Source organism: Exiguobacterium sp. SH5S13 (assembly GCF_004337085.1).
Lineage (GTDB): Bacteria > Bacillota > Bacilli > Exiguobacteriales > Exiguobacteriaceae > Exiguobacterium > Exiguobacterium aurantiacum_A.
Map to the genome: position 1 here is coordinate 1 of NZ_SJUS01000028.1, position 42907 is coordinate 42907.

At 45.6% G+C, this 42907-nt stretch carries 44 protein-coding genes and 1 pseudogene; 29 read left to right on the plus strand and 16 right to left on the minus strand.

From position 1 onward, the window contains the following. The 9 genes from EVJ30_RS12855 to EVJ30_RS12895 all read left to right on the plus strand — a co-directional run. The coding region (locus tag EVJ30_RS12855; RefSeq protein ID WP_370250992.1) for a VirB4 family type IV secretion system protein at nucleotides 1-1652 on the plus strand (1652 nt) is incomplete at its 5' end. Beyond that, a complete protein-coding gene (locus tag EVJ30_RS12860) occupies nucleotides 1652-2758 on the plus strand; it encodes a lysozyme family protein (protein WP_131469356.1) in 1107 nt (368 codons plus the stop codon). The genes EVJ30_RS12855 and EVJ30_RS12860, both read left to right, overlap by 1 nt. 30 nt (nucleotides 2759-2788) lie before the next feature. Beyond that, a complete protein-coding gene (locus EVJ30_RS12865; RefSeq protein ID WP_131469359.1) occupies nucleotides 2789-3367 on the plus strand; it encodes a hypothetical protein in 579 nt (192 codons plus the stop codon). After that, a complete protein-coding gene (locus tag EVJ30_RS12870) occupies nucleotides 3368-4207 on the plus strand; it encodes a coiled-coil domain-containing protein (protein ID WP_131469362.1) in 840 nt (279 codons plus the stop codon). 192 nt (nucleotides 4208-4399) lie between these two features. Beyond that, entirely contained in the window at nucleotides 4400-4651 is a 252-nt protein-coding gene (locus EVJ30_RS12875; RefSeq protein WP_131469365.1) for a hypothetical protein, read from the plus strand. Further along, nucleotides 4644-5798 carry a MobP2 family relaxase gene (mobP2, locus tag EVJ30_RS12880; RefSeq protein WP_131469367.1) on the plus strand — a complete coding sequence of 385 codons (1155 nt, stop codon included), beginning with the start codon at nucleotides 4644-4646 and terminating at the stop codon, nucleotides 5796-5798. The genes EVJ30_RS12875 and mobP2 overlap by 8 nt, the downstream gene beginning before the upstream one ends. A 9-nt stretch (nucleotides 5799-5807) precedes the next feature. Further along, nucleotides 5808-6257, plus strand: a complete 450-nt coding sequence (locus tag EVJ30_RS12885; RefSeq protein ID WP_131469370.1) for a hypothetical protein — start codon at nucleotides 5808-5810, stop codon at nucleotides 6255-6257. 5 nt (nucleotides 6258-6262) lie between these two features. After that, on the plus strand, nucleotides 6263-6550 hold the full coding sequence (locus tag EVJ30_RS12890; RefSeq protein ID WP_131469371.1) for a hypothetical protein: 288 nt from the start codon (nucleotides 6263-6265) through the stop codon (nucleotides 6548-6550). 4 nt (nucleotides 6551-6554) lie between these two features. Further along, a complete protein-coding gene (locus EVJ30_RS12895) occupies nucleotides 6555-7985 on the plus strand; it encodes an ImmA/IrrE family metallo-endopeptidase (RefSeq protein ID WP_131469373.1) in 1431 nt (476 codons plus the stop codon). A gap of 59 nt (nucleotides 7986-8044) precedes the next feature. On the opposite strand, the gene EVJ30_RS12900 is transcribed toward EVJ30_RS12895, so the two are convergent. The 4 genes from EVJ30_RS12900 to EVJ30_RS12915 are packed head-to-tail and all read right to left on the minus strand — an operon-like array spanning nucleotide 8045 to nucleotide 10713. Further along, nucleotides 8045-8647 carry a Cap15 family cyclic dinucleotide receptor domain-containing protein gene (locus EVJ30_RS12900; protein ID WP_131469374.1) on the minus strand — a complete coding sequence of 201 codons (603 nt, stop codon included), beginning with the start codon at nucleotides 8645-8647 and terminating at the stop codon, nucleotides 8045-8047. A 23-nt stretch (nucleotides 8648-8670) separates the two neighbouring features. Then, a complete protein-coding gene (locus tag EVJ30_RS12905) occupies nucleotides 8671-9633 on the minus strand; it encodes a nucleotidyltransferase domain-containing protein (RefSeq protein WP_131469376.1) in 963 nt (320 codons plus the stop codon). 16 nt (nucleotides 9634-9649) lie between these two features. After that, nucleotides 9650-9874, minus strand: coding sequence for a DUF3006 domain-containing protein (locus EVJ30_RS12910; protein WP_131469378.1), 225 nt, complete (start codon nucleotides 9872-9874; stop codon nucleotides 9650-9652). Continuing rightward, nucleotides 9871-10713 carry a ComEC/Rec2 family competence protein gene (locus EVJ30_RS12915; RefSeq protein WP_131469379.1) on the minus strand — a complete coding sequence of 281 codons (843 nt, stop codon included), beginning with the start codon at nucleotides 10711-10713 and terminating at the stop codon, nucleotides 9871-9873. Before EVJ30_RS12915 ends, EVJ30_RS12910 begins: the two co-directional genes overlap by 4 nt. Before the next feature lie 253 nt (nucleotides 10714-10966). Here EVJ30_RS12915 and EVJ30_RS12920 point away from each other — a divergent pair, with 253 nt between their 5' ends. Both EVJ30_RS12920 and EVJ30_RS12925 read left to right on the plus strand, forming a co-directional pair. Then, complete coding sequence (locus tag EVJ30_RS12920) at nucleotides 10967-11347, plus strand: hypothetical protein (RefSeq protein ID WP_131469380.1); 381 nt, start codon at nucleotides 10967-10969, stop codon at nucleotides 11345-11347. 71 nt (nucleotides 11348-11418) lie between these two features. Further along, nucleotides 11419-12360: a DNA/RNA non-specific endonuclease gene (locus tag EVJ30_RS12925; protein ID WP_131469382.1), complete on the plus strand. Its 942-nt coding sequence runs from the start codon at nucleotides 11419-11421 to the stop codon at nucleotides 12358-12360. A 210-nt stretch (nucleotides 12361-12570) separates the two neighbouring features. Here EVJ30_RS12925 and EVJ30_RS12930 read toward each other — a convergent pair whose 3' ends face one another. Beyond that, the gene (locus tag EVJ30_RS12930) at nucleotides 12571-13875 is read right to left on the minus strand and encodes a M20/M25/M40 family metallo-hydrolase (RefSeq protein WP_131469384.1); all 1305 of its coding nucleotides are present in this window, start codon (nucleotides 13873-13875) and stop codon (nucleotides 12571-12573) included. 161 nt (nucleotides 13876-14036) lie between these two features. Here EVJ30_RS12930 and EVJ30_RS12935 point away from each other — a divergent pair, with 161 nt between their 5' ends. Beyond that, nucleotides 14037-14927, plus strand: coding sequence for a tetratricopeptide repeat protein (locus tag EVJ30_RS12935; protein WP_161568845.1), 891 nt, complete (start codon nucleotides 14037-14039; stop codon nucleotides 14925-14927). An 85-nt stretch (nucleotides 14928-15012) separates the two neighbouring features. On the opposite strand, the gene EVJ30_RS12940 is transcribed toward EVJ30_RS12935, so the two are convergent. Next, nucleotides 15013-15627 (minus strand): helix-turn-helix domain-containing protein, encoded by a 615-nt coding sequence (locus EVJ30_RS12940; RefSeq protein WP_131469387.1) that lies wholly within the window; start codon nucleotides 15625-15627, stop codon nucleotides 15013-15015. A gap of 324 nt (nucleotides 15628-15951) precedes the next feature. Here EVJ30_RS12940 and EVJ30_RS12945 point away from each other — a divergent pair, with 324 nt between their 5' ends. Then, nucleotides 15952-16476 (plus strand): hypothetical protein, encoded by a 525-nt coding sequence (locus tag EVJ30_RS12945; protein ID WP_131469389.1) that lies wholly within the window; start codon nucleotides 15952-15954, stop codon nucleotides 16474-16476. A gap of 108 nt (nucleotides 16477-16584) precedes the next feature. Here the strand turns inward: EVJ30_RS12945 and EVJ30_RS12950 are convergent, their stop codons facing one another. From EVJ30_RS12950 to EVJ30_RS12970, 5 genes are all read right to left on the minus strand, one after another. Beyond that, nucleotides 16585-16977 carry a DUF1643 domain-containing protein gene (locus EVJ30_RS12950; RefSeq protein WP_161568846.1) on the minus strand — a complete coding sequence of 131 codons (393 nt, stop codon included), beginning with the start codon at nucleotides 16975-16977 and terminating at the stop codon, nucleotides 16585-16587. A gap of 153 nt (nucleotides 16978-17130) precedes the next feature. Next, nucleotides 17131-17703, minus strand: coding sequence for a lecithin retinol acyltransferase family protein (locus EVJ30_RS12955; RefSeq protein WP_131469393.1), 573 nt, complete (start codon nucleotides 17701-17703; stop codon nucleotides 17131-17133). A 759-nt stretch (nucleotides 17704-18462) separates the two neighbouring features. Then, nucleotides 18463-18846 (minus strand): hypothetical protein, encoded by a 384-nt coding sequence (locus tag EVJ30_RS12960; RefSeq protein WP_131469395.1) that lies wholly within the window; start codon nucleotides 18844-18846, stop codon nucleotides 18463-18465. A 162-nt stretch (nucleotides 18847-19008) separates the two neighbouring features. Continuing rightward, a complete protein-coding gene (locus tag EVJ30_RS12965; RefSeq protein WP_131469397.1) occupies nucleotides 19009-19215 on the minus strand; it encodes a hypothetical protein in 207 nt (68 codons plus the stop codon). 391 nt (nucleotides 19216-19606) lie between these two features. Next, the gene (locus tag EVJ30_RS12970) at nucleotides 19607-20062 is read right to left on the minus strand and encodes a JAB domain-containing protein (RefSeq protein WP_034799670.1); all 456 of its coding nucleotides are present in this window, start codon (nucleotides 20060-20062) and stop codon (nucleotides 19607-19609) included. A 371-nt stretch (nucleotides 20063-20433) separates the two neighbouring features. On the opposite strand from EVJ30_RS12970, the gene EVJ30_RS12975 reads away from it, so the two are divergent. From EVJ30_RS12975 to EVJ30_RS12990, 4 genes are all read left to right on the plus strand, one after another. Further along, a complete protein-coding gene (locus tag EVJ30_RS12975) occupies nucleotides 20434-20775 on the plus strand; it encodes a YolD-like family protein (RefSeq protein ID WP_236636092.1) in 342 nt (113 codons plus the stop codon). A 291-nt stretch (nucleotides 20776-21066) separates the two neighbouring features. Continuing rightward, nucleotides 21067-23376: a site-specific DNA-methyltransferase gene (locus tag EVJ30_RS12980; RefSeq protein ID WP_131469399.1), complete on the plus strand. Its 2310-nt coding sequence runs from the start codon at nucleotides 21067-21069 to the stop codon at nucleotides 23374-23376. Next, nucleotides 23377-25911, plus strand: a complete 2535-nt coding sequence (locus tag EVJ30_RS12985; RefSeq protein ID WP_131469401.1) for a DEAD/DEAH box helicase — start codon at nucleotides 23377-23379, stop codon at nucleotides 25909-25911. Between the two features lie 164 nt (nucleotides 25912-26075). Then, complete coding sequence (locus tag EVJ30_RS12990) at nucleotides 26076-26633, plus strand: recombinase family protein (protein WP_131469402.1); 558 nt, start codon at nucleotides 26076-26078, stop codon at nucleotides 26631-26633. A gap of 515 nt (nucleotides 26634-27148) precedes the next feature. Here the strand turns inward: EVJ30_RS12990 and EVJ30_RS12995 are convergent. From EVJ30_RS12995 to EVJ30_RS13010, 4 genes are all read right to left on the minus strand, one after another. Beyond that, the gene (locus EVJ30_RS12995; RefSeq protein ID WP_131469404.1) at nucleotides 27149-27979 is read right to left on the minus strand and encodes an abortive infection family protein; all 831 of its coding nucleotides are present in this window, start codon (nucleotides 27977-27979) and stop codon (nucleotides 27149-27151) included. A gap of 15 nt (nucleotides 27980-27994) precedes the next feature. Further along, complete coding sequence (locus EVJ30_RS13000) at nucleotides 27995-29320, minus strand: primase C-terminal domain-containing protein (RefSeq protein ID WP_131469405.1); 1326 nt, start codon at nucleotides 29318-29320, stop codon at nucleotides 27995-27997. A gap of 872 nt (nucleotides 29321-30192) precedes the next feature. After that, the gene (locus tag EVJ30_RS13005) at nucleotides 30193-30558 is read right to left on the minus strand and encodes a DUF5388 domain-containing protein (RefSeq protein ID WP_131469407.1); all 366 of its coding nucleotides are present in this window, start codon (nucleotides 30556-30558) and stop codon (nucleotides 30193-30195) included. 5 nt (nucleotides 30559-30563) lie between these two features. After that, nucleotides 30564-31412 (minus strand): ParA family protein, encoded by an 849-nt coding sequence (locus EVJ30_RS13010; RefSeq protein WP_031424690.1) that lies wholly within the window; start codon nucleotides 31410-31412, stop codon nucleotides 30564-30566. A 185-nt stretch (nucleotides 31413-31597) separates the two neighbouring features. Between EVJ30_RS13010 and EVJ30_RS13015 the strand changes: the two genes are divergently transcribed. After that, entirely contained in the window at nucleotides 31598-33523 is a 1926-nt protein-coding gene (locus EVJ30_RS13015; RefSeq protein ID WP_131469409.1) for a hypothetical protein, read from the plus strand. Nucleotides 33524-33630: 107 nt separating this feature from the next. Here the strand turns inward: EVJ30_RS13015 and EVJ30_RS13020 are convergent, their stop codons facing one another. Further along, the gene (locus EVJ30_RS13020) at nucleotides 33631-33822 is read right to left on the minus strand and encodes a helix-turn-helix domain-containing protein (protein WP_161568847.1); all 192 of its coding nucleotides are present in this window, start codon (nucleotides 33820-33822) and stop codon (nucleotides 33631-33633) included. A gap of 366 nt (nucleotides 33823-34188) precedes the next feature. On the opposite strand from EVJ30_RS13020, the gene EVJ30_RS13025 reads away from it, so the two are divergent. The 11 genes and pseudogenes from EVJ30_RS13025 to EVJ30_RS13075 all read left to right on the plus strand — a co-directional run. Continuing rightward, nucleotides 34189-34677 carry a helix-turn-helix domain-containing protein gene (locus EVJ30_RS13025; protein ID WP_131469413.1) on the plus strand — a complete coding sequence of 163 codons (489 nt, stop codon included), beginning with the start codon at nucleotides 34189-34191 and terminating at the stop codon, nucleotides 34675-34677. 298 nt (nucleotides 34678-34975) lie between these two features. Further along, the gene (locus EVJ30_RS13030; RefSeq protein ID WP_131469415.1) at nucleotides 34976-35158 is read left to right on the plus strand and encodes a hypothetical protein; all 183 of its coding nucleotides are present in this window, start codon (nucleotides 34976-34978) and stop codon (nucleotides 35156-35158) included. A 12-nt stretch (nucleotides 35159-35170) separates the two neighbouring features. After that, the gene (locus tag EVJ30_RS13035) at nucleotides 35171-35395 is read left to right on the plus strand and encodes a hypothetical protein (protein WP_012390467.1); all 225 of its coding nucleotides are present in this window, start codon (nucleotides 35171-35173) and stop codon (nucleotides 35393-35395) included. Between the two features lie 66 nt (nucleotides 35396-35461). Next, nucleotides 35462-36562, plus strand: coding sequence for a hypothetical protein (locus EVJ30_RS13040; RefSeq protein ID WP_131469417.1), 1101 nt, complete (start codon nucleotides 35462-35464; stop codon nucleotides 36560-36562). Nucleotides 36563-36705: 143 nt separating this feature from the next. Further along, nucleotides 36706-38940 carry a VirD4-like conjugal transfer protein, CD1115 family gene (locus EVJ30_RS13045; protein WP_131469419.1) on the plus strand — a complete coding sequence of 745 codons (2235 nt, stop codon included), beginning with the start codon at nucleotides 36706-36708 and terminating at the stop codon, nucleotides 38938-38940. Nucleotides 38941-38956: 16 nt separating this feature from the next. Further along, nucleotides 38957-39199, plus strand: a complete 243-nt coding sequence (locus tag EVJ30_RS13050; RefSeq protein WP_131469420.1) for a hypothetical protein — start codon at nucleotides 38957-38959, stop codon at nucleotides 39197-39199. 16 nt (nucleotides 39200-39215) lie between these two features. Beyond that, nucleotides 39216-39623 (plus strand): hypothetical protein, encoded by a 408-nt coding sequence (locus EVJ30_RS13055; protein WP_131469422.1) that lies wholly within the window; start codon nucleotides 39216-39218, stop codon nucleotides 39621-39623. Between the two features lie 20 nt (nucleotides 39624-39643). Further along, complete coding sequence (locus EVJ30_RS13060) at nucleotides 39644-41608, plus strand: pLS20_p028 family conjugation system transmembrane protein (RefSeq protein ID WP_370251007.1); 1965 nt, start codon at nucleotides 39644-39646, stop codon at nucleotides 41606-41608. 6 nt (nucleotides 41609-41614) lie between these two features. Next, a complete protein-coding gene (locus EVJ30_RS13065; RefSeq protein ID WP_131469426.1) occupies nucleotides 41615-41914 on the plus strand; it encodes a DUF5592 family protein in 300 nt (99 codons plus the stop codon). Nucleotide 41915: 1 nt separating this feature from the next. Beyond that, complete coding sequence (locus EVJ30_RS13070; protein ID WP_131469428.1) at nucleotides 41916-42536, plus strand: hypothetical protein; 621 nt, start codon at nucleotides 41916-41918, stop codon at nucleotides 42534-42536. A 17-nt stretch (nucleotides 42537-42553) separates the two neighbouring features. After that, nucleotides 42554-42907 (plus strand): annotated as a pseudogene (locus tag EVJ30_RS13075) (type IV secretion system protein VirB4); the annotation flags it as partial.

Sequence of the window (42907 nt, forward strand, 5' to 3'; positions counted from 1 at the left end):
CCGAACAGAACACACGCTTCGAGAACGCGAAGGACAACATCGACCGCATCGACGCCCGGGAGACGTATAAGGAGCTGAACGAGCTCTACGAACAGATCACCCAAGGCGAGACGATGAAATATCTGCATCTGCGTCTCTATGTGAAGGCAAAAACGCTCGACGCGCTCGAGATAAAGGTGCAGGAAGTGATGGAAGAGCTCGAGGCCCGGAACTTCCGTTCGACGATCTTCCTGAACGAACAGGAATGGGAGTGGCAGAGTCTGTTCACGAGCTATGACCAGCAACAGAGACTACCGAACCGGCGCCGTGGGAAAGAGATCCCGTCCCTCTCCATCGCCGGCGGCTATCCGTTCCATTTCACGTCGCTCCAGGACGCGACCGGCACGTATTACGGGACGACCGATACGAACGGCAGCGTCATCTTCGACCTGTTCCATAAGGACAAACAGCGCAAGTTCTATAACGCGCTCATGATCGGCAAGATGGGATCAGGAAAGTCGACACTATTGAAGAAGACGGTGCTCGACCAGGCGATCAAGGGCAACAAGATCCGCATCCTCGACGTCACGGGCGAGTTCTCGGATCTTGTGCGCCAACTCGGCGGGAAAGAGATTGCGCTCGACGGGTCGGCCGGGCTCATCAACCCGCTCCATGTCTATAAGACAGTGACGAACAATGACGGCAGCGCCAACGAGGCGCTCTCGTTCATGCAGCACTTGTCGAAGATGGCCGTATTCTATCACTACATCAATCCGGCGGCGACACAAGAAGAGACGAACGAGTTCGAAATCCTGCTTCGGGATCTGTACGTCCGGCACGGGCTCTGGGACGAACAGGGCGAACTGCCGATCACGACGCATCCGGCGAACCGGTACCCGACATTCTCCGACTTCTTAACACTTGTGCGTCGTGAGCTCTACACGGACGACACGCGCACCTCGATCAAGGAGGCCATCAGTCTGAACCGGGTCCGGCGTCTCGAGAACATCGAGCTCGCTATCACGAACCTCGTCCATAACTACGGCAACATCTTCGACGGGCACTCCTCAATCGACCGGTTCGACGAAGAGCTCATCGTCTCGTTCCCGCTCCGGAACCTGACGAGCCTACGCGACGAGGTGTTTCAGGCGCAGGTGTTCTCCTTGATGAACATGCTGTGGGACGGGATGATCGCCAACGGCTCGAGTCAACTGAAAGCCTATAACCAGGGCGTGCTCCGGACCGAGGAGGCATGCAAATATCTCATCGTCATCGACGAAGCGCACCACTTGATCAACACACGCGACATCGCCCAGCCGGCCATCCTGTATCTGCAACGTTGCATGCGCGAGGCACGCAAGTATTTCGGCGGCATCTTCTTCGTGTCGCACCTGATCACCGACTTCGTTCCGGCCGGATCGAAGTCCGAGAACGCGGAGAACGTCAAGTCACTCTTCCAGCTCACGCAATACAAGATCATCGGCGAACAGGACGCGGAAAGCATCCCGATCATCCAGACGGTGTTCGACGGCCAGCTCTCGAACTCCGAGATGCGCATCATCCCCTCACTCGAGACCGGACGCGTCGTCCTCAGTATCTCTGGCGTTCAGAACCTCATCTTTGACGTCGACGTCGCGCCCGAAGAACTCGCTTTGTTCGGTGGAGGTGCCTGATGTGGGCGGCCGCGAAACGGACCGCTCGCTTCGCCATCACGGCGAAATGGCAGCTCGCGACGCTCAAGTGGCGACTCATCCTACTCGGGATTTCGGTACTCGTGTTGTTCCTTGTCATCCTCATCGTCGGGATCCTCGATACGCTCACGGGTGTCCAGAACGAACAACCGACCGACGTCACGTTCGACACGGCCGGCGGTCTTCAAGTGAGCGACCAGGTACTCCAATACCGGGACTTGGTCGAATCGGAACTGACGAAGCATGGCATGGCCGACCAGACGAACCTCGTGCTCGCGCTCATGATGCAGGAGAGCGGTGGGCGTGGGAACGATCCGATGCAGGCGAGCGAATCAAAGTGCGGACGGATCGGTTGCATCACCTCCCCCGAGGAAAGCATCGTCTACGGCGTCGAACATTTTGCCTCCGTCTTCGAACGGGCGAACCGGGATGTGCAGCTCACGTTACAGAGTTACAACTTCGGCGGCGGCTTTATTGACTATGTCCAACAGAACGGCGGACGCTACTCGAAAGAGCTCGCCATCTCGTTCTCCCAAATGATGTATCAGCGCGTGAAACACACCGGCATCTACCGTTGCCATCGCCCGAGCGCGGTCCAGCACGGCGCCTGTTACGGCGACATCGAGTATATCGATGCAGTGTTGAAATACCTCGCGCCGGTCGCAGTTTCCGACGGGGTCATCACGAAAGAACTGTTGTCGGGGTTACGTTCCCCTCTCGCCATCCCGCTCAACGTGACATCGCGTTTCGGCTGGCGCGTCGTCTTCGGACAACGAGACAATCACACCGGGATCGACTTCAGTTGCACCTCGTCCGACACGATCCACGCGGTCAAAAGTGGCACCGTCATCTATAGCGGGAACCGCGGACCATACGGCAATCTCGTCCAAGTCCGGCACGACAACTACATCACGGCGTACGCGCACCTGAGTCGTCTCGGCGTCCAGACGGGACAACAAATCGACGCCGGGCAGGCGCTCGGGTACTGCGGCACGACCGGCCGCTCGAGCGGGAACCATCTGCATTTCGAAATCAAGACGAGCGAATGGTCCGGTCATATCGACCCCGCCCCGGTCTTCGGATTTTGAGTCATGGATGTATGGAAAGGAGGAGGAAAAATGAACTTCACCGCACGTCACCTCGCGTATCTGTTCGGAGTACTACTTCTTATTTCACTCGCGGCGAACATCTTTTTTTATCAACGCGTGGCACCAGCGGCACATACCTCGAACACGAGTGAGACACAAAACGAGAGCACCGTTCCCTCTAAGTCAGTCACTTCCGAAGATATGCCGTCGGACACTGAACCAGTCGTCGCTTCGACGGAGACGGAACGAATGGAGGAGCTGACGACACGCGCGACGCGCTTCGTCGAGTACGCCTTCACTGTCACGAAGGACAGTTTCACGACCCAAAAACGACAAGCGAAAGATGTCATGTCGGAGGAACTCGCGGCCACGCTCTTTGCCGCTGACGGGAGTGACGTCGGCACGTTCGAGACGACCGTCCGTGACATCGAGGTGTTCCCTTCTGCCTCCGGAGAAGATTGTCTCGTGCGATTCGAACAAGACCTGGTGATCACCGAGACGGGTTATGAAGAGACGACGCAAGAACTGTTGGCCCTGACGTTCGAGTCCATCGACGGACGTTTAGTCGTCACCGCGATGGAAGATTTGACACCGAAAGGAGGGATCTAGATGCGACCGAAAACGCGACGCCGTCTCACCCAGAACGTCTCCCGGTTCTACCTCGGACTCGGCGTATTCTTTGTCATCGGTTTCCTCTTTTTCGGCACCTCGTCGTTCTTCTTTGCCGAGGAAGTGCCGGTCAATGAGACGCCGGTCAACGAGGCAATCCGCCTCTCGAATGGCGAGGTCGTGACGCTTCATGCCTGGAGTTATGACATGGATAAACGGACGATGCGCATCCGCCTCTCACTTGATGACGCACCAGGTAACACGAACGATCATGTCTTTCGTTCCGTCTATAAGGCACGTCCAGATTCTGAGAAGGAGGTTGTGTTGCTCTACAAACGGAACGATCAATACGTGCTCGAATTAGAGAACGTGCCGAACGATTTCGACCAACTCGCCGTCCGGATCTACGGATTGGATGCGTCACAATCAATCGACGCACTCACACATGAGGAACGGGAGAACGGTCTATTGACGTCACTCTATGCCGACCGTCGGACCATCGAACAGGCGAACCACAGTTCATCTGACGAGACATACTCCACGAGACTATTCGTCGAGGACGAGCTCACAGAGACCGAGCGCCAGTTAGAAAAAGCGCAGCAGTCGGTCGAAGTACAGCGACAACAGATCAAGCGACTCGACCGTGACAAAGAGGAGCTCGAAGGCGAACTTCCCTACCTCTCGCTCGACGAACAGGTCGAACAGGAGAACGAAATCTTCGACCTCGGTCGGAAGCGTGACGAGCTCACACTTGAACTCGAAAAGCTCGAACAGTCCGTCAAAGCGCTCGAAGAAAAGCAAGACAAACTGCGCGTCCGGCTCCGGGAACTGTCGATTTAAGTGGCACATTTCGTGCCAAATCGCTGGTTTCGCTGGCACATTTCGTGCCATTTTCGGACTTTTGATGATATCACGGAAACCCCAGGCTCTGCCTGGGCTATCACGACAAGTGATAGCAGTTTCCCCTTATGCTCTTTGAACGGTTTTTTAGGACGTCGGCAATATATAACCTCTAGAAAGGTGGTCAGGCAGATGGATCTGTTACTCCGCGACATCGACCCCGTCATCGTGAAGCAGATCGATGAATGGGCGAAGGAACACAACCGCTCTAGGCAACAATATTTGAAAGAACTGCTCGCTTCCTGGTGCGCGAACGGCATCCAATCGACGCAGGTCGAGCGGCTCGAACGACAGCTCGAGGCGAACACGCTCCACTTGAAACGGAGCGCGGACGAGCTCGCCCAGGTGACCCGGTTGTTGAGCGAGGTGATGCAGGATGCGTGAGACGCCGGGTGTCGTTATCAAGTCGAAGTTCAAGGTGCCGGGCACGAAAAAGAAGTCGCGTCGGTACACGACGTACCTCGACTACATCAACCGTCCGGACGCGAAAGATAGCCGCGAACAGTTCGAGACGTACCATGATTACATGGAAGACGAGACGAAATCGAGCGGTCTGTTCACACGCGAGAACGACCGATTGAATGACGAAAAGCGCCGCACCGTCCGTGACATCTTCAAGCATGCGCAAGAGAACGGGAGCATCCTCTGGCAAGACGTCATCTCGTTCGACAACGCCTGGCTACGCGAGACCGGTGCGCTCCATGATGACCTCGTCGACGAGAAACGATTGATCCAGGCGACACGGAACGCGGTCGAGGCGATGCTCCAAAAAGAAAAGATGGTCCACGCCTATTGGACCGGCGCCGTGCACTACAACACCGACAACATCCACGTGCATGTCGCCATCGTCGAGACGAGCCACATGCGCGAGCGCGGTAGACGCAAACCGAAATCAATCGAGCTGATGAAATCGAGGGTCATCCATTCCCTCGCTGACCGGACGAAAGAACAGGAGAAACTGAACGCATTCATCCGCAACGAACTGGTCGCCCATAAACGGAACCGGAAGATCCAAACGCTCTCGAACCGTGTCCTGCATCCCGATCTCGTCCGTCAATTCAAGGATATCTATGAACGCTTACCTGAAGACAAACGTCAGTGGCATTACAACATGAACGGGATGCAACCACTCCGGGAATCACTCGATCGTCTAACCGACCGCTACATCGATACCTACTTTAAACAGGAGTTCCAAGCCTTCAACGAGCGGCTCGAGCAGGAGGTGTCGTTCCATCGTCGGAGCTACGGCGACACGGAGAAGACCGAGCGGTACCGGACGACGAAGCGACAGGACCTCTATACCCGGATGGGGAATGCCATCCTCTCCGAGATGCGAGACTTGTCAAAAGAACAGGCGGCGCTTGTGAAAAGTGAAGCCCCTAAACATCCGGTGCGACGCACATTCAAACAACAAAAGATATTCAACGAATCACTCTACCGGATCGAGCGGCACATGAGCGACGAGTTCGAACACCTGAAAAATCAGCGTGCATATGAACAACTGGAACGGGATATCGAATATGGAAAGTGAGGGAGGACGATGGAAGAGTTGAGACAGATCCGTCTTCGATTAAAGCCGGAGACGGTCGCGTATTTAGAAGAGTTCGCCGACGACAAACGCTTCGGCCACCTCGGTCAGGTCATCGACCACATCGCAGACAAACATAAACAACTGGCCGACGAGAAGTGGGACCTGCAGTTCCTCACCCGCTCGATCAGCACACAGGTCTCACATCATATCGAGAAGTTGATGAACGAGCAGGTGTCGACAGAACTCGAGCGCATCCGGCTCGCCGCGAACCGCTCCGACCGTCACGGACAGATCCTGACAGAGCTCCTGCAGGCGCTCATGCAGACCGAGGGTATCGAGGACATCATGACGACGGACCAGTTCAAGCCGACGTTCCTTGCGACGGCGGAACGTATCGTCCAGGAACGCATCGAGCATCAAAAACAGAAGAAGGACACATTAACTTTTGAGAGAGGATGAATCCTATGCGACCACTTGAACGCCCCTTTACGATGGGACAACTGTTGACGCTTCAACCCGATATCGTCACGGTCCTCATCTATGGAAAACGGTATGACATCCCGGTGTCCGTTTCCGAGCACCAACTTTTGACCCCCATCGCGCAAGACGAGATCGTCTTGCTTCCCGTCAATTTCGAGCGGACAGGGTTGTTACTCGACATCCCAGAAACCTCGCCACAACTCGAACGTGAACTGAATGAATTCGCGGATACTGAAGAATCTGTCACTGACTTGTTGAAGGAAGGAGTCTGACACGATGGCCAAGATGAAGACGAACGAAGAACGGAAAGCCGAGCTCGAAGCATTGACGAAACAGATGGGGAAACAGATTGACAGCTATTTTGAGAGTCCGGAGAAAATCCGGGAACATCTCCAGTTTCTCGGCAAGTTCCATCAATACTCGATGCGGAACGCGGTCTTGATCGAGTCCCAATTCCCCGGAGCGGTCGCGGTTGGCTCTTATCCGTTCTGGGAGAAGCAAGGCGCACAGGTCCAAAAAGGTGAGCGTGGCATCAAGGTGTTCGTCCCGAATCCGGTGACGTATGCCCTGCACAAAGATGAATGGGTACCACTCAGCAAGGCACCGAAGCCGGTCAAAGACGGCGTAAAGCAAGGACGCGTCCCGTCACGTAAGATGATGTACTTCAAGATCGGTCACGTGTTCGAGTACACGCAGACCGACGCACGCGAGAAAGGAATCGAGGTCTCGGACATCTTCAAACGGTATCACCGGGACGGAGGGCTGGAAAACGAACAAGACATCCGTGACGCCTTGACGACGATCGCGGATGCCCGGAATGTGACACTATTGGAGGAACCGCTCGACGAGATCGGAACAGCGAAGGGCTGTTACTATCCGGAGCTACATTCGATCGCCTTGAATCCACGGAACACATCGATTGAGGACATCACCGTCCTGATCCACGAGCTCGCGCACGCGGAGCTGCACAACCAAGAGCGGAACCTCGAACGAGACAAACCGCTCACGGCACCCGAGAAGGAGTTCCAGGCCGAGATGGTCGCCTACGTCGTCTCGCATCAACTTGGATTCCCGACGGACGATTTCTCACTGTCTTACTTGGCCGGTTGGACGAAAGACAAGGAACTGCTCGATAAGGAACAGCTGTTGCAGGAAGTCCATCAGACGTCCGCGACTTTTATTGACCATATCGAGTCACACTTAGAGAAGATGCATAAGTTGGAGCAAGACAAGGAACAAATCCCACTCAATTACCTTGAACAACTAGATCGGCGTATGGGTTGGAAGGACGCTGAACTCAGTCTCTATGAACGGGTGCATGCCGTACAAAGTGTATTCCCCGAGGAAGTGGAGCCTTATCTGAACGCAAAAGCGGCCCTTGAGACGAACCTGAAGATGGGTCGCGTCGATGAGCCGCTCATGTATATTCACGATAAAGGATTCGGGTTCCAGGCCTTCGGCGTCGCCAATAATCATGACTTTTGTGAAGATGCGATTGTCGCCTACACAATCGCCTTCCCGAATTTGCCATTGGTCAGTGGTCACTTCGACCCTGAGAGAACTGCACACCCATTACACGACCTTGAAAAAAACAAACGATTAGAGAATCCACTTCTAAAATCGATTCAAGAACATTGGTACAGTACACTTCTTGATAAAGAGAAAGGAGAATTTCAAAAAACACCATTATTAAATATGGAACTATAAAGATACTAGTATTTTTGTGGCTCAATCTTCATGCTTTTGAAAGTTGAGCTACAAAAATTTTAAGTAGTTTTTTGAAAACGCATTTTCCCAATGGTTTCTCTATTTGTAAAGTAAGTTCCGTTTAAAATTGTTTTTTTATTTTTATCAAATTCAATTCTTAATTTCACTGTCCCTTCGTGAATTCGATTTTGTCCTCTGTCATAATCGGGTTCTGCACGGTAAGTGTAGTATAGATATTTTGTTTCGTCATTTACTACCAAAATATCACTTACTACACTAACGCTATGAATGTTCTCTGTATCCATTCTAACTTCAATACAATCAAACTTATGAATGATTTTCAGCTTGGCTTTTATAGGCGCAATTTCTTTTTCAGTTTCAGGATTAGTGTACGAGGAAATTAATTCGCCTGTCCATTCTCCTCCAAGATAAGGTATGGGACAAAGCCAAGAGTAAAACCAATGAGGTTTTTTAATCCATAAAATCCTTTTGAAAACTAATTGTTCAAATACTAATGTTATTCCTGATGCAGTAAAAAGAATTCCCAGTAACGGGACTAAATCTTTAAAATTGATACTAATGCCTTTGAGTAGGACTAATATGAAAGAGATTGCACCGCCTATAATAAACCAAATTTTATAGTATAAATTTCTATTATACATACAATCCCTCCGGAAATTTCTAATTACTGATAGTTATAAAACTTTCTTAAGTCACGAATAAAGTCAGATAGCTGATTTAATTTTTGGACGTCCAGGCATAAATCTTTTATTCCGTTGGCTTCTTTGTAAATTGGCAAATCACGAATATTGGCATTTAAATAATCTACCAGCCTATCAAACATATACACTTTTCTATATTCAGCAAGCTCTAAATATTCATCTGTTGGAATGTTCCACATTAAAGATTCTAAAGCAAAAGAGCTCACATTTTCTGCAGATTGGACTTTAGATTCTTGCATAAGTAAACGCATTTTCTTTATAATCCTCACCATTTTTTTATAATAATAGTTAGTTGCAACGTTTTTTTCCTTCCCGTTAGCGATATGTTGCTCTGGATAATTAACTATTCTTTCACCGTCATCTGCAAATATGATGATTCCCTTCACGTAATTCTCAGGGTCATTCCAATAGTCCTTACTAAAATCCTTATATCTTTTACACGGAACACCGTCCGCGTCTTTCCTATAAGTATTACCGTTAATTTTTATTGATTTGTTCTTTCTTTCTACATCCCCTGGAAATTTACGTTTGAAAAGCTCTTCAATTTCATCTTTAAATGTGAGAACTCTTGGTTTTACAACTTCAAAACCATAGGCTGAGTCATTACCTCCCTCTCTATATTTGGTGATAAAAATATTCTCTTCAACTATTGCTATGTCCACGTCACTCTGCGTTCTAACATTCGTGTTGTTAGCATATGAACCTTGAACAAAAACTTTTATTCTTCTTGTCCCTCCGAGGGATTTAAGTTCTTGAAAAAAAGATGGTGTATCGGGAACCATAGGTGATATCGTAGACCGTGTTTCTTCGAATCCTAAAGGTTTGATTGCATCAACCACCATTCTTATAGCGTTTTTACATTGCTGTTCTTCAGTTTCACTCAAAGGAAGTGCATATTTATTTAATAATTCCTCCGTAAACATCATTCGTTACTACCCCCTTTTATTTTTCCCAAAGCTCGTCCATCAACTCATCGATTTCTTTCGATAATCGTTGCTTTTCCTCTGCATCTACTTCGATTCTCCCATCTTCATAAAACCAAAGTACGTCACCAGGTTGAACCACGTCAGGGAGTCGTGACTTTGGGATGTCCTCCATCACTTCCCCGAATTCGACGACAGCCAAGTCTCCTTCAAAGCGGTCGATGATTCCTCTTCTTCGATTCATTTGGATTTTTTCACGGCGTAACTCGATCCGTTCCCCGTGATGATGATTGTGCCGTTCTTGTCTGTGCGAAGCGTATTCACTTTTTGACGTTTCAAGTTCGTTACCACTTCGGAAGTCGGATGGCCGTAGCTGTTCTTCCCGACACTGATGATCGCATGCTTCGGTTTTACCGTATTGAGGAACGTGCTGCTCGTCGACGTCTTAGCACCGTGATGGCCCACCTTTAAGACATCCGCACGGAGTGCCTGTTTCTTCGCTATCATGTCCTTCTCGGATACGTGTTCCGCGTCCCCTGTGAACAAGAACGTGTTCTTCTTATACGTCACATGAAGGACAGCACTCCAGTTGTTCAAGTCGCTGTTCGAGTAGGCTTTGACCGGTCCGACAAACTTCGCATTCACACCTTTGATTGGTAGTGAGACACCCATCTGAGCGGTCTTAATGGTCTTCCCTTCTCGTTTGACGGCTTGAAGGAAGTCTTTATAGGCCTGGGTCGTGTGCTTCACTTTCGGCGCGTAGATGTTCTCGACACGATAGGCGTCCAGAATCTCGTCCAATCCGCCGATATGGTCGGCGTCCGGATGCGTCGAAATCAACACCTCGATGTCGTCCACTTTTTGTTTCTTGAGATAGGCGACGATAGCGTCACCCTTCCCTTTGTTCCCGCCGTCGATGATGACGTCCTCACCGCTTGGCATCTTGATGTAGATGGCGTCTCCCTGTCCGACATCGATGTAATGGACTTTAATACTCGCAGCGGCCGACGCTTCCCCGTAAGGTGACAACAACAATGCTCCACTAAATAGAACGGCACTCCCGATTTTAATCAATTTATTCATCTTTTATCACTCCACTTTAAAAATATTGTAAAATTATCCAACACACCTTTATTATAATCCGTTATTTGTTAAATAGCTTCTAAATACTAAGCACTACCAGACACAAAAATGATTATGGTTTTTATTTAATGAACGGAGTTTCATGTGCAACACCTCCTAGGGTTTTCAAGAACCGTATTCGATTTGTACACAAACCCGTCACTGTTTGTCGCACAAAACACGAGATACACTTAAATCAAAAAGGAGTTATCTTATGAGACTTCAAGAGTGGATTAGACTGTTTCACAAGACGGACATATTACGATTCGATCACCTTTGGAAATACTTAAATGCGCTGCCACAAGAACTCGAAGAATACATCGATCGACTCAATCCTTGGTTGAATATCGCTTTGAAATCCTCTGATGGTATCGATGACGCGGAAATTATAGACGAACTTGAGCATTACCTGCTTCAGCGATTCGACAAACGAAAAAAGAAGGTCAAAGTCACTCTCGAGGTCGAGTTGGAACTATCGGAAGATGCCTTCAATTTTTCTCAGACCGAAAAAATGAGAATGATTGAACGGGTCACAAACCATATGGAAGCCCAAAACTTGAAGGATTGGCGCATTGTGAGGATGCAGAGGATATAATTGGATTGATGTGTATGTAGGATCTGTCTACGTACATACATGTATACATATCATGTACGAAGGAGCAAAAAATGAAATTCACTTATTTATCCCTACCTTTGGCCGTACTACTGATGGCCGGTTGTACCAGTGAAGACACGTCTTCCAAAAATGAGAACGTGGAAGAAATCGCTCCACAAGAGGAAATAGTCACCGAGACGGCTGAAACGAACAAAGATGAGACGACTGCCGAACCTGTTTCCGAAAAAACCGTCAAGACAGAAGAGACGACCACGAATTCGAACAGTGATCTGTTCTCAGGCTACAAACTGATCGAGGTCGATGGTGGGGACTTATCCGGATATCGTGAGGCGAACGTCGTCGTCGATATCGGTTATGGGGAACGCGAGTATTGGGCGTTCACAAACGAGCATGGGCAGCTTGTGCGAGTGGTGGCTGAGAAAATCCTCTTACAAAACGACGACACGGAAGACGTGACGTCGAATGGTCGCTATTACCATGACGAGGCGAATGTCCCGGGCGTCGAACACAGCGAGCTCGATGAGGGTCACGTCATCGCCGACTCACTAGGTGGCGTCTCGAACGCCTACAACATCACACCGCAGGAGAGCACGCTCAACCGATACGGGGATCAGGCCTATATGGAAGACGTCATCCGAAAGGCCGGGGGTGCGACTGACTTCGAGGCAATCATCACGTATCCAGACACGAGCACGCAAATCCCGTCCCATTATCAATACACGTATACGGTAAAAGGGAATATTGTCGTCGATTCGTTCGATAACGTCAACCCGGACGAGGTGAACGAGGCACTCGGTCTGACAGAAAGCGAACCGGAAGCCCAAACTACAACCGAATCCGAAGGTGATGTCTCGAGCGTGGACACGAACGGCAACGGTCAAGTGACGATCAAAGAGGCGAAAGATGCCGGCTTCAGCATGCCGATCATGAGCGACCATTGGCTCTATCCCTATATGCGCGACAACGACAACGATGGGATGGTCGGGGAATGATTCCCACCCCGATTTAATACAAGGACAATTGTAAATAAACACTTTCAGGACATGCATTCTAATATTCCTTGCGGTCAAATATTGTGGTGCCTCAAATTCGATCTTACCAATACCTTGAATCGATACGGTATCCACCTGATCCAAATGTGATGAGAGGTCATCATAAATAGGAGGGCAGCACTTTGCATAAAGCGCTGCCCTCCTATTTTTTCACATGCTTTGTTGAATCAGTTGTCGACCAAGGAATGTCTCGACGAGTAGGACCGTCTCGAATGTCGCACGATAGTCGACTTGCTCGAGGTCGGTATGCTCGTCAAGATAACCGATAGACAAATTCACAGACGGGACACCGAATTCGGCGAAAACTTTCGCGTCACTCGATCCACCGTTTCGCGTCGCCTTCCAATCCTCCATTCCGGCCAATCGACCAGCTCTCTCGAACAGTTCTCCATAAGACGCTTCACAAAAGTCGAACGTGCCTCGGCATCCTGTGACAATGTCACGCGTGCCCCGACGGTCCAACACGATGGCGGCATCCACATCACGGATAAATCGTTGATCGATGCCACGCGCACCACATAACCCTATCTCTTCTTCGACCGTGAACGCCACCTTGATGGTGCCGTTGAAACGCGTCATCGGAAGACGTTCGAGGAGTTCAAGGATTGCAGCGATACCGGCCCGGTCATCCGCCCCAAGAATCCCCTCCGAACTCGTGAGGATCGTTCCTTCCTGCTCGATGACGCGCCCTCTCGTGATGCGCTCGACCGTATCCATATGCGCCGACAGAAGGATCGTCGGTCCTTCGCCGTGACGAACGGTCGCCAGTAAATTACCTGTCTCATCGATTTGTTGTTCATCCGTGAGTTTTCTCAAACTCGATGCGAGTCGTCGACGAACTTTCTGTTCCCGTCCACTCTCACCAGGCACCTCGAGCCAGTCGAGAAGGCGATGTTTGAACCGTTCTGTCTCAAGCATGTTGATATATCGATCGTCATTCGACATCTTGAACAGTGTTTCCGCGATATCGAGCAACGCTTTCCGCTCCGTCTGACTGTAGTCAAAGAGGACGGTATGTCTACGCGAACGTTTACGGAAACGAACACGAACCGCTGAATCTGAAGGGACGGCAAGATTCAATATATGCATTTGTCTGTCAGTTAAAAATCCGTCCACCTCAACGTACGCATGACGTTCTCCGTGTCCATCACAACACATGCTCGTCATCATCCCTAATTCGTTCATCCAACGGACGATGCCACGGATATAGGCGTCAAACGCATAATAAGGCAGTTCTTCAGTCTTCGAATTGAACAGCTGTTCCTGACCGACAGAATTCCAAGGTCCTTCCTCATTCTGAAGACTCTCAATATACGCTACGATTTGTTCGTCCTTCACCAATTCACCCGCGATGATTTTCTGAATAGAATAACTTAATTCGTTCAATACCTTATTTGTTTCATTCATACATTCTTTCAATCCGTGTCTTGCCATCATCTCTGCTTGGTTCATCATCATCCAGCTCCTTCTGTTTTGATGAGCCAAATATATCAATACCGATGTGACAGCTTGTCACACAGGTCTAGGGAACACTATGATGAGGGAAACGGTTGACGAGGAGAGGGTTGTAGATGGAGACGAGCGGTTATATGGAAGAGTTGACATTAAAACGACGCATGCGTGATGAAAAATCAAAAGAAGAGAAAATGAAGATTCGGAAAGAACTTGTCACACTCTATGTACGTCAGGCCGAGCACTTCAAACTGTCCGACCGACCTGATTTCAAGGTGGCGCGACAGATCCTCGAGAAAGCGATCGGACTACAAGCCGATCATCCGCTCGCGAACTATCGCCTCGGCTATATCCATTACAGGGACAGTCGTTACGCACGTGCGGTCTATCATTTCAATATCGCCTTAGGCAGGACGACGACCGATTCGTTGAGTGAGGTCCAGATGACACTGGCCCATATGTTCTCGGTGAATTGCGGCATACATATCGCACGCGAGGCGCTCTTCGAGATCGAAAGCACGGAGGGCATGTTTGAGCCGGTTGACGACGAGGGCGCAGAAAAGATCAAGCGTTATCGGACTGAGCTGCTCATTCAAGAAGGCGAGATGTTTGAGCGGTTATACTATCGAAAAATCCGGAACGGGCAGGAGACGATCATCAACGAGACCGAATTTCATGACTACTCACCTGCTCCCCGTGAACTGGTGCTAAAAAGCTCAGAAGAAGGGAGATATGCCCTGATTCATTTGGAGATGCCGGTTGAATTGAACATGACTTTTTTTAACTTGTTGTTCTTATTATCGATACGCTCTCAGTCGACGCATCAATCCCTACAAACTCAGCTCACGGAGCTTAACGGAGAAGGAATATCTAATGACAACTTACGCCAATCTATGTCCCGTCTCAAAAAGAAAATGACCTCCTTTGATACCCTTTTCAACACGATCTCTACGACCGACAAGGAGGGGAGTCGCATCAACGCTTTCGAGTTGAGCAAGGAATGGACGGTCACTATTCTGTGTCGTGCTGATGACTTTCTTAAGAATGAAGTCTGAGCGTTACAAATAAAGTTATCATCATTCGATACAACAGAAATTGTAAAAGGCGTATCCTCTTAGAAACAGAGAGTACGCCTTCTCGTTATGATTTCTTATGCTTTCCCTGCACTCTATCGCGGCGTATCTTCTCGATCAATGCATGAATGATCTGTTCGTCCTTTCCACCAAAATCTTTGTTGAAAGGGACCCGCTTCCCTTCAAACATGAAGTAATCGAGCAGGTACGGCACTCGCGGTGTAGCGTGACCCCACGTGTGCTTCGAGCAACGCGCCCACACTTCGGCTTCGAACTCTTTCGAATAGCGCATATGCTCGACAGCAGCCCTAATCTCTGATTTCTTCAGGACGAAGTAGTCCTCGAAGATGAATCTACCGAGAAGCTCGTACCACATCTCCTCACGGGCCTGCTCTTTGATTGCCTCTACATCGATTTCGACGTGATACGCGGCCTCGTCTTCATTCTTGACGACATCCCGAACATCTCCTGTGACAGACTCCGGATACAGTCCCCACCCGTCAGGCATCCGCTCTTTGATGAACTGCTCGAGCGCCGCTTCACTGATCCGGTATCCCTTTTTACGCGACTCGAGTGGTTCCGCCTGGATCACACCTTTTCGTACCCAGTTCCGGACGGTCTCCTTATGGGTCGTGAGCTTGTTCCTCGATAGAATCTCAAATGCCTCGTCAATCGTATACATGATGGACCCCCTTTTAACACAATGATGATTTTATTAAATAATACCATAATCATTGTATTAAAAGTGAGAGGAACACTTCACAAGACGAATATATTTGACTCAAGGGTAGGAAAACACATAGAACATTAAATCATATTGCCTCCGTACAATAGATCAATAAAAACGAAAATCCACCACATCATACTTATATCCAAGTCAAGAACAGTACAACTATATTCTTAGCATTATTTTCCTCTTTTATAAGAATAGGGTTGTGTAAAATTCAAAAAATATTATTATTTATATATAATAAAAAAAATCAGGGTAATGCGGAAGGATGTAATCATGAAGACCAAGTTCAAGAAGATCCTCAAATACTTTTTGATGGCTGTAGGTGTTTTGGCCATCGCCATTGGTGGTTTGATTTATTATGAAATGAGGAACGGAATGTACGGAACCGTTTATATCGCGGAAGATAATTTGATCAATACATATGAAGGCGGCCAAAGCGTAGAAGCCGGGGGTGTCCAATATAAACCTACTGACATCGAGACGGTTATCTACAAGGATAAGAAGGTGCTGCGCCTCGAACTCGTCGTGAAACTCATCGACACCGATTCTGAGTTCATCTTTGACCCGAAAGATTTGACGCTGCATAATGGATTGGATTACTATCCGGAACTCCTCAAGGACGAAGAGAACCTGGAGGTGGTGTCCCTTCCGTATTGGGGCGACGAAAAACGTTATGTCATGTTCGAAGCGCCAGACGAGTATGCAGGCAGTGCCTACGTTTTAGAGATTAACAACGAAAATTATCCTGTAGGGAACATTAGCTATGTGCTCAAATTGGATGCGGAAGAGGATGACTAAGGTCGTCTTCTTTTTTTGTGTCTGAAAATAGACATTTTCTTTTCAAAGGAAATCAGAAAGGAGTGGTCAGTTCAATAACATTCACTTTACCGGATTCGAGTTCTGGATTCAGGCGAGAGCAGCGCGAGTCGCCAATCCCGTAAAATGTTTTTTTCCCCATGCGACGATGACCCGTTCAGACCGATAAACCGCATCCAACACATACTTATCATTTTCTGGACCCACTGCATCTACCGGACCCTTCAATTCTTTCAGATCTGTTGAGATGTAGGCGGACAGATTGACCACCTTGATTCCATCGTACCCACACTGTTTGGCGTATGAAATGCAACGCTGCAAGGTCCGATCATCCTGACCTTGGTTCCCTTGGCTCAGTTTCATCATGACGAACGTTACCACCCGCCTTCCCTTCCCCCACATGCAAGTGAATTGATAACGATATAACCGCGTCTCATCAATGACCGCTGTCTCATCATATTGCTCATCCCATGGTCTGAACATCTGTCCCGCCTCCATTCATTTTGATAATTAACATAAGTAGATGATGACTCTATAATTTAATTTTCAATATTCGGAAAATAAAAAAATCATCGTTATATTAAAGTTTTTATGTTATCAATCTATCGATGCACTCGAGTGAAAGATTGGGCCATCCTAGCTTAAATACCACTTCCAGCGAACCCAAACAATGTTAGATTCCTCTACACTCAAGAATTTTGAAAACTCTTCTTTAACCATAAACAAAAAATTACAATCATTTTCAAGGCTCCCCATAATGCAGCCTGCTACAAATTGATGACAGTTATCATCAAGAAGATTGTATTTTCTTCTTTCTGACAGATTTTTAATCGCTTCTTTTGCTATGTTTTCATCTCCTAATGGCCACATTGCATGCTTCATTACCGGAATAAAGATGTCTTTATCTGTACTAAGGATGTTACCAGTGAATTCTTTCAAACTAACTTTTTTAATTTCTCCTTTTCGATTTAAGTCGATAACATTTTTATTTCCTATGTATACACCAGAATGTTCTGCTGTACCTAATTGGCAATAAATCAATGCACCAATAGCAGGTTCTTGCACAAAATCGTATGATTTATTCAAAAGTGAGGAATGTCTATGAATTGAAGTTTTTTCTCGTGTCCATAACATCGGAGTAACAATATTTCTTAGTGTTTTTTTGTTAGATTGCGTGACTTTAATTTTGTCTAAAAATCTATTTTTCAACTGTATATCTCCAATCTTGTTGTCTTTGTATCAAATATCATTCAAAAATTAAGATGTCGATTTTTTTCATAACATAAAAGTATAAAGATAAAAAAACTAAGGTTCATTAACAGGAAAAATTATACTATATTTTTACCATTTTACCTATGAATAAAATTATAAGGGGATTATTATCACTTGTTAATTTGGTAGATGAATTATTTTATTCTTCGATACTTGTATCGCCGACAGATGATGCGTCACAATTTCACATTTTGCGAAGTCCTTCACACAAAAAATATTCGTTTTGACCCTTTCATGTCGAGAGATAGGAGTGTCCAGCACAAACACCTTATTTGGCTCATCCTAATCAAATTGACGGTCTAAATGGTTCGGAACTAACCTATACTCTTGTGTCACCCTAGACAATTTCCAATACGCGTTCTGCGTGACGATTCCAGATTTCCGCATCAGTCAGTGGTTGATTGGTGCCCCGACGACGTCGAGTGTTTTCATACTGCGACGGCCACAGACTCAGGAAATTCGAAGTTTTCTATTCGAATCACCATTCGGCCGAATGGTGTTCCTTGCGTGGCGTTAGACGCGCCCATGCTCTTGCTTTTGACGTTGCTCTTACGCTCCGTGCCTCCCGTCAGAAAGGGCCAGGAACATAGAGATGCGGCAATCAGCCAGCAGCTCTTGTTATCGGGCCGTCAGGGGGGCAGCGGTGCGATGAGCGACTTCGCCAATCGGCGTTAGACGCTCACGCATGAGCCCGGATCACCATTCTTTCTCCCATGCCCCGTCCTCGGACATGCCCCAATCCTCAAACCGATACTTGATGAGCCAATGGACATGCATCACTTCATATTCGAATACACCCTTGGATAGCTCGGAGACGACAAAGCTGACGTCTCCATTCGCCACCACCCATGTCCCGTATAGATATACTTTCTTGAGCGGACGCTCTTCTGCGTCCAGGTAAATCAATACCCGGAAATAGGGCGAGTTCCGTCCGTCATCGAACCGGACGACCTTCTCGACGCAATAGTTCTTGTCGACGACACGCATCCACTCGGGATGTTCCATCAATTCCGAGAATACCGTCCGGACGAACGGGTCCAATCCCGCGAACGCATAGTCATCAAGTAGCCCCTCGTCCATCACGTCTCATCTCCTTCCGGTTCTCTATAGACCGATTCCCCGTAAAAAGCCAGTTCAGTCCTTGTTCATGAACTTATAGAAACGAAGACTCTCGAAAATTGTATACATGTATACACGTATACAAATCTACATGTATACATGTATACAAAAGTCTGTGTATTCTTATGTACGACGATTCCGTCGAAGCATATTCGTATCGAAAAAGACGGTGAGGTGGGTCAAGCGTTCCCCTTCCTTCACATCACAAAGAAGATCCATGCTCACGAGTTTTAAGTCGTCAAAATCTTCTTGAAGCCGGTCAGGAAGGCGTCGAAGCAATACCTCCGTCATCTCGTCCATCGTCTGTTGATCTAGTTGGTAGCTATCCATCTGAATCATCCTCTCCTGTTGATAGCCTCATGATACCTCGCATCCAAGAAAGCAACATCTCGGCTTATTTCACGTAAGCCCTGGTGTTATTTCAAACAAGCCCTAGGGCTTGTTTAGAAAACATAGTCATTTTCAGTAAACAAACCGCGTTTTTACTTCTATCGTTTCATCAAAAAAACTCTTTACGAGACACGTCAAAATACTATCCTATATCTACTCACGAACCACTCCGTTTTCGTCATACGAAAACGACCCTTTTCCCGGATCCCGCTCTATGGATCCAGGCGAGAGCAACGCGAGTCGCCCGTCTCGTCAAAGAAAAACGCACGTTTTTCGTCCTTGCCCTTACCGGACGGACCGGGACCGGTCCCCCGGCCCCACTCCATTCCATTCAACCCATGTAACCTCGCTGTTTCATGCTGACATACGACTCGTCCGCACCGAGGATGAGATGGTCGAGCACCGGGATGCCGATAAGGTCCCCGGCTTCATGTAACCGTTCGGAGACAAGGATGTCCTCCCGGCTCGGGGTCGGGTCTCCGCTCGGGTGCTGATGACAGACGATGAGACATGAGGCATTGTTTAGAATCGCGCATTTGAAGACTTCCCGTGGGTGTACAACGCTCGAGTTAACGCTCCCGACGTGCGCCCGATGGACACCGATGACCCGGTTTTTCGTGTTGAGCATGATGACGAGGAACACTTCACGGTCGTCGTCCCCGATGAACGATGACCCGATTTGCCGGGCACTGTCCGGAGAGTGGATGATGGCGTGCTCGAGGGCGACCATTTCCTCGCGAACCTCTTGTTTGATACGGATGACCTCGATGATGGCTGATAGTTCCATGATGGTTTGTCCCCTTTCGGATAAGCTGTCCTCAGAACGAACACCGTTGTGCGTCCTGTTGACGGAAACGAAGCGAGCGTCGGGAGACGGTGCAAGGGCGACCGTAGGGAGAGCCTCAAAAAAATGCGTAGAGCAAACAGAGGTCCAGGCTTCCGTAGCCAACGAGCGAAAAGCCTTGCTTTGAGCCTAAAGCGAAGGAAGACGGGCCGGAGGGCGCGTCATTTTTTTGACGTCCCTTGCACCGACGACCAGCGAGCTAGAGTACGGAAACAGGACGCACGGAACACCAATCACGAAAAAGGCTGTTCAAACGAGATAAATTGGGTATAAAATAAGAACGAATGTTCGTTTTATTAAAAGGAGTGATTGTGATGACGATATATCGCGATCGGGGTGAGCTGAAATGGATCCCGTTCCTCATGCCCGAACATAAGGCGTTGCTGACAAAGTACTATAAGGAGATCCAAAAGATTGAGATGCCAGATGTCGATGAACAGGTCCTATCGGTCTATGAGAATGTGCTGAATGACGCAATTTTCAGCGGAGATATGGTGGAAGTGAAATATGTGGGGGAGCGGGAGATAAAACGATTCAAGGGATTCGTGCACCGGACCAACTATTTGGAGCGGACTGTTGAGCTGGCCAATCAACGGGACGGGATTATTCATGTGCCGTTCGAGGCAATCATTCACGTGGAACAATCGATGGACTAACGCCCTGCGGTTGTTCGAAGTTTGCGTCACGAAACGAAGTGTCGCTCCTCGACTCTCCACTTTTTTCTGCAATGCTAAGTGTTTAAATATTTGATTAAACGGTCGATAACACTTAAATTGAACCATTGAAATCCCTTGGGAATTATAAGGATTTCATAGTTATTAATTCTTCCAGAAAAATGTTTTTTGAGTTCGAATGAAAAAATGCACATTTTCTTAAAAAAAGAAATACAATGTAGTAGCAAAGTTTTTATAATAATAAGGTTTATTTATACTTCAGGAGGACTATCCATGGCTTCAATAGATGATTTGTTAGAGGAAATAAGTGACACTCGATTAAAGCAGAGGCTCCAGTCAGAATATGAGCGTCTACTACACAGAAAGAAATTTGGCCTAGTTTTTGAAAATCATATCCCAGACTTAACTCCTTTGTTCAACGTACCAATTCACAAAGGGTCTAAGGTTTCTCCTAGAGACAGTAAAATGGACAAGGTTTATAGCGTTATGAAAATAGAAAGAGAGATAGCACATTGTTTTAATCACAATACAAATGAAATCTCTACCTTTGATTTGTCTGAATTGGTAGTGGTGGCTCAGTTTGGTGATCCTATTTTTCCGACGTTAAAATCAATGGATATTGTAGAAAATGCCCCTGACAGTCAAACTTGGCATTCTCTTATCGAAGCGGATAATTATCACGCTCTACAATTACTAGAATATCTTTATCCTGGTAAAGTGGATTGTATTTACATAGATCCCCCTTACAACACAGGAGCGAAAGATTGGAAGTACAACAACAACTATGTGGATTCAAGTGATAGTTGGAGACACAGTAAGTGGTTGTCTATGATGAAGAAGAGATTGGTTCTTGCAAAGAAGCTTCTTGCAGATGATGGAGTTCTTATTACGACAATTGATGATAATGAATATGCACACCTGTGGATGTTATTAAATGAAATTTTCCCTAGTCTAGTACATACACCTATTACTATTCAGCATAACCCAGGAGGAACTCAAGGAAAGTCATTTTCAGTTACTCATGAGTATGCAATTTATTCGTATTCCAACTCAAGTAAAATTTATAGAAAAGAACACATGGGAGGAGACGTATATAATTTAAGAAGATGGGGAAGTACTTCAAGTCGATATGAGGGTAAAACTTGTTTTTATCCAGTGATTTTAAATTCAGATTTTGAATTAATCGGATTTGGGGATTTACTTGAAGACCACTTGCATCCGACAGCTCAATTCGAGTATCAACCCGATGGAACAATTTATGTTTGGCCATTAGATCGTAATGGAGAAGAAAAGAAGTGGAGATATGCTAGAGCTACTGTGGAAGGCGTTCAGAGTCGCATGTTTATAGAGAAAAAAGAAAATCGGATAGAAATCATGTTACGTAGAGAAGATGAGCCCCCTAAAACCGTATGGACTGATTCACTATTCAATGCTGAGGCTCATGGTACTGGCATGATTAAAAATATTATTGATAATGCTTTTTCTTATCCTAAATCTCTATATGCTGTTCACAACGCTTTAAAATTTGCTGTGGCAGGAAAAAAAGACGCCTTAGTATTAGATTTCTTTGCTGGTAGTGGAACCACTCTTCATGCTTTGAATCTGCTTAATTTTGAAGATGGCGGTACCCGAAGGGGGATTCTAGTAACAAATAATGAAGTATCTGAACAGGAAGTTAAAAACCTCCGCAAAAAAGGGGTTTCTCCCGGAGAATATGAATGGGAGAAACACGGTATCTGTCAAGCAATTACGTGGCCACGTACAAAGAACAGTATCCTTGGAAAAAAAGAAGATGGCACTCCTTTAAAAGGAGAATACTTCACAACAAAAAGCAAAATCGTTGAATTATCTCGTAACTTTTATCAAGTGGGATTCATCGAAAATATTGCATCCCTTAGTTTATCTGCTAAAAAACAATTGGTTTCGTTATTACGTTCTAAAAATGGAACAACACTTTTCCCTCAAACCGCAGTGAAAAAAAATACTCGATATATAGTTTCTCCGAAGCAAAATGCCGCCATTTTATTTGATTTATCTTCTGTAGAAGAATGGTTAGAGGAGATTGAACAACATTCAGATTTAAGTGAATTTTATATTGTCACAAGTTCGACATCCATATTCAATGATTTGAAAAATAGAGTTATTAATATAACTGAACCATTGACTAAAACTTCACCTGTAAAGTTGCCGTTCAGTGAAGGATTTTCATCTAATGTCGAATATTTCAAATTAGAATTTTTAGATAAAAACAGAGTGTCCCGAGGACAACAATTCAAAGAAATTCTTCCTTTGCTTTGGATGAAATCTGGATCAGTCGGAAAAAGACCGGTTTATTCAAAAGATGAAGAAACAACCATGTTAATTCCCGAAAACAGTAACTTCGCAATTTTAATGGATGAGTCAGATTTTATGAACTTCTCTATGCAATTAAAAAGTCGAGATAACGTTAAAGATATTTATTTAGTAACAAATTCTGATGATGCTTTTCGTGATATGTCATATGAATTAAATGGATATAAAACATACCAACTATATCGTGATTATATTGATAATTTCGTAATCGGAAGCAGGAGGATTCTTTAAATGAGAGACATTTTATTCCCTTTCCAAGAAGAGGCGCTAAATAATTTAACAAAAAGGATTATCAAAGCCCAGGCAGATTTTAGTGAGGATGATCCTCAAATAATTTCATTCACTGCTCCTACGGGCGCTGGAAAAACAGTTATAATGACAGCGTTATTCGAGAACATGTTTTACGGTACCGATAGTTATTTAGGAGATCCAGACCTTATTTTTATTTGGTTATCAGATTCTCCTGAATTAAACAATCAAACGCTCATGAAAATACAAAGTAAGTCTGACAGAATAAGAACTGGAAATTTAATAACCCTCGATTCTGACTTTGACAACGAATACTTGGATTATGGAAATATTTACTTTTTAAACACTCAAAAATTAGGAAGTGATACTCTTCTTACTCGCAAGAAGAGTTCTCATGACGTTTCTCCCGACAAACGCCAATATTCAATTTGGGAAACACTCACAAACACTGTAAAACGAAGTCCTCAGAAAATTTGCATTGTAATTGATGAGGCACATCGCGGAACTCAAACAACAACACAAGCAGAACAAAAAGCTCAAAGTATTATTCAAAAATTTATACTAGGCAGTGAGGAAGATGGTTTGACTCAAATGCCATTGATAGTTGGTGTCACTGCTACCCCACAGCGTTTCGAAAAACTAATTACGAATACAACATCAACAGTCCAAAAAGTTATAGTCCCACCAGAGCCGGTTCGAGAATCAGGTTTGTTAAAAGATAGGGTTATAATACATTATCCAGATTTAAAGATAGATGCAAAGTTAACAATGCTCCGTCAAGCAGCTAGAGACTGGATTCATAAAAGACATGAATGGTCCCACTATTGTGCAGAAGAAAATATAGACGATGTCAATCCAATTCTCGTTGTTCAAGTAGAAGATGGTAATGACAAAGTAATTACACACACTGATTTATCGTTGTGTATACAAATCATTGAAGAAGAAATGGGTATGGATCTAGAAGCAAATGAAATTGTACATACATTCAACGAATCAAAAATAATTACAGTAAATGATATAGAAATAAAAAAAATAGATGCTTCTAAAATTAATGAGGATTCTATCGTAAAAGTTGTATTTTTTAAGATGAATCTTTCCACGGGGTGGGATTGCCCTCGTGCAGAAACAATGATGTCTTTTAGAAGCGCACAAGATTCTACTTATATCGCACAATTATTAGGAAGAATGATTAGAACTCCGTTAGCGAGGAGGATTTCCTCTAATGCTGAGTTAAATAACGTTAATCTCTTCTTACCTGATTTTGATGAGGAGACAGTAAAAGAGGTGATTGAAGCATTAAGTAGTTCTGAAGATGCATCAGTATCTGAAACTGGCACAAGTAAGAAATTAGTGACTTTAAAACGAAATCCAGATTTTTCAGATGTCTTCTCTTCTATGGGGAATCTAGTTACTTACAAGATTGATTCATCTCGAAAACAATCTCCAATCAGATTGCTCATTCAACTTACACGTGCGTTATCAATGGATGGTATTAGTCCTAAACTTTATAAAAAAACCCGTGATGATTTGTTAAAAGAAATGAATAACGAAATTTCTTATTTAAAGAGCACAGGAGAATATAAAGACTTAGTACTATCAGCTACTGGAGTACCTTTCACAAACGTCACTTTTGATTATGACGATAACAGCTATACTTTTAATGAGGAATCACAGACAATTGAAATATCTAATTTTGATTTACACCGAAATTTTAGTATGGCAGGGAAGTTCTTAGGTGAGGGGTTACACCAAGAGTACTGGATAACATATGGTGATTTAGATAATCTGGAATCCCAAGTCGAAATAATTATTCTGACTAAAAATGTTGCATCCATGGAAAAAATAAATAGATTTGCAGAGAACACATTCATTGAAATATATAATACACACAAACGTCAAATAAGTTCATTGAGTGAATCAAGGAAAAATATTTATGAGAAAATCATTCGTTCTTCTGATAAGAAGATACCTATGCAATGGTCTTTACCAGACTCTATAGATTATTCTTTTGAAGACAATGCGAAATCATACGAAAAGCATTTATATTGTCCAGAAAATAAATTGGTTTCTCCTCGACTTGAACGTTGGGAACGTGAAGTGCTTGATGAAGAACTAAATAACGGTGCTTATGCATGGCTAAGAAATATGGATCGAAAAGAATGGTCATTGTGCATTCCTTATGAGTCAAATGGAAGAAGTATTCCTATGTACCCTGATTTATTAATTGTTCGCAAGGATGACTCAGGTTTTATCTTTGATATCTTAGAACCACATGACCCGAGTCGCAAAGACAACTACCCAAAAGCGGTTGGATTAGCAAAGTTCGCTAAGATGCATTGGGATGTTTACGGAAGAATAGAGCTTATAAGAGAAAAACCTGGTGATGATGGTAAAAAGCATTATTACAGACTAGATATGGGGGAGATCACCACTCAAGCAGCGGTACTAAGTATATCTTCTAATGAAGAGCTAGATAGAATATTTGATCAACATGCTAAACGTTTAGAGAAGTTTTAAAAACGAACGTTAAAAAGACATGTTCGTTCGTATGTTCACGTAAAAATGAAAAGGGCTATTCGAGGCCCTTTTCATTTTGTGTTTAGTGTCCATTAACTTATCTTTTTATCAACGTTCGTTTTCTGATAGGATTAATGAGTAAACAAACAAACGGAGGTGCTCTGATGACGAAGATTGGATATGCACGAGTATCAACCCTCGACCAGAACTTGGACTCACAGCTAGATGAGCTTAAAATAGCTGGCTGTACTAAAGTCTTTCAAGAGAAAGCATCCAGTGTCAAAAAAAGACCAGAATTTGAGAAGTGCTTAGATTATTTGCGAGAAGGCGACACTCTAGTTGTTTGGAAGCTAGATCGGTTAGGGAGAACCACAAAGAAGCTTCTTGAATTAATTGATGATTTGAAGGATCGCGGAATCAATCTTCAAATCATCACACTAGGCGTAGATACTTCAACTGCTGCAGGCAGACTATTCTTTACTATGATGGCAGGATTGGCAGAGATGGAACGTGAGTTGATCCGCGAGCGAACGAACGCTGGACTTCAGGCTGCTCGGGCTCGAGGAAGAATGGGTGGCAGAAAACCAATCGATGAACAAATAATGGCCAGAGCAATGATGATGTATGAAGCCAATATGACAGTAGACGACATCACAAAGACTTTAGATATATCTAGATCAACATTTTATAAATATAAAAAAGAGTCAAATCATATTGAATAATGATTTTGATTACGGACACAAAATTTTACCTAATATGACATCTGATATACCATTAAATTACATATTAGGTACCAACATACGTTGACCACCGTATAACTTAAAATCCGTTGGACAAGAAATTGCAACGTTGTGAGACAACGGTTGCTTACGAAACTGAACCACCAGAAGAAACGAGACATCAATCGGATGGCTCTGAAGTCAGCGTTCTGATATACCAATGCGTACCTTTATAAACTCATAATTTGATAAGAGTCATGGATTGAAGAGGGTACGCATTAATGGCTCAGATGTACGGGGTGTCATGCGACATGATTTTTGTACGCCAGGCACCTTGAAACATTTCGGATAGATTGCCTCGGCAAAGGCTTTCTCGATAAACCATACCTGATAGTCATCCGTGGTATCCGAATCATCCTTCCGAGTATTTTGTGCGCGAAGAATATATTCGTTCAAGTTGATGATGAGCCCTCGCATATCAAAGATGACAGGATTTACTCTCAGTAATGTTCTTAAATTTATTTGGAATTATCTTCTTTTAACTTACTCATCATATACTCTGAAATCATCCCCATAGACTCTATTGCAACTTTTGCCTCATGATCATTGATTAAAGGAAGGAATGGTCTACCATGTCCAGTTCCCTGCTTGTTCCTCAAATTATTTATAGAGCAACCTAGGTCGTATAAAACTAATTCCATTTTTTCTACATGTGAAGGATTAGTCTTAGAAGCAGAAGTTGACATGCCCAGACAAGTGAAAGCTAACCCTAATAACGTTGGAAAATTCTTTTGCTCATACACACCCATTTTCTTATGCACGACATAATACGATACAGCTTCCAACAAATCTTTTCCTGTCCCAACCAACAAAGGAGCATCCATCGAACCTCTTTTGGCCCTAACGATATATTTGGTCAACGCCTCTTCGTACTCACCTTCACTCATATTTTCTAAAACAATCGGTAGGATGGACCCATCCTCATCCATAAATACCCCTTCAGTTTTCAAGACGTTACGAAAGTTTTCAAATGCTTCAACTCCTACATAATTTTCTGAATCCTTTCTAAATCCGCCATGAGCATGAAGCATAGACATTAATTTAAAAAATAAGATATGCGCAGAATCAAGAGTATCTTCAGAAGAAGACAGACTATAAAGAAGATACTCAATACGTTTCACCTTACCCATACCTGAATCAGATGTCCGAGGATCGACACCAGATACCCCAATATCTATCAAAACGCGTGAAATATCATTGTGACTAGGTTTACGATAAACAGAAGATGTCTGTTCAAACAGCCTAGAGAACGAAACAATTACGGGAGAAGACAGCGGAATAAAGACCATAAAGACACACCCAATCTACGTAGTATCGAAACTATTTCTCATACCGTAAGAATAATAAAGAGACCCACCCACCACCGTATCTATAAATGTATTGGAGTTGAGCCCATTAAATTCGATTGAAACAGGGAAAAGAACTACATTGTCTTTCTTAACCAACATTATCGTTGTTTTTGCACCTCTCCCTCTTCCTTCTACTTCCTTTGTTATGAGTCCTTCCTCAGCCATAACAGCAATTAGGCGCTTGAATGTTGCGTATGACAAGCACTTGGAAGGGTCTACTGATGATGTGATTAAAGAAACGAGAGTTCGTTGCGCACCACAAATACACCCTCCGTTTTTGCGTAAAACTGCAAGGATGTCTTCTTTCCATTCATCTAGATGACTATATGTACGTTCTTCGCGCGGCTTTGCGCCTTCCCAGACTTGATACTTGAACTCTATTCCAGACAACGTCTCGATCCAATACGATGAAGGGCCGAGGGGAGAACCGGGCTTGAAGGCACTTTTTACTTTCCGTTTAATTTCGATTTGACGAAGTGAGGGGCTATTCTTTTCATTCCAGCAATAAAGTGACGATAAAGCTTGGTCTTCCTCGTATCCTGCAGCCTTGTATGCGAGAGCAAGGGTGTAGCATGTATTGTCACGTTGGCCCTCTTCCACGCCTTCTAATAGCTTTAGGATTGCTGGGTGGGATAATAAATCCGTCGATCCTAAAGCCATATTACCTTTCTTCGACTGATTCTCTTGCTGCTCGGTCAACCAGTCGCAAAGGTCGTCAAAAGCGACACGTTCTCCCGAACGAAAAACTGTATTATCTTCTGTCGGCAATCGGAACCAACGTTCAGCCCCTATCGCTTGAAGATCCGCGTTCATCTCCTCAGCAATCATTCGTTGGACGCGTTTATAATGATCCACTACTTTCGGGAATGCGCGCCTTGGTTCTTTCAGGTACCAATACACATGAAAACCACCTGATGGCGTCTTGACGACGAGAGACGGTTTCGGCAGGCCAGCACTCGTCACCCGGTCCATGACGTCCGGGAAAATCATCCCTGCATTCTGCGACGTCTTGACATCGATATCAATAACCATGGCGTTCAACCAACGCAAAGAGCCCGCATGACGTTGGTCATTGCGGTAAAAAGTGTTCGGTGTGAAATATGTATACTTTTCTTTTGCCCCAAAGAGTGAGCGGTATGTACGGATGGCACGTGGTTGTGTGAACTCCTGACAGACAAAAATCCATCCTAGCTCTTTGCTGTATCCGGTTCTCTCGATCTGAGAGGCCCGTTTCGGAGCTTCCGTTAATTGGTCTCGATAAAGATTTCTCAATACTTCCATGCTACATCCTCCTCTCTTCTTTTCTATGGCTCATCGTAAATTGTTGAGTATCCATTTCTCTGAAATACGATGAACATTGTCGAGAAGAAAGAACAATGCTAAAATGATTGCATAAGAAAGACGCCTTTGTTCGTCACGTTTTTCTTTTGAACAACGCATGAAAAAGGATCAGTTCATCGTATTATGTTTTTAGAAATCTTGGTTTCTACAAATCTATTCATGATGGCTGTTTTTAGGGTGAAGCGTTGTTAAATACACAGTCTGACTACTAAGTCAGATGATTTGGATCTGATAACGTCCAGGTTATCAGATTTTTTTGTGCCGTTTTTCCCTACTGGAAAGAACTTCATAATCCTATGTTTTCATAAAAGAAACCGCTTAACAACAGCTTTTTTTCAAGGTTATGCTCATAAAAGACAATGTATACATGTAGATTTGTATACGCGTATACATGTAGATTTGTATACATGTAGATTTGTATACATGTAGATTTGTATACATGTAGATTTGTATACATGTATACAAATCTTAACTTAATAGTTCACTAAAAACGTTGGTTTAAAGCCATAATTCAGACGATTTCATTTTTGGTGTATACATGTATACATGTAGATTTGTATACACGTAGATTTGTATACATGTAGATTTGTATACATGTAGATTTGTATACATGTAGATTTGTATACATGTATACATGTATACCGTTTTTTAACATTCATCTATATTAGATCAGTATGGCTGAACACCCAGCAAAGGAGTGCTATCTCTAAAGACATCTATACGAATTGTGGTCACATAAAAAACGAGCATGCTGCAGTAGAGCATGCTCGTTCATTAACATCTAAGGTTCAGTTCATTATGGACTGCCTTTTTTATTTATTATGCTTCATCATCAAAACGTCTCGAATCAGCTCATATTCTTTTCTCTCATTAGAAGAGAATAGCTCAAGATACTCGTCAATCATCGTGGAAATAATCGCATCTGCCGAATCAGCTTTGCCCATCGTCACTAACGCTGACAATTTATTTTTTGTAAGGTTTGATACACGAACAGTGCTTGAACCCATATTGACCGAGTTCTTAGCTGCTCGTTTGTTTGAAGTTTCTTTCTGAGCAGTCGCTTTCGCTTCCATTGTTTTGTCTTCAGACACTTCAGCTTTATATGTTTGTTGCGGGGCCGCTGCACCCTTACGGTCCAACAACCGCTTTTTCGCTGGTTTTTGAATCAAATCTGACATGTTGTTCACCCCTGTTCCACGTAATTCATTTCTGCTTCGAGACGCTGTAAGAACTCCTCTGCGACTTTTGCATATGTCTCCATGACACGTTTGTCGTGCATATCCTCCTCGACAATCCCAGTGATGTCATAGCGCTTCAAACGCTCCATGTTTTTGATCACGCCTTCAAAAAGATTGTGCGAACCGAATACATTCTTGGCATTTTCAAGCGTTGCCATGTCGACTGCCGCACCATTTTTAAGAAGGACCGGTAGGATTCCAAGAATGTCAAAATCAGCATCATAGTCATCCAACAATGTCTGCAGGTACTGTGTGAACACCTCTGCTCCCTGCAAGCTTCGTTCCTGTGTCTGAAGTACGACGACAACGAAATCAGAGGCATAGAGGGCTGAGTCCGTATAGATGGAGATAGTAGGAGGGACGTCCACAAAAATGAAATCGAACTCGCTCTTTAAAGGTTCAAGAAGAGTAGAAAGGTACGTCACACGGTCCACTTCTTTTTCAAACTTTTTCTCAAGAAACTTCGGGTACTGCGCGAAATCACTAAATGAAGGTAGTAGGAACAGATTGTCCGTAACTTCTGTGACGATGCTACTTAAATCGCCTTCTTGCATTGCTGCCATCAATGTTTTCTCGAAAGTTATGTAATCATCTTCTCGTGCAGCCTTCGTCTTCAAGAACAAGGTAGTAGCATTTGCCTGCGGATCTTGGTCACAGAGCAACACACGATAACCTTTTTTGGCCAATGCGTAAGCGAGCATCGTGCTATTCGTTGTCTTTCCCGTGCCGCCTTTGAAGTTTCCGAACGTCACAACAATCGCTTCTTGTTGTGAGAGATCAAGCTGATTGGTCATTTTGGTGCCTCCTTTGTTTATTTATAAGTTTAATTTAGCAGACTTATCCGCATTTGTATACATGTATACAAATGCGGATAAGTCTGCTTGTTTAAAAGTAATATATATCAATATAAGGAATATACGCTATAGTTATCTTGTATCTTATTGAAAATATAAACTATAAATGGATAGGAGATCACTTGATGGTTAAGCGATTAGAGAAAATAACTGATAGTATTTTAAGCGGAATAAAAGTATTATTAGAAAAAAATAATATTATTATTATTCATCAAATATTGTTTTGGTTCGTTGTTTGCCTAGTTACTGTTATATATAGAAATGTACCAATTCGAAAAGAACTTCTGCCACAGGGCGCAACCTCAATAATCGATTTAACGTCGTTAGGCTTGATTGTTCTTTTAATAACAATAATAAATCAAATTACAATTTACAAAAAAGCTGACGACTTACATAAAAGTAAATACTTCACTTTTTATGTCGCAAGTCAAAATTTTCTCAAACTATCCTTTAAACACCTTTTGTTTAAATGTGAGGAGATTTTCATTAAAGTTTTTATGAATCTATCTGCTATTAAACGTTCAGAAATAAAAAAATTCATCTTAGAGGACATACGAAAAACTATCTCACTCAACTCATTTTTTGTGGTTATGTTCTATGTTTTCAATTTTTTCTATGCATATATATTTTTCGAAATTAATACATCATTTAATTCTCTTAAAGAGATTGTTAGTACCGTTACATTATTCCTTATTTGGTTAACATGGTTCTCTTCTATTTTGATTTCTTATATTATATGTTCTAAAAAAAAGGATAGAATAATAGCTTTGATATTAAGTATATTTCTTGTTATTTATGAACTTTCCCCTGATCTGTATAGTAGTCTAAACATCTTAGAAGACGTGGGAAACACACTATTCCGTATTGTCATTATTTCATTACTAGTTATATTATTGTATCCTTTCGCTTGGTTTATAACTTATATCGTTACAAAGCCATACTCATTCTTTGGTCAAGAATATGAAGATGCAAAAACAATGAAAATGAGAATTGAAAACAAAATAATACTAGAATCATTTTTAAGACACAACCAAGACTTAACAATTCAAGACACAGACTTAAAAGTGAAACTCTTAGAAAATATTCACAGACATCATCAGTCACTTAGGATTAAAGATCATTTGAAAACACTGGTAGTGGACTCCACTCCAATATTCAAAGAAACTGATTTCGAAAATATTACTAAAAAATTTTTACTGCCCGTTGATAAAATGAAATCCGCTCGGGCTGAATATATTTTTAGAAGAAATAGAGACAATTTAAGAATTGCTTTATCAACTTTAATCATATTTTTTATAATTTACATTGCTTTAAAATATTTCACTCCCGAAAGTTGGGGGGACTCTATTTTTATTAATTTTAAAGACATAACTTTCACCTTAGTTTTTTTAAGATTATTATTGAGAGCATTTGAAATTAGTCATACTTTTTATTTAGATATTCAAGATGGATTTGAGGACAAAAAATCTTCTCTGACAAAAAGAGATAGGGCCAAACTAGCTTTGAATAGTTTGCTAGAAATAATTATTTTCTCTATAATTTTGAATTTTATTTTTTATATCTATGACTTAGATAAAGAACCGTCAATTTCTCCAATCTACCAGGAATTTATTAGGTTGATGAATTTGATTCTTTCTACAGGTTCCGTCTCTTTGTTTAACATTTCCTTTGATAATGTAAAAGACGTAGTAACAACATTCTCACCAGAAAAAATATTGCCTCGGATTGTACACATTACTCAAGTTACAACAAGTATTGTTTTATTAACTGTTTGTCTTGGCGCATATATTAATTCCAATACAAAAGAAAGAAAAATTCAAATCCAGAATCAAAAAAACAGGTTGGTAATGATTGAAAAAAGTGCCTCTGGATATCAAAAAGTAATTTTCACTTTAACCAAATACCAAGATATACATTATTTGATGAGTGAAATTCGCAATCTTTATTCGAAAGGAAAAATAACTACTGAAGATTTTAATGAGTATGATAAAGCAATTAGAAACTACACTCTCATAGTGAAAAAACCTTACGATGAAATTGATAAAAATTAGAATGAATATAGTTTTGTCTCAATGTGAATCGTCGTTTTTTGATTCGACGGTTCACATTCAATATTGACATGTTAAGAAAAGTAAAAACGCTTTAACTGTTTTGAAACCTAAATAAATCGTTTATCGTCAAAAAACTCATTCAACCCTATGTTTAATCCATCGCAGAACTTCTGAATTGTACTCACTTTAGGATGTTTCGTCCTCCCATTCATCAACTCTGAAATCGTTGCTTGGTTCAATCCACCCTTTTGGATGACTTGATGAATAGTCATATTTCGTTCCGCTGCGAGCTCCTTCATCCGCTCGATGATTGCCTCGTTCAATTCCATTTGCTCACCCCACGATCAAAGTACTCTCTTCATCCTTATTCTTTATGAACTCTTCTATTCCTCTACCCTACCATAATCTCTTGAAATCAAAGCAATTGTCATTATTTTCTATCTACAATGCGTTATTTTTTTACAGTTGTGCTACAAAACCAAAAATATTGAGTTACTGTTGGTCTCCATCCCTTGTACAGAGCGGATTCGACAATAATCGTCAATTGTAAAATTTCTGACATATCAGAAAACTGATGATTTTTAGACTTAATCCTGTTATATTGGAATCAACAAAAGGAAACATCTGTTTGGTCGCCGCTCTGGTTTACAGAAAGGGGAAGGCTTATGTATCGATTCGGGGAGTGGTTGAAGGAGAACCGTCGGCTCTCGGGCTGGTCACAGGTCGAACTATCAGAGAAGACACTCGGGGAAATCTCGCAACCCGCCATCAGTCAGTATGAACAGAACCTTTCGGTGCCGTCGATCGCGGACATCGATCACCTGGCCCGCGCGTTCGGCCACACGCTCGCAACAGTGCCATGGGATGTCATCGATTTCGGATATGGCGCAAAACGGAACATTACTAAGCTTGAGCGACGCCGATTCGATTTGAAGGACCTACCACAGGCCGACTCGGTCCGTACGTTCGATGGTAAGACGTATGAACTGCATGGATTCCTCGGTATCGAGAGAGAAAGCGGTGAGGCGGTCCAGTTGACGCAACTCTATTACCGGATCCGCACCGTCGTCAGTGATTCCCATGTGTTGGCCAAGCGAAAGAACCCGGATGACGAGCTCATCCACGTCAAGAAGCGAAAAAACGTTCGACAGTAACCGACATCGACGCAGCAGCACATCCTTAAGGATGGTCTCCTCCAATCACATACCGGCGTGTCCCTCACCAGTGACCGGGTGGGCGGGATCTACGCACAGATGGTTCGGCGAGAGTCGCCTAAAACTCGCCACAAGGTCACCGCATCGTTCCGGGTCATCGAAAAACCCTGTACAGCTCCTTATCACAGCAAGGAGCGGAGTTCGTGGGGGAACGGCTAGAAACCCACCGCACTGAATCCGACTGTCCTTAATGATGTGCTGCTGCACATCACGAGATCAAGGGAAGGAAGTGTGTACCGTGGCATCAAAAGAACGAAAACAGAACCGCAGCTTCGCCGAGAAACTCTTACGCATCCGTGGGAAGGACTACGAGGAGTGGCTCGACGAACAACATCAACAGGTCATCCAGGACAACCAGGAACTCATTTTGGAGGCGCTCGAGGCGAAGCTCAGCTTCAAGTCTCCGGCGCACCAGGACTAGGGAGGAAACGACATGGGACTCAATGAGACAGGGCTCAGTTTGCTTCAGTTCTTCCAGGGACTCGCCGTCATCGCCGCCGCCATCGCTTTCGCAATCGGGGGGTTCTACTTCATCTTCGGTGGGGATCGAGGCCGCTCGAAGGCCGTCGGTTGGCTCGTCGGAGGCGCCGTCGGTCTGATCATCGTCATGGGCGCGTTCACGCTCGCCGAGATGGTCGACCAGAACATCAAATTCTAATGCACACTTGCGCAGCGTTCCAATCGGAAGGCTTTTTTTGTTGCTTGAAACGAGAGGAGGAACGAGATGCTGTTTGTACGATTCACCGATGTACCCGACACACGGATCCAGAACTATGAGCGGCTCCCCTTCGCCGAGGCGGTCGTCGCGACCCATGATTTGCACCAGGCACGGAGCGAGGAAGGGACGAGCTGTTCCGGTGACTTCCGGCTCTTCGACCAGAAAGATGAACTGCTCTATCGGGGGACGTTCACATTCGGGACCGAAGGAACGTATCCGAACCTGTATCACCAGGTGAAAGATCGCGTTCAACGGATACGGACAAAGAGGGAGGATAACGCGAAGAAGATATGGCTCCTCGATGAGATCGAGGCCGAGACACCGGACGACTATAAGCGCCAGTCCGTTAAACCAATCACAACTGTCTCGTCGACCTATCAGTCACGGTTGACCCGCCTGCAGCGCCGCCTCATCTACGGGGCGGCCACGGCCGGGATTCTCTTCACCTCCCTGTTCACTGCCACCCAATGGTTCATCGACAAGGAGGCGCACGCTGAGCAGGTAACCGAGGGCGAACAGGCGTGGCTGGATGCTTACGAACAAGCGCTTCAAGGCGAGGAATCCTCGATCATCGATTTACTGGAACGGAAAGACCGGTCCGAGGAAGAAGATGCCCTATTGGTCAACCTCTATTTGGCGGAAGGAGAAGACCAAAAAGCACTCGAGCTCACAGATGACCCCATCCTGATCGAGACAAAACTGGCCGGGCTCAATCTATCCGATAAGGAGAAATTGGAACGGCTCCAGGAATTCCAAGTATCACATCCGACCGATGAGGGCGCATTCGACCTCGCTGTACTGGAAAGGGACTATGAGACCGTGGCCAAGACGAAAGACGTGGAGTGGACTGCTCCCCGCGTCTCTGCGAAAGTGAACGCTTACCTCTATCTCGGGGACATCGAGTCCGCAAATGAGTGGGCGTCCAAAACGAACGACCCTGCCGTACAAAAAAAAGTAGACGAGTACCAAGACATCACGGTCACCATCGACGGGCTGAACGAGAAATTGAAGAAAACCTCTGGCAAGGACACTTCGGCCCGTGAGAAGATTCAATCCGCGATCGCTGCTGAAGAAGTTGACCGAGAAACGATTCTTTATTCAGATTAAGGTAGGTGAAATAATTGAGAACTCAGTCTATATCACCACGATTACCGATACGTCTGGTCTTCCCCGCCTTGTTCTGCCTGTTGGTGGTGCCGGCCGGGATTTTTTATCTGCTGAACGGGGTCTACAACATCATTCGACAAATCATGACTCCGATAGTACAAGACGGGCTGTTGGCCGGGGCGACGATCCCAACGCTCTCACCCTCCTTGTTCTTGGAGGTGAATCTTCCCTCTTCGACCGTCTTGATCGGACTGATGGCGTTCAGTCTGTTCATCGGACTGGTCGTATTCGGCAAGATATGGCTGAACTTCCGAGATCTGCGTGAAAATCAGAAAGGAAGCGCCCGCTTCACCTCATTTGATGAATTGAAGCAACAGTACCGCCGCGTCCCGGACCGGAAGAAGCGGTATGACGGACCTGCCGGCGTCCCTGTCGGACGGGTCAAGAATGAGCTGTTCATCGATGACTCGCCCGTCAACAACCTCGTCATCGGGACGACCCGCTCCGGGAAGGGCGAGACGTTCGTCTTCTCGACGATCGACCTGTACAGCCGGGCGAAGGACCAGGCCAGCCTGATCATCAACGACCCAAAAGGCGAACTCTTCGCCGCCTCGAAGGAGACGCTCGAGCAGCGCGGCTATCAGGTCGAGGTATTGAACCTGATGAACCCGCTCCAATCGATGTCATACAACCTGTTGCAACTGACGATCGACGCATTTCTCGAGGAGAACTATTCGCTCGCCCAACAGTATGCGCGTTCGGTCGCGTTCATGTTGTACCATGACCCGAAGGCACGGGACCCGTTCTGGGCCAACTCGTCGATCGACCTGTGTACGGCGCTCATCCTCGGGCTCTGCGAGGAGGCGAAGGACACGCCGGAAAAGATCAACATGTACAACGTCGCCCTGATGCTCTCGGATCTCGGGTCGCGGACGGTCGTCACGCAGCAAGGGCAGGAAATCTCAGCACTGGACGAGTTCTTTCAGCGCTTTCCGGAGAATCACCCGGCCCGGCTCCAGTTCGCGACGCTCCACTTCTCCGGAGGCCAGACACGAGCGAGTATCCTGGCCAATACGAACGCGAAGCTCGGCATCTTCACATTGAACGGGACCGGAAAGCTGACGTCGATGAACTCGCTCGACATGCGACGCATCGGATTCAACCGTTGGATCAGTGGACGGACTGAACCTTTGACACGGCTCACGTTCATGTTCCCCGACGGGACGACCCATGCGCTCACGACGGACGACGACGGCAGCTTCATCGTATACCATACGTCACCACTCCAAATTGGGGACGTCGTTCAGATCTCGACCGACTCAAGCACTTCGACGATCCAGCTGGAAGCGCATGACGAGTTGAGTGGACGGTTCCGCTACTCCATCGACGGGACGATACAGATCCGTGAGGTGATGCACCAGCTTCGTCCCGTGGCGGTCTTCCTGATCGTCCCGGACTATGACCCGACGTTCAATGTCATCGCGTCGCTCTATATCAAACAGGTGTACACTGCGCTCGCCCGGGTCGCCTCGCAGACGAAACAAGGAAAATGTGAACGCCAGGTCGTCTTCCTACTCGATGAGTTTGGCAACATGCCGCCGATCGAAGGCATGGCCAACATCATCACGGTCTGTCTTGGCCGGAACATGCGCTTCAACCTCGTGATACAGGCCTATTCTCAGCTCGAGAACCTGTACGGCGAGGACTGGAAAACGATCGATGGCAACTGTGGGAACACACATTATCTGTTGACCGCAGACGAGTCGACCGCCGAACTGATCTCGAAGAAGCTCGGTGAGGCGACCATCGTCACGAAATCACGGTCCGGGCAGACGTTCTCGCTCAAGAAATCGAAGACGGAGAACGTGGACGGTCGCCGGCTCATGACGGCGACCGAGGTCATGGGGCTAAAGGAAGGCGAGATGCTCATCATCCGTGTCATCAAGCGTCAGGACACGAAGAAGCGGCGCATTCAGTCGTATCCGATCTTCCTGAGCGGCAAAACAGCGATGAAGTACCGCTACGAATACCTGGCGGACGATTTCGACACGGACCGCTCCCTGCATGACATCGACATCCCCTGTCGTCACGCCGGTCTCGACTTCGAGCAAATTCGTGTCCGTTTCGCCAGGGCAGAAGACGAGACGGATACGAGTGAGCAATCGAATCAGGAAGAAAAACCGTTGACGGTACGGGACGTGTTGCAGGACAGCATCCTCCGCTCGATGTTCGAGGGTCATGACATCGGAGGACTTTCCCTCCCTGAGTTCGAGACGAACCTGAACTTAGGAGTTTACGACGTCACTGACAGCCAGAAGAGCTTTTTGAGTACGATGATCGCGAAGCGACTCGAGAAACTGAAGCAAGGTACACCGTAGAGAGGAGGCCGAACCCATGGCCGAGAGTACGAGAGAGAAGCGAATCCAGAACGAATTGCGTGTCGTCGCGAGAATCATCGAGACGCAGCGCGTCCGCCTCGAACGGGGCGATGTTCTCAACATTCAGACGACCGATGGCTTTCTGACCGTCTATCAGGACGACACCTCAGACACCCCGAAAACTGTTACACTAATAGATAGGTTCGACTTCCGCGTCAATTTAAAAGTCGCGGATCTATTGAAGGGGAAAATCGTCTGACGGAGGGGTAAACGTTATGAGGAAAATCTTGATTGGTGCCCTACTCGGAAGTTCGTTGCTTTTAGCATCGTGTGGTGCCGAAAGTTCAAATTATCTTTCTACGACTTCTGTTGAAGAAATTGCAGATATTAAAACTGAGCAAGAAAGTGCATACGTTCTTGTAGACAGCGACAGTCAAGGTAATGAAGGGGCTTACGTCGATACTGTACGAGAAGTCGCCACGGAAAAAAAGAAAGACGTTCTCTTATTCAATCCATTTCAGCCTAATGGGGAAGATCTTGAAGAACGTTCTACTCAAGAACATCCTGAACTTAAAGGTGGCAGATTGTACGAGATGACTGATGGTAAAATCAGTCGTGAATTAAATGTATCTGCCCTTACAGAAGATGAATTAAAGGATCAAGTTACTAACTTCATTAAATAGCCTCTGAATGGAGGGATTCTATGGGTGATAACGAAGTCGTAAATAAGCTACAAGAGTTCACTGATATCCTTAGTCTCAGTACACTGGTACTGGATGCCCTCCGCTCAATGGGTTGGATTTTAATACGTGGCTTAGCAGTATTGATTGACGGACTTGAAAAAGTGACTGACAGCATATTACTAACGAAAACATTTTTTAATAACTCTCAAGTGGTTGAATTCGTTTCTACGATTCAACCTTTTTTGTACGTTCTTTTAGCAGCTAGCTTCTTATTCACTGGTTACCTCATCATTTTCCAAAAGAAATTTGATCGAGAAGGATTTTTAATCAATCTGTTTATCACATTGCTCATTCTCGGACTCTTATCTCCAACAATGACGCAAGTAAGTGAATTTAGTGATACTGCGATTGATTTCACAACTCAAAACTCTGACGAAAATTCTTCCAGTGAATCGATATCAAATCAGATTTTACGAGAAAACATTCATGACTTGATTGAATATGACCGAAACGATTTTCCCGGTTTGGAAGGTGAGGCTTTGAACTCTTTGCCTCAAAGTCATTTACGAAATATCGACATCAACGAGGTATTCGATAGCAATGAATTTCGCTTGGGAAGTACTGGTGAACAAATCTCTCAGTCCAAACTAACCTGGAATGGTGAAACGATGGGAACCACGAAACTCGATCAAGGTGGCGTCGAGTGGAACAACCAGTATTACTACCGTTATCAGCCGAACTGGTTGACCATCTTCGTCACGCTCGGGATCATGGGATTCACGCTTTTCTCGATCGCCTACAAACTGGCGCGCCTGTCTTTCGAGCTCGCCTTCAACTATGTCTTGGCGATCCTCGTCGCACCGGCCGACCTGCACAGTGGCCAAAAGACGAAGAAGGTCATCCAAAGCATTTTGAACACGTTTCTCGTGATCATCCTGATCTTCGTCTCCATCAAGCTGTACACGATCGGGACCGCCTATCTTGCGGAGACGTTGGATGGGTTCGCCTACCTAATCGCCCTCATCGCCTTCTCAGTCGCGCTGATTGACGGGCCGAACATGGTCGAGCGGCTGTTCGGGATCGATGCCGGACTCAAGCGGGGCTGGGGTGTCGCGCTCGGCGCCTATGCTGCCGGGAAAGGCGTGACCTCGGCCGGTGCCCACGCGGTCTCGAAGGTCGCGCGTGCCACACAAGGCGCACCGAAGATGCCATCGCTCCATGAGGCTGCGACGGCTCGGATGGCTTCGAATGCCATGCCGCAAAGTGATTCACCGCTTAGTGTGGCGACCCAAGCTTCAAAGCGGATGGACGCCGAGAGACAAACCGATCCAGATGGTGTTGCTCAGACGAATCAAACCGCAAGTCGTACTCAACCTGACCAAGACAAACCGACAAGTCCGAAGAACGCTTCGCAACCAAACAACGGTCAAGAATCCGAGTTGGAAGCGCACGGTTCTCCACACGTGAACGAAGCATCGGGCCGCACATCTCCCAAATCGGTCCATGCGACGAATCCTGAATCGAATACAGAAAGTAGACCCGATCATCAAACAACGTCACCGGAGACGCAAAGACCGGAATCACTTCACGATCATTCAAGATCTGGTCATTCTCCAAGCCCTGCTTCATCGACTCTCGAACCGGTCACCGGGTCCATCGATACCACATCCGGATCAGACAATCGTCACAATGAATCGATAGCAAGAAACGACGCGACGTCAGCGACACCTCATGAGGCACCACATTCAAACGATTCATCCTCGTCTTCGTCCTCTGCGACAGATTCGAGTGATACGGCAACAGAGAAACGCCAAGGACGCGCCCGCCGGACCATCCATCAAGAGACCGTGCTCGACGTCGAGACCGAGGTCATCGAACAGGTGCGCGAGAACCAGACATACCGTCATAGCCAGCACCATGATGAGTCGCGACGGATTTATCCGACTTCGCCGCCTAAACCTGACAACATCAAGAAAAAGGAGTGATGACCCATGCGCAAATACCGGATCCCGAACGAGGTCACGACCGAACTGAAGATCAATAAGATGCTCTATCTGCATGACTTCCTGTTCCTCGTCGGGCTCATCGTGCTCCGGCTCGTGACGCTCCCGTTCATCCCGTCGGTGCTGCACATCCCGTTCACGGTCTTCCTCGTCGTTTTCGGGCTGTTCATGGTGCTCCGGCCGGCGACGAACCCACAAAAGCGGATGGTTCACGCGCTCTACTACGCACTCGTCAAACGGAAAGACACCTATCTCGCACTCGACGCGCACACGAAAGGACGTGATTGAGATGGCTTTTATCGAGGAGTCGCTACAAGAACCGAGACGCACAGGCACCTGGCTCGACGAACAGGACGTGGTCGAGAAACGGAAAGTCAAAGACAAAGTCATCGTCAAACCGACGGTCGCTGAACTGATGCCGGTCGTCGACATCACCGGGACCGAGGCGTTCGAGATGCGGGACGGGACCTATCTCGACATGGTTCAGCTCACGTCGAAGGACATCTACTCTTTAAATGAGGAGGAGAAAGATCATGACGTGTTCTCGCTCGCCTATCTCCTGCAGGCATATACGCACCCACTCAAGGTCGTGCCGCTGAACACACCGCTCAGTCTCGAGCGGCAGAAGATCAGCATCGAACGACAGATTCGACAAAATCAAACACCGGCCTACCTGCCTTTCTTAATCAAGAAGAAGCAGGAGCTCGAATACCTCGAGGAGCATCGCACCAATCGCGATTATCTCCTCTTTTTTTATGCCGACGACGAGCGGACGTTACGCGAACGGAAGACACATCTCTCTAAACTGCTCCGCCGCTCGAACCCGATGCGCGAGCTGACGCTCGACCAGAAGGTCCATGTGCTCTATCAACTGAACAACCCGAACACGAAACCGCAACTCGACGCCTGAAGAAAGGAGTGACGCGCATGTGGCAGCGCCTGCGTGACAAGTTATCTAAACAACAGGATCCGGAGACCGTCAAAATCGAGAAAGGCTATAACCCCGACGTCATCGCCAAAATCCAGCCGCAGGGCGGTATCCGATTCGATGCCAATTTCGTCCGACTCGGGGACGGCTACCTGTCGTGCCTCCACGTCTATAAATATCAGTCGCTCGTCTATGACTACTGGCTCGAACCGATTTTGAACATGCAGGGCGTTTTGACGACGCTCGACATCGGGACGGCCGACAAGCGCGAGATCATCCAGACCATCAACAAGTCGATGGCCGAACAGAACACACGCTTCGAGAACGCGAAGGACAACATCGACCGCATCGAC

What these genes read in the sequence shown, in the direction of transcription:
- EVJ30_RS12870 (WP_131469362.1), top strand. Translation starts at nt 3,368, where the DNA reads ATGCGACCGAAAACGCGACGCCGTCTCACCCAGAACGTCTCCCGGTTC.
- EVJ30_RS13020 (WP_161568847.1), bottom strand. Translation starts at nt 33,822, where the DNA reads ATGAAGGAGCTCGCAGCGGAACGAAATATGACTATTCATCAAGTCATC.
- EVJ30_RS12995 (WP_131469404.1), bottom strand. Translation starts at nt 27,979, where the DNA reads ATGGTCTTTATTCCGCTGTCTTCTCCCGTAATTGTTTCGTTCTCTAGG.
- mobP2 (WP_131469367.1), top strand. Translation starts at nt 4,644, where the DNA reads ATGCGTGAGACGCCGGGTGTCGTTATCAAGTCGAAGTTCAAGGTGCCG.
- EVJ30_RS12890 (WP_131469371.1), top strand. Translation starts at nt 6,263, where the DNA reads ATGCGACCACTTGAACGCCCCTTTACGATGGGACAACTGTTGACGCTT.
- EVJ30_RS12905 (WP_131469376.1), bottom strand. Translation starts at nt 9,633, where the DNA reads ATGATGTTTACGGAGGAATTATTAAATAAATATGCACTTCCTTTGAGT.
- EVJ30_RS12895 (WP_131469373.1), top strand. Translation starts at nt 6,555, where the DNA reads ATGGCCAAGATGAAGACGAACGAAGAACGGAAAGCCGAGCTCGAAGCA.
- EVJ30_RS12865 (WP_131469359.1), top strand. Translation starts at nt 2,789, where the DNA reads ATGAACTTCACCGCACGTCACCTCGCGTATCTGTTCGGAGTACTACTT.
- EVJ30_RS13060 (WP_370251007.1), top strand. Translation starts at nt 39,644, where the DNA reads ATGGGTGATAACGAAGTCGTAAATAAGCTACAAGAGTTCACTGATATC.
- EVJ30_RS12930 (WP_131469384.1), bottom strand. Translation starts at nt 13,875, where the DNA reads ATGATGAACCAAGCAGAGATGATGGCAAGACACGGATTGAAAGAATGT.
- EVJ30_RS13025 (WP_131469413.1), top strand. Translation starts at nt 34,189, where the DNA reads ATGTATCGATTCGGGGAGTGGTTGAAGGAGAACCGTCGGCTCTCGGGC.
- EVJ30_RS12945 (WP_131469389.1), top strand. Translation starts at nt 15,952, where the DNA reads ATGAAGACCAAGTTCAAGAAGATCCTCAAATACTTTTTGATGGCTGTA.
- EVJ30_RS13015 (WP_131469409.1), top strand. Translation starts at nt 31,598, where the DNA reads ATGGTTAAGCGATTAGAGAAAATAACTGATAGTATTTTAAGCGGAATA.
- EVJ30_RS13055 (WP_131469422.1), top strand. Translation starts at nt 39,216, where the DNA reads ATGAGGAAAATCTTGATTGGTGCCCTACTCGGAAGTTCGTTGCTTTTA.
- EVJ30_RS12925 (WP_131469382.1), top strand. Translation starts at nt 11,419, where the DNA reads ATGAAATTCACTTATTTATCCCTACCTTTGGCCGTACTACTGATGGCC.
- EVJ30_RS13040 (WP_131469417.1), top strand. Translation starts at nt 35,462, where the DNA reads ATGCTGTTTGTACGATTCACCGATGTACCCGACACACGGATCCAGAAC.
- EVJ30_RS13035 (WP_012390467.1), top strand. Translation starts at nt 35,171, where the DNA reads ATGGGACTCAATGAGACAGGGCTCAGTTTGCTTCAGTTCTTCCAGGGA.
- EVJ30_RS12960 (WP_131469395.1), bottom strand. Translation starts at nt 18,846, where the DNA reads ATGGACGAGGGGCTACTTGATGACTATGCGTTCGCGGGATTGGACCCG.
- EVJ30_RS12900 (WP_131469374.1), bottom strand. Translation starts at nt 8,647, where the DNA reads ATGTATAATAGAAATTTATACTATAAAATTTGGTTTATTATAGGCGGT.
- EVJ30_RS13065 (WP_131469426.1), top strand. Translation starts at nt 41,615, where the DNA reads ATGCGCAAATACCGGATCCCGAACGAGGTCACGACCGAACTGAAGATC.
- EVJ30_RS12860 (WP_131469356.1), top strand. Translation starts at nt 1,652, where the DNA reads ATGTGGGCGGCCGCGAAACGGACCGCTCGCTTCGCCATCACGGCGAAA.
- EVJ30_RS12965 (WP_131469397.1), bottom strand. Translation starts at nt 19,215, where the DNA reads ATGGATAGCTACCAACTAGATCAACAGACGATGGACGAGATGACGGAG.
- EVJ30_RS12990 (WP_131469402.1), top strand. Translation starts at nt 26,076, where the DNA reads ATGACGAAGATTGGATATGCACGAGTATCAACCCTCGACCAGAACTTG.
- EVJ30_RS12950 (WP_161568846.1), bottom strand. Translation starts at nt 16,977, where the DNA reads ATGTTCAGACCATGGGATGAGCAATATGATGAGACAGCGGTCATTGAT.
- EVJ30_RS12940 (WP_131469387.1), bottom strand. Translation starts at nt 15,627, where the DNA reads ATGTATACGATTGACGAGGCATTTGAGATTCTATCGAGGAACAAGCTC.
- EVJ30_RS12935 (WP_161568845.1), top strand. Translation starts at nt 14,037, where the DNA reads ATGCGTGATGAAAAATCAAAAGAAGAGAAAATGAAGATTCGGAAAGAA.
- EVJ30_RS12975 (WP_236636092.1), top strand. Translation starts at nt 20,434, where the DNA reads ATGACGATATATCGCGATCGGGGTGAGCTGAAATGGATCCCGTTCCTC.
- EVJ30_RS12970 (WP_034799670.1), bottom strand. Translation starts at nt 20,062, where the DNA reads ATGGAACTATCAGCCATCATCGAGGTCATCCGTATCAAACAAGAGGTT.
- EVJ30_RS12910 (WP_131469378.1), bottom strand. Translation starts at nt 9,874, where the DNA reads ATGAATCGAAGAAGAGGAATCATCGACCGCTTTGAAGGAGACTTGGCT.
- EVJ30_RS13045 (WP_131469419.1), top strand. Translation starts at nt 36,706, where the DNA reads ATGACTCCGATAGTACAAGACGGGCTGTTGGCCGGGGCGACGATCCCA.
- EVJ30_RS12915 (WP_131469379.1), bottom strand. Translation starts at nt 10,713, where the DNA reads ATGAATAAATTGATTAAAATCGGGAGTGCCGTTCTATTTAGTGGAGCA.
- EVJ30_RS13050 (WP_131469420.1), top strand. Translation starts at nt 38,957, where the DNA reads ATGGCCGAGAGTACGAGAGAGAAGCGAATCCAGAACGAATTGCGTGTC.
- EVJ30_RS12885 (WP_131469370.1), top strand. Translation starts at nt 5,808, where the DNA reads ATGGAAGAGTTGAGACAGATCCGTCTTCGATTAAAGCCGGAGACGGTC.
- EVJ30_RS13000 (WP_131469405.1), bottom strand. Translation starts at nt 29,320, where the DNA reads ATGGAAGTATTGAGAAATCTTTATCGAGACCAATTAACGGAAGCTCCG.
- EVJ30_RS12980 (WP_131469399.1), top strand. Translation starts at nt 21,067, where the DNA reads ATGGCTTCAATAGATGATTTGTTAGAGGAAATAAGTGACACTCGATTA.
- EVJ30_RS13005 (WP_131469407.1), bottom strand. Translation starts at nt 30,558, where the DNA reads ATGTCAGATTTGATTCAAAAACCAGCGAAAAAGCGGTTGTTGGACCGT.
- EVJ30_RS13010 (WP_031424690.1), bottom strand. Translation starts at nt 31,412, where the DNA reads ATGACCAATCAGCTTGATCTCTCACAACAAGAAGCGATTGTTGTGACG.
- EVJ30_RS13070 (WP_131469428.1), top strand. Translation starts at nt 41,916, where the DNA reads ATGGCTTTTATCGAGGAGTCGCTACAAGAACCGAGACGCACAGGCACC.
- EVJ30_RS12920 (WP_131469380.1), top strand. Translation starts at nt 10,967, where the DNA reads ATGAGACTTCAAGAGTGGATTAGACTGTTTCACAAGACGGACATATTA.
- EVJ30_RS12985 (WP_131469401.1), top strand. Translation starts at nt 23,377, where the DNA reads ATGAGAGACATTTTATTCCCTTTCCAAGAAGAGGCGCTAAATAATTTA.
- EVJ30_RS12875 (WP_131469365.1), top strand. Translation starts at nt 4,400, where the DNA reads ATGGATCTGTTACTCCGCGACATCGACCCCGTCATCGTGAAGCAGATC.